The 57,671-nt window shown below is 51.1% G+C and carries 48 protein-coding genes, 1 rRNA gene and 1 riboswitch (1 of these 50 running past the window's edge); of the genes, 8 read left to right on the top strand and 41 right to left on the bottom strand.

Annotation, left to right across the window (positions count from 1 at the left end; translation table 11 throughout):
• From ABJ225_RS20800 to ABJ225_RS20785, 4 genes are all read right to left on the bottom strand, one after another.
• Positions 1 to 1,552 carry the 5' portion of an ABC transporter permease gene (locus ABJ225_RS20800; RefSeq protein WP_347321522.1) on the bottom strand. Its footprint begins 140 nt before the window's first position, so the window shows 1,552 of its 1,692 coding nt (coding positions 1–1,552); the start codon lies at positions 1,550 to 1,552; the stop codon falls past the left edge of the window.
• Entirely contained in the window at positions 1,549 to 2,676 is a 1,128-nt protein-coding gene (locus tag ABJ225_RS20795; protein ID WP_347321521.1) for an ABC transporter ATP-binding protein, read from the bottom strand. The genes ABJ225_RS20800 and ABJ225_RS20795 overlap by 4 nt, the downstream gene beginning before the upstream one ends.
• A 27-nt stretch (positions 2,677 to 2,703) precedes the next feature.
• Entirely contained in the window at positions 2,704 to 3,735 is a 1,032-nt protein-coding gene (locus ABJ225_RS20790; protein ID WP_218246381.1) for an ABC transporter substrate-binding protein, read from the bottom strand.
• A gap of 231 nt (positions 3,736 to 3,966) precedes the next feature.
• Positions 3,967 to 4,395 carry a VOC family protein gene (locus ABJ225_RS20785; RefSeq protein WP_347321520.1) on the bottom strand — a complete coding sequence of 143 codons (429 nt, stop codon included), beginning with the start codon at positions 4,393 to 4,395 and terminating at the stop codon, positions 3,967 to 3,969.
• Between the two features lie 79 nt (positions 4,396 to 4,474).
• Between ABJ225_RS20785 and ABJ225_RS20780 the strand changes: the two genes are divergently transcribed.
• Positions 4,475 to 5,398 (top strand): helix-turn-helix transcriptional regulator, encoded by a 924-nt coding sequence (locus tag ABJ225_RS20780; protein WP_347321519.1) that lies wholly within the window; start codon positions 4,475 to 4,477, stop codon positions 5,396 to 5,398.
• 45 nt (positions 5,399 to 5,443) lie between these two features.
• Here the strand turns inward: ABJ225_RS20780 and ABJ225_RS20775 are convergent, their stop codons facing one another.
• From ABJ225_RS20775 to ABJ225_RS20715, 13 genes are all read right to left on the bottom strand, one after another.
• On the bottom strand, positions 5,444 to 6,457 hold the full coding sequence (locus ABJ225_RS20775; protein ID WP_347321518.1) for a LacI family DNA-binding transcriptional regulator: 1,014 nt from the start codon (positions 6,455 to 6,457) through the stop codon (positions 5,444 to 5,446).
• A 77-nt stretch (positions 6,458 to 6,534) separates the two neighbouring features.
• Positions 6,535 to 8,472, bottom strand: a complete 1,938-nt coding sequence (locus tag ABJ225_RS20770) for a beta-galactosidase (RefSeq protein ID WP_347321517.1) — start codon at positions 8,470 to 8,472, stop codon at positions 6,535 to 6,537.
• Positions 8,473 to 8,493: 21 nt separating this feature from the next.
• Positions 8,494 to 9,636, bottom strand: coding sequence for a galactokinase (locus ABJ225_RS20765; RefSeq protein ID WP_347321516.1), 1,143 nt, complete (start codon positions 9,634 to 9,636; stop codon positions 8,494 to 8,496).
• Positions 9,633 to 11,858, bottom strand: coding sequence for an alpha-galactosidase (locus ABJ225_RS20760; protein ID WP_347321515.1), 2,226 nt, complete (start codon positions 11,856 to 11,858; stop codon positions 9,633 to 9,635). The genes ABJ225_RS20765 and ABJ225_RS20760 overlap by 4 nt, the downstream gene beginning before the upstream one ends.
• A gap of 14 nt (positions 11,859 to 11,872) precedes the next feature.
• Positions 11,873 to 12,694, bottom strand: a complete 822-nt coding sequence (locus tag ABJ225_RS20755) for a carbohydrate ABC transporter permease (protein WP_079515442.1) — start codon at positions 12,692 to 12,694, stop codon at positions 11,873 to 11,875.
• Entirely contained in the window at positions 12,691 to 13,545 is an 855-nt protein-coding gene (locus ABJ225_RS20750; RefSeq protein ID WP_048006566.1) for a carbohydrate ABC transporter permease, read from the bottom strand. The genes ABJ225_RS20755 and ABJ225_RS20750 overlap by 4 nt, the downstream gene beginning before the upstream one ends.
• Positions 13,546 to 13,638: 93 nt before the next feature.
• On the bottom strand, positions 13,639 to 14,931 hold the full coding sequence (locus ABJ225_RS20745; protein WP_235563697.1) for an ABC transporter substrate-binding protein: 1,293 nt from the start codon (positions 14,929 to 14,931) through the stop codon (positions 13,639 to 13,641).
• A gap of 1,343 nt (positions 14,932 to 16,274) precedes the next feature.
• Positions 16,275 to 17,654, bottom strand: a complete 1,380-nt coding sequence (locus ABJ225_RS20740) for a Glu/Leu/Phe/Val family dehydrogenase (protein WP_056540109.1) — start codon at positions 17,652 to 17,654, stop codon at positions 16,275 to 16,277.
• A gap of 109 nt (positions 17,655 to 17,763) precedes the next feature.
• A complete protein-coding gene (locus ABJ225_RS20735) occupies positions 17,764 to 18,756 on the bottom strand; it encodes an aldose epimerase family protein (protein ID WP_347321514.1) in 993 nt (330 codons plus the stop codon).
• Between the two features lie 12 nt (positions 18,757 to 18,768).
• Positions 18,769 to 20,256, bottom strand: a complete 1,488-nt coding sequence (locus ABJ225_RS20730; protein WP_347321513.1) for a UDP-glucose--hexose-1-phosphate uridylyltransferase — start codon at positions 20,254 to 20,256, stop codon at positions 18,769 to 18,771.
• The gene (gene galE, locus ABJ225_RS20725) at positions 20,253 to 21,257 is read right to left on the bottom strand and encodes a UDP-glucose 4-epimerase GalE (protein ID WP_347321512.1); all 1,005 of its coding nucleotides are present in this window, start codon (positions 21,255 to 21,257) and stop codon (positions 20,253 to 20,255) included. Before galE ends, ABJ225_RS20730 begins: the two co-directional genes overlap by 4 nt.
• A complete protein-coding gene (locus ABJ225_RS20720; protein WP_481900644.1) occupies positions 21,254 to 22,432 on the bottom strand; it encodes a galactokinase in 1,179 nt (392 codons plus the stop codon). The genes galE and ABJ225_RS20720 overlap by 4 nt, the downstream gene beginning before the upstream one ends.
• 278 nt (positions 22,433 to 22,710) lie before the next feature.
• A complete protein-coding gene (locus tag ABJ225_RS20715; RefSeq protein WP_347321510.1) occupies positions 22,711 to 24,252 on the bottom strand; it encodes an AbgT family transporter in 1,542 nt (513 codons plus the stop codon).
• 252 nt (positions 24,253 to 24,504) lie between these two features.
• Between ABJ225_RS20715 and ABJ225_RS20710 the strand changes: the two genes are divergently transcribed.
• On the top strand, positions 24,505 to 25,710 hold the full coding sequence (locus ABJ225_RS20710) for a M20 family metallopeptidase (RefSeq protein WP_347321509.1): 1,206 nt from the start codon (positions 24,505 to 24,507) through the stop codon (positions 25,708 to 25,710).
• Between the two features lie 53 nt (positions 25,711 to 25,763).
• Here the strand turns inward: ABJ225_RS20710 and ABJ225_RS20705 are convergent, their stop codons facing one another.
• The 3 genes from ABJ225_RS20705 to ABJ225_RS20695 form a co-directional block, all read right to left on the bottom strand.
• Positions 25,764 to 25,982, bottom strand: a complete 219-nt coding sequence (locus tag ABJ225_RS20705) for a DUF2922 domain-containing protein (protein WP_056540094.1) — start codon at positions 25,980 to 25,982, stop codon at positions 25,764 to 25,766.
• A 35-nt stretch (positions 25,983 to 26,017) separates the two neighbouring features.
• Positions 26,018 to 26,236 (bottom strand): DUF1659 domain-containing protein, encoded by a 219-nt coding sequence (locus ABJ225_RS20700; RefSeq protein WP_142129411.1) that lies wholly within the window; start codon positions 26,234 to 26,236, stop codon positions 26,018 to 26,020.
• Positions 26,237 to 26,342: 106 nt separating this feature from the next.
• Positions 26,343 to 27,449, bottom strand: a complete 1,107-nt coding sequence (locus ABJ225_RS20695; protein WP_238282681.1) for a histidine kinase N-terminal domain-containing protein — start codon at positions 27,447 to 27,449, stop codon at positions 26,343 to 26,345.
• Positions 27,450 to 27,953: 504 nt separating this feature from the next.
• Between ABJ225_RS20695 and ABJ225_RS20690 the strand changes: the two genes are divergently transcribed.
• Genes ABJ225_RS20690 through ABJ225_RS20680 form a run of 3 tightly spaced genes read left to right on the top strand, consistent with a single transcriptional unit; the run spans position 27,954 to position 31,047 of the window.
• Positions 27,954 to 28,769: a glycoside hydrolase family 16 protein gene (locus ABJ225_RS20690; RefSeq protein ID WP_347321527.1), complete on the top strand. Its 816-nt coding sequence runs from the start codon at positions 27,954 to 27,956 to the stop codon at positions 28,767 to 28,769.
• A 2-nt stretch (positions 28,770 to 28,771) separates the two neighbouring features.
• Positions 28,772 to 30,121 (top strand): glycosyltransferase family 2 protein, encoded by a 1,350-nt coding sequence (locus ABJ225_RS20685; protein WP_347321508.1) that lies wholly within the window; start codon positions 28,772 to 28,774, stop codon positions 30,119 to 30,121.
• Positions 30,122 to 30,123: 2 nt separating this feature from the next.
• Positions 30,124 to 31,047, top strand: coding sequence for a polysaccharide deacetylase family protein (locus tag ABJ225_RS20680; protein WP_347321507.1), 924 nt, complete (start codon positions 30,124 to 30,126; stop codon positions 31,045 to 31,047).
• Between the two features lie 35 nt (positions 31,048 to 31,082).
• Here ABJ225_RS20680 and ABJ225_RS20675 read toward each other — a convergent pair whose 3' ends face one another.
• From ABJ225_RS20675 to ABJ225_RS20635, 9 genes are all read right to left on the bottom strand, one after another.
• Positions 31,083 to 33,470 (bottom strand): EAL domain-containing protein, encoded by a 2,388-nt coding sequence (locus ABJ225_RS20675; protein ID WP_218246366.1) that lies wholly within the window; start codon positions 33,468 to 33,470, stop codon positions 31,083 to 31,085.
• Positions 33,471 to 33,483: 13 nt separating this feature from the next.
• The gene (locus ABJ225_RS20670; RefSeq protein ID WP_218246365.1) at positions 33,484 to 34,656 is read right to left on the bottom strand and encodes a beta-ketoacyl synthase N-terminal-like domain-containing protein; all 1,173 of its coding nucleotides are present in this window, start codon (positions 34,654 to 34,656) and stop codon (positions 33,484 to 33,486) included.
• Between the two features lie 174 nt (positions 34,657 to 34,830).
• On the bottom strand, positions 34,831 to 36,531 hold the full coding sequence (locus ABJ225_RS20665; protein WP_347321506.1) for a laminin G domain-containing metallophosphoesterase family protein: 1,701 nt from the start codon (positions 36,529 to 36,531) through the stop codon (positions 34,831 to 34,833).
• A gap of 118 nt (positions 36,532 to 36,649) precedes the next feature.
• Complete coding sequence (locus tag ABJ225_RS20660; protein ID WP_347321505.1) at positions 36,650 to 37,663, bottom strand: MupG family TIM beta-alpha barrel fold protein; 1,014 nt, start codon at positions 37,661 to 37,663, stop codon at positions 36,650 to 36,652.
• Positions 37,660 to 39,018, bottom strand: a complete 1,359-nt coding sequence (locus ABJ225_RS20655) for a PTS transporter subunit EIIC (protein ID WP_347321504.1) — start codon at positions 39,016 to 39,018, stop codon at positions 37,660 to 37,662. The genes ABJ225_RS20660 and ABJ225_RS20655 overlap by 4 nt, the downstream gene beginning before the upstream one ends.
• Positions 39,019 to 39,076: 58 nt before the next feature.
• Complete coding sequence (murQ, locus tag ABJ225_RS20650) at positions 39,077 to 39,976, bottom strand: N-acetylmuramic acid 6-phosphate etherase (protein WP_347321503.1); 900 nt, start codon at positions 39,974 to 39,976, stop codon at positions 39,077 to 39,079.
• A 220-nt stretch (positions 39,977 to 40,196) separates the two neighbouring features.
• Positions 40,197 to 40,673, bottom strand: coding sequence for a competence protein ComK (locus ABJ225_RS20645; protein ID WP_347321502.1), 477 nt, complete (start codon positions 40,671 to 40,673; stop codon positions 40,197 to 40,199).
• Positions 40,674 to 40,849: 176 nt separating this feature from the next.
• The gene (locus ABJ225_RS20640; protein WP_347321501.1) at positions 40,850 to 42,448 is read right to left on the bottom strand and encodes a M20/M25/M40 family metallo-hydrolase; all 1,599 of its coding nucleotides are present in this window, start codon (positions 42,446 to 42,448) and stop codon (positions 40,850 to 40,852) included.
• A 14-nt stretch (positions 42,449 to 42,462) separates the two neighbouring features.
• Positions 42,463 to 43,113, bottom strand: a complete 651-nt coding sequence (locus ABJ225_RS20635; protein WP_347321500.1) for a GntR family transcriptional regulator — start codon at positions 43,111 to 43,113, stop codon at positions 42,463 to 42,465.
• A gap of 191 nt (positions 43,114 to 43,304) precedes the next feature.
• Between ABJ225_RS20635 and ABJ225_RS20630 the strand changes: the two genes are divergently transcribed.
• Positions 43,305 to 44,597 (top strand): FAD-binding oxidoreductase, encoded by a 1,293-nt coding sequence (locus tag ABJ225_RS20630; RefSeq protein WP_347321499.1) that lies wholly within the window; start codon positions 43,305 to 43,307, stop codon positions 44,595 to 44,597.
• Positions 44,598 to 44,677: 80 nt separating this feature from the next.
• Positions 44,678 to 45,556 carry a UTP--glucose-1-phosphate uridylyltransferase GalU gene (gene galU, locus ABJ225_RS20625; RefSeq protein WP_347321498.1) on the top strand — a complete coding sequence of 293 codons (879 nt, stop codon included), beginning with the start codon at positions 44,678 to 44,680 and terminating at the stop codon, positions 45,554 to 45,556.
• A 32-nt stretch (positions 45,557 to 45,588) separates the two neighbouring features.
• On the opposite strand, the gene ABJ225_RS20620 is transcribed toward galU, so the two are convergent.
• The 3 genes from ABJ225_RS20620 to ABJ225_RS20610 all read right to left on the bottom strand — a co-directional run bounded on the left by ABJ225_RS20620 (position 45,589) and on the right by ABJ225_RS20610 (position 48,755).
• On the bottom strand, positions 45,589 to 46,158 hold the full coding sequence (locus ABJ225_RS20620) for a serine O-acetyltransferase (RefSeq protein WP_347321497.1): 570 nt from the start codon (positions 46,156 to 46,158) through the stop codon (positions 45,589 to 45,591).
• A 109-nt stretch (positions 46,159 to 46,267) separates the two neighbouring features.
• On the bottom strand, positions 46,268 to 47,527 hold the full coding sequence (locus ABJ225_RS20615; protein ID WP_056540032.1) for a cation:dicarboxylate symporter family transporter: 1,260 nt from the start codon (positions 47,525 to 47,527) through the stop codon (positions 46,268 to 46,270).
• Between the two features lie 85 nt (positions 47,528 to 47,612).
• Positions 47,613 to 47,751: riboswitch (cyclic di-AMP (ydaO/yuaA leader) on the bottom strand.
• Between the two features lie 209 nt (positions 47,752 to 47,960).
• Positions 47,961 to 48,755: an SGNH/GDSL hydrolase family protein gene (locus tag ABJ225_RS20610; RefSeq protein ID WP_218246354.1), complete on the bottom strand. Its 795-nt coding sequence runs from the start codon at positions 48,753 to 48,755 to the stop codon at positions 47,961 to 47,963.
• 293 nt (positions 48,756 to 49,048) lie between these two features.
• On the opposite strand from ABJ225_RS20610, the gene ABJ225_RS20605 reads away from it, so the two are divergent.
• A complete protein-coding gene (locus ABJ225_RS20605) occupies positions 49,049 to 49,537 on the top strand; it encodes a sigma-70 family RNA polymerase sigma factor (protein WP_347321496.1) in 489 nt (162 codons plus the stop codon).
• A 94-nt stretch (positions 49,538 to 49,631) separates the two neighbouring features.
• On the opposite strand, the gene ABJ225_RS20600 is transcribed toward ABJ225_RS20605, so the two are convergent.
• From ABJ225_RS20600 to rrf, 9 genes are all read right to left on the bottom strand, one after another.
• Positions 49,632 to 50,084 (bottom strand): PrsW family intramembrane metalloprotease, encoded by a 453-nt coding sequence (locus ABJ225_RS20600; RefSeq protein ID WP_218246352.1) that lies wholly within the window; start codon positions 50,082 to 50,084, stop codon positions 49,632 to 49,634.
• A gap of 79 nt (positions 50,085 to 50,163) precedes the next feature.
• Complete coding sequence (locus ABJ225_RS20595) at positions 50,164 to 52,086, bottom strand: BglG family transcription antiterminator (protein WP_347321495.1); 1,923 nt, start codon at positions 52,084 to 52,086, stop codon at positions 50,164 to 50,166.
• 32 nt (positions 52,087 to 52,118) lie between these two features.
• Positions 52,119 to 53,495, bottom strand: coding sequence for a glycoside hydrolase family 1 protein (locus tag ABJ225_RS20590; RefSeq protein ID WP_347321494.1), 1,377 nt, complete (start codon positions 53,493 to 53,495; stop codon positions 52,119 to 52,121).
• Positions 53,492 to 53,821, bottom strand: coding sequence for a PTS sugar transporter subunit IIA (locus tag ABJ225_RS20585; protein ID WP_048006599.1), 330 nt, complete (start codon positions 53,819 to 53,821; stop codon positions 53,492 to 53,494). The genes ABJ225_RS20590 and ABJ225_RS20585 overlap by 4 nt, the downstream gene beginning before the upstream one ends.
• 33 nt (positions 53,822 to 53,854) lie before the next feature.
• Positions 53,855 to 55,159, bottom strand: coding sequence for a PTS cellobiose transporter subunit IIC (celB, locus tag ABJ225_RS20580; protein ID WP_290031975.1), 1,305 nt, complete (start codon positions 55,157 to 55,159; stop codon positions 53,855 to 53,857).
• Positions 55,160 to 55,175: 16 nt separating this feature from the next.
• Positions 55,176 to 55,484, bottom strand: coding sequence for a PTS sugar transporter subunit IIB (locus tag ABJ225_RS20575; protein ID WP_218246348.1), 309 nt, complete (start codon positions 55,482 to 55,484; stop codon positions 55,176 to 55,178).
• A gap of 151 nt (positions 55,485 to 55,635) precedes the next feature.
• Positions 55,636 to 55,836 carry a hypothetical protein gene (locus tag ABJ225_RS20570; protein WP_053428989.1) on the bottom strand — a complete coding sequence of 67 codons (201 nt, stop codon included), beginning with the start codon at positions 55,834 to 55,836 and terminating at the stop codon, positions 55,636 to 55,638.
• 70 nt (positions 55,837 to 55,906) lie between these two features.
• Positions 55,907 to 56,746 (bottom strand): tyrosine-type recombinase/integrase, encoded by an 840-nt coding sequence (locus ABJ225_RS20565; protein ID WP_347321493.1) that lies wholly within the window; start codon positions 56,744 to 56,746, stop codon positions 55,907 to 55,909.
• Between the two features lie 816 nt (positions 56,747 to 57,562).
• A 5S ribosomal RNA gene (rrf, locus tag ABJ225_RS20560) occupies positions 57,563 to 57,671 on the bottom strand; the annotation flags it as partial.

The following is a 57,671-nucleotide window of genomic DNA, read 5'->3' as shown; positions in this document are numbered from 1 at the left end:
AATCGGCCGGGGCCAGTAATATAGATATACTCGTTTCCTTGATAACGGTGATGAAAACGAGGATCGAACCTGCGGCAATACCCGGAAGCATCAGCGGACCGATGATCGTGACAGCTGCCGTCAACGGAGTCGCCCCGAGATTCACGGCCGCTTCCCCGATATCCTGCTTGATGGCCCTCATCGTTCCCATCGTGGATCGCACCATGTATGGCAGCCTCCGGATCGTATAGGCGACGATGAGAAGGACCGCAGTACCAGTCAGGTGGAGAGGCGCCGTATTGAACGTCTGGATCAGGGCAATCCCGAATGCGATCCCCGGTACCACAAGGGGAATCGACGTCATGAAATCAAGCTTGTTGGAATTCTGCCTGACAACGAAATAAGAGACGAACGTCGCGATGATCACACTCAGAACAAGGGCTCCGAGAGCCAGGACGATACTATTCTGGATATTCCCGAGGGAACTCGTGAATATCGTCTTATAGTGGTCAAGTGTATAGCCGTTCGGCAAAGGATTCTTCCCCCATGTGGTTGCAAGGGACTGCATAAGAATCGACAGCATGGCAAGAAGCGGGAACAGGACGAGTACGAAAGAATAAACGGAAAGCGTGCGCGTCAATCCTTTTGAATCATTCAGCTTCTGCTGCTTAGGCTTACCTGAGACGGAGCCATAGTTCTTCCCCTTCGTGAACAGATGCTGCAGCCAGAAGAAGAAGGCCGCCACGAGGACCATGATCACCGTCAGGATCGCAGCTCCACCCCAGTTGAAGAAGCCGGCAATTTCCCGGTACGCTTCGACGACAAGGAGGTTCATCTCTTTCGGTGCAAGGATGATCGGCGTCCCGAAATCGGAGAACGAAACCGTGAAGATCAAGAGCGCGCTCGAGATCACCCCTGGTATTGCAAGGGGGAACGTGACGAAGATAAACGTGAACCAGTTCTTCGCTCCAAGGTTCAAGGATGCCTCCTCTAGGGAGATATCACTCACCTTGAATGCTGCCACCATGGGCCACAGGGCATACGGGAAGAAGAAAAATACCTGGACCAGGACGATACCGGCCATGGAATAAGGGTCGATCAGCATCCCTTCCCCGCCAAGCTTCTGATAGAGGTACGTCACCCACCCCGACCGGCCGAACATGATGATCACGGCATACGCCGAGATGAACGTCGGAACGATGAGGGGGATCGTACAGAGTGCCGAGATCGTCTTCTTGAGCGGCATCGTCGTCCGTGCAATCCCATAGGCGATCGGTATGCACATGACAATGACGATCAATGCCACCAGGACGGCGAGTCCCAGGCTGTTTTTAACCGCCGAGAAATACGTTTTATTCGTGAAGATCTTTTCATAGTTTTCAAGGGACACGGCCTTGAACTTCTCCACCGTGGAACTGAAGATCGCCGGATCCGTAATGGAGCCGAGTAGGTTCACAGGCTGCCCCGTGAAGCTGACAAGGAACACCGACAGGAGCGGAAGGATCAGGAAGACACCAAAGAAAAGATAGATCAAGATCTTGACGACGCTTAGTCCATTCCACCGTCCCTTCATATGAGAAGCACCCTTTCAGGATCGATGGTGAGCTGGATCATTTCCCCTTCAGCAAGGATCGGTTCACCCGGCACGAAGGTCGTGTCCACGACAAGCTGATACTCATCGACCTGAACATCGTAGCGGACGATGGACCCAAGATAGGTGGAGACGAGCACTTTCCCTTCGATGATGTTTGTCGCTTCACTTGTGATGGTCCCAGGCTTGAAGGTGTTGATGTTTTCCGGACGTACGATGACATTGACCTCTTTATTGTCCACGCGGTGGGTCGATTTCAGCACATAGCCTGCACCCTTCACGACCGAATAGCCGTTCTCCGTATCCACGACGGTGCCTTTCATGACGTTCGACGTACCGACAAAATTCGCAATGAAGGGAGTCGAAGGCCTGCTGTAGAGCTCGATGGGTGTCCCGATCTGTTTCACTTCCCCACTGTCCATGACCGCGACCCTGTCTGCCATGCTCATGGCTTCCTCCTGATCATGAGTAACGAAGATCGTCGTGATGCCAAGGTCCTGCTGGATGCGGCGGATCGTATTCCGCATGGAATGGCGAAGCTTTTGGTCAAGGTTTGAAAGGGGCTCATCCATAAGGAGGACCGCCGGCTCCATGACCAGGGCGCGGGCAAGGGCGACACGCTGCTGCTGACCACCGGACAGCTCGCTCGTCAGACGCTTCGCATGCTTGTCAAGCTCTACGTATTCTAGGATCTCCATGACCTTTTGCTCCATGGCTTTCGGATAGCGGCCGAATTTCCGGTTTAAGAGCCGCAAGTAGATCGGGAGCTTCGCGGCTACATTGCTCGCGTTCAGCTGTTTGATGTTGAGGCTGTATGCGACATTTTCAAACACATTCATGTGGGGGAACAAGGCGTAGCTTTGGAACACCATCCCGCAGTTCCGCTGGTTAGGCGGGATGCGGTTCACCTCTTTTTGTCCAATGGTGATGATGCCGGATGTCGGCTGTTCAAATCCTGCAATACAGCGCATCGTCGTCGTCTTCCCGCACCCCGAAGGGCCGAGGAGGGCGAAGAATTCCCCCTCCTGGATATCAAGGTTGACGTTTTTAAGCGCATGCACGCCAGAAAATTCTTTTGTTAGTTGTGTCACTTTGACTGAACCCATTCTTATCTCATCCCCTATTTTTGTGTATTACTGAAACTTATCTTTCCATTCATTCCTTACGCGATCGTAGTTGTCATTCACCCAGTCGATATCAAGATCGACGGCATGCGGTTTAACTTTTTCAAGTGTAAGAGGGGTCTTGGACTCCACTTCAGGGTTGATCGGGATATGATACCAGTTGGCAAGGATCTGCTGACCATCCTTGGAGAGAAGGAAATCCATGAGCTTTTTGCCGCCATCGGGATTCGGTCCGCCTTCGACGATGGATACAGGGTTCGTCAGGATCGGTGTTTTATCCGGAACGACGAAATCGACGCTTTCCCCTTTTGCTTTCTGCTCGTAAGCCATGAAGTCAAAGCCGACTCCGATATGGGCTTCACCCATTGAAACCGCTTTCGTAGGAGCGGAACCTGAATCCGGCATGGAGTTTGCCTGATCTACGAGCTTTTCGAAGTACTCCCAGCCCTCTTTTTCACCGCGTTGCATCATCTGATTCAATACCATGAGGGTGGCGGTTCCCGATGCAGCCGGGTTAGAGAACTGAATCTTTCCTTTCCACTTCGGATCAAGAAGATCATCCCATGTCTTCGGCGCTTCTTCCTCCGATACCAGCTCTGTATTATAAGCAAATCCGAGAACGAAGATTTCCGTACCCACATACTTGCCATCTTCATGTTTCACTTTGATCCCGTCTTCAACATTTTCCCAATCTTTAGCGAAATCCGGAATATAGGACCCGATGATTCCTTTATCGGCTGCCGCTTCGAATGGGAGGATCCCCCCACCTCCATACCATACGTCCCCTTGAGGATTATCCTTTTCCGCCATCATCCTGTTCACCAATACGTTCGTCCCCGCATATTGGACGTCAACGGAACCACCGTGGAGTTCCTCGAATTTTTGACCGAGTTCCTTCGTCATATCCGGTGTTTCCGGAGAATAGAACGTAATCTGTCCCGTTTTGCCGTCTCCATCACCGGAACTCTTCTCTCCTGCGCAACCTGCAAGCAGGCTTCCTGCCAGGATCATGGAAGCCACGACCGATAGTGATTTTTTCATCTTGAAATCCCCCTATTTTGTTTTTTCGAGTTTCCGGGCAAAGAAAAAGAGAAGACACGCCAATGTAAACCCTTACATTTTAAGGGTCATCATTTGGGCTTCTTCTCAAAGTCTCTTCCCAGTCCTATTCGATTACATTAATTATACAAAACTATCTGAATTTTACAACATATAATTTACAAATTGTTTTACAAATGGGAAGAAGGGCATGGATAGCCACGCCCTTCTCTCTTACTCTATTCGTTTCGTAAACACGTGGAATGAAACGCCAAATGGATCCCTCACGAACCCATATCCTTCCGTATAAAACTCCGGAGTGAAAGGCTTTAGGATCTCTGCTCCGCTACTCACCATTTTGTCATATATCCCCTTGGCTTCTTCCACCGTTTCAAATGTAAGACATAAGGAAATATGACTACCTGGTGAAACAGGTAATCCTTCCGTATCATCAGCAAGCATCAAACTGATGTTTCCGAACGAGAGGACAGCTTGGTCGATCCGATTCAGTTGATCTTGTTCTATGCCGATCTTCGCACCTTCAGGTCGATCGCTTATACGTTGGATGTATCGTGTTTCGGCATCAAATATGCCTTCATAAAACTCTCTTGCTTCTTCTGCCTGGCTTGTCATAAGTACATAAGGTGATACGTCGAATGTCATGATTCATGTCCTCCTTTTCGGTATACTGACAGTATAGAACTGATCGGTGTCAGTTTCCGGCACCGTTGGGAGGATGACAGTGAAAAAATCTACTCGATTGTATCATATGATCCATTACATGAATGAGGTTCATCATTTCACGTTGAGTGATTTGATGAAAGAATTCAACATTTCCAAAAGCACGGCACTTCGGGATATGAGAGACCTCGAGGATCTTGGTGTCCCATTCTATAGCGAAAGCGGTCAGCATGGCGGGTATCGCATCATACACGAAAGGGGCTTAACGAAGATCGATCTTACTCCACAGGAGCTGCTTGCCCTTCTCTTTGCCCTAGGAAGCATATCTCAGCTTCCAACAATCCCATTTAACGCTACATATGACGGGATATATCGCAAAATCATCAGCCATTCAAGGGTTGAACAAAAAGAGGAAATCGATCGGTTTTTAGGTAAATTCCAGTATTTCAACAGAAGTGGACAATCCACCATTCCACACTTTGAGAAAATGGTTCAATCCTCATTCTGCCAGCAGATCTCCATGATCCATTATCATGGTCGGAGCCTAACTTCCCCTTACTTGGTGGTCGGTTTCTTATTCAAAAACAACAAATGGTATGCAGTAGTGTTGGACATTCAAACAAACCGTGTGCATCTGTTCAGTATGGAAAAGATTGAAAGTGTAGAGCTGACAGACGAGGTAGCCGACACTGGCGGCGTCACCCTTGAAAACTTCACTGAATACATGAATACGGGAGATTTGGAAATCATGGTTCAATGCACAGAAAGGGGGCTATCCGATCTGTCTTCATATTTATGGGCAGAACAAAAGGTGATCAATCAGGACGGACGCATACTCTTTACATCCACCATACATCCTGGTGATATTCCTTTTATCGCCAAGCTTCTCACGAGATCAGGAAGGGAAGTGAAAGTCCTTTCCCCTCCAGAGTTAGTAGAAGCAGTGAAGGAAGAACTTTCCTTCTCCCTCGCCCAGTACCAATAAAAAACACCTGCGAGGCTGTTGCAATAGCCTCGCAGGTGTCCAGTCTTACCTTCTTTCCGCACAGCTCTCCCTCTTCACCAAGTGATTCGGGACAACAACCTTTTTGGCGAGCTCCCGCTTGGATTGGATTTGATCCATAAGAAGCTCGACAGCGGATTCACCCATGAATTCCGTGTACACTTTCACCGTGGTGAGGGACGGCTGCAGGAATTTGGAGGTGGCGATGTCGTTGAAACCGACAATCGATACCTGCTCCGGCACCTGATACCCGGCTTCATGGAGGGACCGGATCGCCCCAATCGCCATGGAGTCGGAAGCGATGAAGAAGGCGGTGGGAAGCCGCTCTCCCTCCAAGGCTTCTTTCATGAGGCGGTAGCCGTCTTCCGAGGTGAAATTCCCTTTCGTCCACGTGAATTCCGGATGATACATTCCCCGGAGGGCCTGGTACTGATAGAATGAGCATTCACGCTCATCACGGATCGGCTGGTCTTTCGTTACGAACTCCTGTCCGCCTATGTATCCAATGTCTTCGTGACCGAGAGATGAAAGGTAATCAAGGACTTCATTCATCGCCTTCCTGAAGTCCACGACCACACAGTCATAATCATCACTAGGTGAGTAATCGACCAGAACGAGATGACGGGCGGCGCCTTCGAACAGATCGATTTCCTCCTGGCTGTATTTTCCGACGGCAATGATGCCGTCCAGTCCTTCAAGGCGAGATGGATCAAGATCGTCCCCGTTCTTGAACAGCTTGATGAGGTCGATATTCCTCTCCTGACACTCCCGTTCAACGCCTGACCGGATTGCCATATAATAGGGATCCGCCATCTCTTGCTGCTCGGAGTACCAGTAGACCAGGCCGAACAACATGCGTTCCTTCATCTGCTGTGGGTCCTTCCGGTTGCGGAGCGTTTTGTAATTCATATCCTGGGCGATCTGGAAGACCCGCTTCTTTGTTTCATCGGCAACAGAGAGCGTTTCATCATAGTTCAGGACCCTGGAGACCGTAGCAAGTGAGACACCTGCCTTTTTTGCAATATCCTTCAAAGTGGCCATCCCACTTCCTCCTTCTGGTTCATGCATTCATTTCTATTATAGCGAAGAAGCGGGCATCACACACTTCATTCTCTGAGTTATTCCCATTCCACGATGGTGCTGGCATAGGGTGCAAGCGTATGGTTACCGACGATTTTTTCGTCTCCCGTATGGTTCAGCAGGAACAGATGGTCCTTGCCATCCAGCGTACGCTTATACACTTCGACCCCTGGTTCGGTGTCCATGGACCAGATTCCGTGGCGGTCGATGACGCTCTTTCCGATTTCCTTCAATGACTCTTGGTCAAGCCCTCCACCGATGTAATACACCTGCCCTTTTCCATAGGTGTTCCGTGTAACGGCGGCTTTTTCTTCGTAGAATGCATCCTGATAGCGGTAGAGAACCTCGGCCGTGTCGGGGGTGATAAGGTCACGCCATACCGTGACCGTCCCGGTCCCCTCACCTCTGACGGTCAATTCCTGCCCGTCGGCAAGGGCCTCGGTTTCATGGATGCGGATGCCGCACAGGTCGTTCACCATACCAGGCAGGGCTTCCCCGAGACGGATGTTATTGTCCTCATCCCTTAGTCCCGTCCTGAAGGAGAAGAGGATCGTCCCGCCGTTATCGGCAAACGTCCGCAATCTGTCAGACAGCTTAGAATCCATCATCTGCATCACAGGCACGACCAGTACTTTATACGAATCAAACGACCGGTCGACAGGGATCACATCGATAGCGGTGTTCCAGTCGTAGAACGCCTGATACATCCGCGTCAGCTCCTTCGTGAAGTCGAAGCCCGAGCTCTGGACCTGTGAGCGCCATGACCAGATGTTGGCATAGCTGTACAGGACGGCGACATCGGCTTGGATCGGAGCGTTCAACAGCTCTTCGTGAGACTTGATCTCAGAGAAGAGGGACTGGACTTCCTTATACTTGCGTCCCCGGTGGTTATCATGGTCCACGACCCCGAAGCAGAACTGCTCTGCTCCTTTGGTCATCCCCCTCCACCGGAAGTACAGAAGATCGGTACAACCGTGTGCAAACGCCTGGTAGGACCACATCTTCGCCTGATTCGGCCGTGGCAGATACCCGATGACGTCATGTCCCTGCGCCCCCATGAGTTCCTCCACGATCCAGTAGTTCTTTCCGAGGAGACCACGGTTGAAGTCATGGTTCATAGCCACTTCTGCCGGCGAAATCGGTTCCGTCAGACCACCCCACACCGGATAGTTATCGTACGAAACGACATCAAGCTCCCGGGCATGCTCAGGGTGATCGAACCACTTATCAAAGAACCCTCCCGACACATTCGTCGTGACAAGCTGATGATCGCCTTTGAATTCCCTGACGATCCTCACCATTTCTTTCGCATAGCGATTCACGGAGAACGAACGGAATTTTGCCCAATCGAGCTTCAAGGATGGGTTGTGCGTCGTGACTGTCGGGGTCGGCATCGGGATTTCGTCGAATCCGTTATACGTCTGCCCCCAGAAGATCGTGCCCCAGCGCTCATTGAGCTCGTCGACGGTCTTGTATTTATCCTCAAGGAATGTCTGGAACCCTTCATGACACTGCCCGCAGTAGCACTGATCACTGCCTTCGTGACCGAACTCATTGTCGATCTGCCAGACGGTGATGCCAGGCTCCTTGCTGTAGTGCTTCACGAGCTCCTCAGTGATGCGCGAGCTGTAGGCCCAATAATCCTTGGAATTGAAGCAATACTGCCTTCTCCCCCCGAAGCTCCTCGTGAGCCCCCTCTCATCCTTTGACAAGATGGACGGATGCTTCTTCGCGAGCCACGCCGGGAACGTCGCCGTCGGTGTCCCGAACATGACGGACAGATTCCGCTCCTTTGCTTTCGATATCACTTCATCAAAGAAGGAAAAGTCGAATTCCCCTTCCCTGCTCTCCATGAGATGCCAAGCAAATTCGCCGATCCTGATCATGGTGGATCCCATTTCTTTGATGCCATCAAGGTCTTCATCCATCATGTCTTTCGGCCAATGCTCCGGATAATAATCTACTCCCAAATACATATCGTTTCCTCCATTCTATCGTTACCTGGTCGCGGTGACTTCACTTGCTCCCGCTCCAGCTTTCACTACATAAAAACTGGCGTTCCTTCCTGTCGAGCTCTGGTAGGCACTTCCTACTTCCTGAATAAAAGACGGCACGGCGGTTTCAGCCACCAGATTCACTGTGCATCCACCGAATCCCGCACCCGTCATGCGCGCTCCAATTGTTCCATGATGCTCCCAGGCGGCATCGACTAGAGTATCAAGGGCATCGCCTGTCACCTCATAATCGACCCGCAGAGATTCATGGGACTCCTTCATCAACTGTCCGAACCCATAAATATCTCCGTTTTGCAGAAGCTCTGCCCCCCGACGTGTACGGTCATTTTCCGTCACCACATGACGGACACGTCTTGCTTCCTCATCGGATAACCTCGGCACCATCCTGGCAAAGTCGTCCGGCGTCAGCTCCCCCAGGGACGCAATCCCTTCAAGCTTCATAAGGGCATCCTCGCATGTCTTCCGCCGCTCATTATAAGCAGAACCTGCGAGCTCACGTCGTACATTCGAATTGGCAATCACGATGGAGATGCCTTCAAGGGGCAAAGGGATGTAGTCATACTTCAGGCTGCCGCAGTCTAAGAGGACGCCCCGATGTTCTTTCCCGAACCCGACGGCAAACTGATCCATGATTCCACAGTTCACCCCGATATACCGGTTCTCCACTTCCTGACTGATCAAGACCAGATCAAGCGTGGAGTGCCCTAGGCCGTACCACTCATCCACCAGGATCGCAGTGACAATCTCAATGGAGGCTGAAGAAGATAAGCCGGCACCATTGGGGATATTCCCCTGATAGTACAGATCCATCCCACGCGCTTCCCCTTGAAGGAGATGGTGAAAGATGCCCTTCGGGTAGTTCGCCCAGCCATCTTCCGGATCATATGCAAGGTGATAGACCGGCACTTCAATGATTCCCGCTTCAGGAAAGTTCTCGGAAAAAAGGCGGATCAAGTCGGTCCCATTTTCCCTGGCTGACACATAGGTACCCACACCGAGGGCGCAAGGCAGAACAAGACCGCCTGTATAATCCGTATGCTCACCAATCAGGTTCACCCTGCCAGGCGCGAAGAATGTACGGACACCCTCTTCCGTTCCTCCAAATACATCGGTCAGTTTCTTCATCGTGCATCCCCCACTTTTTCAAACTTCCAGATCGCCGATTGAAAATCTCCTGTCATTACGGTATTCTCGGTCCTCACAGTCCCGCTGAAGAACGGGGGAATCAGGAAGCCGACATTCATCAATTCATCTCCATAGTAGCGGGTCCCGCTTCCCTTCAGCTCATAAAGGCTATCGGGGTCAAGTCCCCGCATGCGCACGCGGATGAGAGAAGGATTCGGCTTCGCAAGTACCCTGTAAAAGGCAAGAATCGCTTCGTTGCCATCGGATACCATCCAGGCCGCATCACTTCCTTCAAACGGGCTTTTAAGGCGGTGGAACGAGCCGAATTGAATGAGCCTGCGATTGGCTTTGAAGAAGGTGACCTGCTCCCGTACCGCCGCTTTCTCCTCGTCGGTAAGAGCCGTTGCATCGAGCTCATAGCCGAAGGCGCCGAACATGGCCGCATGGAACCTCGTCTCGATCGGAGTCGAGCGCCCTGTCTGGTGGTTCGGTGAATTGGACACATGGGCCCCCATGGAAGAAAGGGGATAGACGAGCGATGTCCCCCATTGGATCTTCAATCGTTCCACAGCGTCAGTATTGTCACTCGTCCACGTCTGGGGCATGTAATGAAGCATCCCTGGATCGAACCGGTTGCCACCGCTTGCACAGGATTCAAACAGGATATGCTGGAACGCCTTCGTCAATCGTTCCAAAAGGGCGTACAACCCCAATACGTAGCGGTGGGCCACCTCTCCCTGGAGGTGTTCCCTGGAAGCGACTTCCGTCATATTCCGGTTCATATCCCATTTCACATACATGATATTCGCCGAGCTGAACACATCGCTGAGTACGCGATACAAATGCTCGACCACTTCATCCCGGGTAAGATCGAGGATGAACTGATTGCGCCCATGGGACAGAGGTCGATCCTCCACTCCAAGGACCCAATCGGGGTGTTCTTCATATAGGGAACTCTTCACTGAAATCATTTCAGGCTCCACCCAGATGCCAAAGCCTTGATCCGCCTGCATGGCTTCCCGCAACCCTTTCAATCCTTGCGGAAGTTTCCTCTTATCCGGCGTCCAGTCACCAAGGGAGGATGTATCATGATCCCGTCCTTCAAACCACCCGTCATCGAGGACGAACAGTTCAATACCGAGATCCGCTGCCTCCCCGGCAATGTCGAGGAGTTTATCCTGGTGGAAATCGAAATACGTCGCTTCCCAGTTATTGATCAGGACCGGACGCTCACGATCACGCCACTCCCCTCTCGCCAAACGGGAGCGATAGAGCTCATGGTACGAACCGCTCATTCCTCCAAGGCCCTGGTCTGAGTAGACCATGACCGCTTCCGGCGACTGCAGGCTCTCACCCTTTTCCAACCGCCACTCAAAACCGAACGGATTGATGCCGATCATGGCACGTGACACATCATGGGCATCGACTTCGACGCCACCAAAGAAGTTCCCGCTGTAGACGAGGCTGAACCCGTAGACCTCTCCTGCATCTTCCGTCGACGCTTTAGAGCAAAGGGCAAAGAACGGATTATGCTTGGAGCTTGATACACCCTTCTTGCTGTCGATGGACTGCAGCCCTTTCCTCAAGCCCGTCTTCTCCACATGTCCTTCCCGGATCCATGCCCCGTTCAAATGAAGGAAGTCATAGTCTTGATCCGGAAAATCAACAGACGCACTCAGTAGCCGCTCCACCGTGATGGGCTCTTCTCCCCGGTTCACAATCCGGGAGCTGCGGATCACGGTATCGCGTTCATGGAACACGGTATAGAGGAGCTCCAGCCCAACATCGGCCACCCCGTCATGCAAGGTTATGATAAGGGTCTCCGCTTCCTCATCGGAATGCGTATACACCCCCGGCAGACCCTCCAAGGAAGGCTTCCCTTTTTCGATTCTGTGAGATTGATAGACAAATCCGGACGTACGGCTACCGTTTGCATGCTTTACCACGACGGCGGGCTCACGGAAATCGGACGTTCCGTACACCGGGAATTCCTGTTTTAAGAACTCCAAGGAAAAGAGCTGATCCCCCTCATAAGGAAAACACATGTTTCCAAGGGGTTCTGACGGAAGCTGAAGCAGACGGGAGAAGTCATCCCGATGGCGGATTTTTTTCCCGTAATAGAGATGGCCGGGATGACCGTTTTTCAAGATGGTGAAGATATAGCTGACGTTCCTCCCCTGGAGGTGGAACTGGTTGGTTTCGTTATTGACAAAGATCGGCACTCAAATGGCCTCCTTTATTTCACCGCGCTGCCGAGCATGCCTGAAATGAACTGGCGCTGGAGGGCGAGGAAGAAGATGATGATCGGGATGGTAGCGATGGTGACACCCGACATGACCTGACCATAGTCGATCCTCGATAGACCGAATAGAGAGGACAGGGCAACCGGGAATGTGTACATTTCATTCGATGATAGTGCAATCAAAGGCCACAAGAAGCTGTTCCACTGATACAGGAACAAGAAGATCGCCGTTGCGGCAAGGGCGGGCTTCATGGACGGCATGACGATCCGGAAGAAGATCTTCCATTCACCTGATCCGTCGATACGCGCCGCCTCGATCAATGAATTCGGGAACGCCAGCATATTCTGCCTCATGAGGAAGATGGCGAATGGATACGCAAGGTTCGGCAGGATCAATGCCTGATACGTATCAAGCCAGCCGAAGTTCGCCATCATCTTGAAAAGCGGGATGATCGTCGCATGATACGGCACCATCATGGATAGCAAGAAGATGCCAAAGATGATATTCCGACCCCTGAAGCGGAACTTGGCAAATGCATAAGCGGCCATGGAACAAATCAGGAGGCTGAGGACGGTATAGATAATCGCCACGAACAAGGAGTTGAACATGACCCGTCCGATGTCGATTGCTTCATTCAGGTTTTTGACGTTTTCAACAAGCTTCGAACCGGGAATCAGGACGGGAGGCTTCGAGAACAGCTTCCCACTCTCGTTCGTCGCCCCGATGGCCGCCCAGTAGAACGGAAAGAGGGAAATCAAGGCACCGATGGCTAGGACAACATACATGGTGATTTTTTTACCGATGGATTTTCTCATTCTTGATCCCCCGTTACTTTAAATTGGATGAATGTCATGATGGCGATGAGCACCACGATGACGTAGGCAATCGTTGAGGCATAGCCGAAGTCGAAGTACCGGAAACCGGTTTGATACAAGTACATTCCGATTGTCAGCGTCGCATCACTCGGTCCGCCTTTCGTGAGCACGAACGGCTCATCGAATAACTGCAGGGTCCCTATCGTCGACAGGACGACGGTGAACAGGATGACCGGCTTCAGCTGCGGGATGGTGATGGAGAAGAACTGACGGACCTTCGATGCCCCGTCCATGCTCGCTGCTTCGTACATTTCTTCAGGGATGTTCTGTAGCCCTGCAAGATAAATGACCATATTGTACCCGACCCATCTCCACGTCATGGCGAGGATCAAGGAAGCCTTCGCCCAGAATGGATCGTTCAGCCACGGAATGGCATCAAGTCCGACGGCCGCCAGCACCTGATTGATGACCCCATCGTTCATGAGCATGATGGAGAAGATGATGGAATAGGCCACTAGCGAGGTGACCGCAGGCAGGAAGAATGTGACCCGGAAGAACCCCTTCATCCTGAGCAGTGCGGAATTAAGAATGGAAGATAAAATGAGGGCGAGCAGTACCATGATCGGTACCTGAATGATCAGGAGGATGAACGTATTCTTCAATGCTTTATGGAAGATTTCATCCGACATGAGCCGCTTGTAGTTATCAATGCCGACAAAGGCAAGATTCGCCCCCTGTCCCGATTGAAAACTCATGATCAGGGACGAGATGATCGGATACAGCATGAACACACTGAACAGCACAAGTGCCGGTGCGACAAATAAGTAGGGAATATAGGCTTTCGTCTTCATACATCAACCTTCTCTCTATGATTCAATAAAAAAAGAGAGAGACACGAGGTCCCGGAGTGATCCTGGCTCTATCTCTCTCATCATCGTGAATCGTCAGTTATTGATATCCCGCTTCGTACGGTCCTTCAATCGTTTGGCCGCATCTTCGAGGGCCTTATCTGCTTTGGTGCCATTGAACATATCAGCCTGTGCTTTGATCGCTTCATCCAGCGCCAGGGAATAATCCTTTGTATAGTACGCAGTCGGGATATCCTTCATCTCATCTGCGAACAATGACCAGATTTCCTGACCTCCGAAGAACTCGACGCCTTCAGTGAACACTTCAGAATCATAGGCTGTATTCAAGGAAGGGAACAGACCGTAATCTTCCATGGCCATGATCTGCGTATCGGTATCCGTGGAGAAGAACTCCATGAACTTGTAAGCAGCATCGGCATTTTTAGAGGAAGCAGGAATCATCCAGCCACCGCCGCCAAGGTTCGCTGCACGATTGCCACCTTCTTCAATGGCAGGAAGAGGGAACACACCCCAGTCGCCGCTTGTATCTTTCGCCTGATCGACAATCGTTCCGTAGTACCATGCACCGAATGGAATCGTTGCAACCGAGCCGTCAGCCGTGGCAGAAACCGTACCGTTCCATCCATCGACGTTCTTGATCAAGTCGGCATCTGCGAACTTCTTCTGAATTTCCATCGCCTTCACGGCTTTCGGATTTGTCAGGTCGATATTGCCTTTTTCATCAAAGTAGAATGTGCCCTGCTGATTCAGCATCATCCGGAATGTCGGATCATCCTTGAACATATCAAGCGGCATGGCAGCTACCCCTGTTTTATCCTTGATGATCTTACCTGCTTCAAGGAAGTCATCCCATGTCTCGATGTCTTCTGCTTTCACGCCCGCTTCTTCAAAAACGCTTCTGCGGTAGAACATTCCTGAAGGACCGGCATCGAATGGCATGGCGTAGTAATCGCCGTCTACTTGGGCAAGGTCATTCTTGAAGGATGGGAATTTATCTTCATGGTCCTTGAATCCTTTTTCGGAAAGGTTCACGAATCCATCCGGGAACGCTTCCACATATCCGTGGATCCGGTCATCTTCAACTAGCACGATGTCCGGCAGGCCGACACCGCCGGCTGCAAGACCGGTTGAGAGTTTGTCATATACGTCAAGGCGTCCGATATCCTCGACTTTCAATTTCACATCTGGATTTTCTTTTTCATACGTTTTGATGGCTTCGTTCAATGCCCCGACGTTCACGTTCCACGCCCAGGCTGTGAGGGTCACTTTGCCGTCTTTGTCTTTTCCATCTCCGCCGCTGCTATTGGAGCTGCATCCGGCAATGATCAGGGTCGCGATGATCCCCATCAATACGACTAACTTTTTCATCCTCTTCATCCCCTTTGTGTTTCGATATGTGTTAAAGGTTATTACTAAGCTGAAAAACTTATAGTAAGCGTTTACATCTTACTTTTGATTTTAGTAAACTATTTCAGGGAGGTCAAGAAATTTTTTACTAAAAATTTTAATAGTTTTTTACTTTGTGAAAATAGACCGTCGAGCAACCCAATATTTATGGAGGTTTTTAGTTTCGATTGCTGATATGGACGTTCCTTTCCGCTCCGGCGACTCGCTTTCCGGCGGGGAGGCAGTTGAGCCGCTTCGGCTGCGCCTCCAGGGTCTCAACCTTGCCTCTATTCCCGCAGGAGTCGAGTCACCTACGCTTCAATGCGCTCTTGGTTGGGTGGGGAAATAAATCTCTTATGTATTCGGTACAAGCCCTTGATTGATTAAAGATTAATAGAGGATGGAGATGTTTGGGGGAGGTTGATTCATTTTTAGCATCGAATGTAGTTGCGATTGCTGATATGGACGTTCCCTTCCGCTGCGGCGGCTCGCTTTCCGGCGGGAGGCAGTTGAGCCGCTTCGGCTGCGCCTCCAGGGTCTCAACCTTGCCTCTTTTCCCGCAGGAGTCGAGTCGCCTCCGCTTCAATGCACTCTTGGTTGGAATGGTGGTTAGCATTCTTTATGGGGAAAGACCTTTCGTGCGGATAGATTGTCCAAATAAAAAAAGTTTGAGAGATATTAACCTATTAATTTACTAAAATACATCTTAAGCATATAAAAAGAGAGAGTTGGCTGCGTACAGAATTACTAACCCTACCCCTATCCTTACCTCGTAGTTCAGCGGAACGGAACGCCCCCATCTCTTCTCCACTCTTTTAATTAAATTTAGGGGATGGTAAGGATGGAATCAGAATCACTCACCTTATCTTCACCAAAGAGTGTAGTGCAGCGGAGGCCGGCCGACTCCGTAGGGAATAGAGTGTGGGAGAGATCCCGCAGGCACGAGGAAGCTCGAACCACTCCCCTCGGAAAGCGGACGGCCGCAGCGGAACGGAACGGACACATCTCTTCACCACATTTTTCAATTAAAACAAGGCGTGGTGAACATGCGACCAGAATCACTCACCTTATCTTCACCAAAGAGTGCAGTGCAGCGGAGGCCGGCCGACTCCGTAGGGAATAGAGTGCGGGAGAGATCCCGCAGGTACGAGGAAGCTCGAACCACTCCCCTCGGAAAGCGGACGGCCGCAGCGAAACGGAACGGACACATCTTTCCACTCCCTCCATTTCTATTTCAATAAAGGATGCCCCGTAGATAAAACTACTCACCCTCTCTCTCCACCCCAAAACAAAAAGAGCCCTCAACCAAAGGGCTCTCTCCTCCATCAGTACAGCTTCCCCTGCCGATACAGCACGGTGGATAACTTCATCACAGAATGAATATAACAATTCTGCCGCAACGAGAACGGATCACCGAAGAACATCGGCAGCACCGTATCGAACGTATGCGTCATCTTTTCATACAGCATCTTGAATACTTCTTCCTCCGAATAAAACTGCGTCTCCCGCCCCTGCAGCCACTCGAAGTACGAGACGATCACCCCGCCGGCATTCGCCAAGATATCCGGGATGACGATGACGCCGCGGTCATTGAGAGAAGCGTCGGCCTCCGACTCAATCGGGGCATTCGCTCCTTCCACGATGATATTCGCCTTCACTTTTTCCACATTGTCCTTATGGATCTGGTCTTCCAGCGCGGCCAGGATCAGCGCATCCAGCTCGAGGTAGAGCACGTCGTCCCGGTCGTGGACCTCAGCTTTGACCTCTGCTTCCTCCAGGGCCACCTCTGTATCGGGCAGATCGCCGCGGTTCTTCTGGGCGTATTCGATGAGGCCCGGTATGTCGAGTCCGTCTTCATTGTAGAGCATCACATTCCGGTCACTGACGGCCACCACCTTGATGGACAGGTGGGTGGACTGATGAGCTTCGAGGGCAGCGACCGACCCCACATTCCCGAATCCCTGGACGGCCACCTTCAAGGGGCGGTCCTCTAGCTTCAAGAGATTTTTGGCGAATACGCCATCGTTTTTCGTCAGGAAGCTTTTCTTATCCTTCATGAAATCGTGGAGGAGGTACTTGAGTGAGAAGAACACTCCCTTTCCGGTTGCTTCCCTCCTGCCGAGGGAACCACCGTTCACGACGCTTTTGCCAGTGAAACTTCCCCTGTAGGGATGCCCGGGACGGATGCTCTTGTATTCCGCCATCATCCAGTCCATCTCCCGTTCCCCAGATCCCATGTCGGGCGCCGGGATGTCTTTGTCGGGACCGAGGATATCACTGAAGTATTGGACATACTTTTTGGAAATCAGATGAAGCTCCTTCTCGGAGTAGTCCCTCGGATCGAGGAGGATCCCCCCTTTCCCTCCGCCGAACGGCACGTCATGGAGGGCATTCTTCAAAGTCATGAGGGAAGCGAGGTTCTCCACTTCCTCCTCATTGACGGATTCATGGAAGCGGATCCCGCCTTTATAAGGACCGAGGGCATTGTTATGCTGTACCCGGAACGCCGGGATCCTTTCCACACGTCCATTTTCGAGGGCGATCCTCAAAAAGGACTTATGTATATGATTGGGGGTCGAAAGGATCGAAGTCAGCGAGCTGAACGCCTTCTTCCTCGATTCATCCTTCACCCCCGGTAAAAATGATTCATCTTCAAGCAGTGCATCCAATGATTTTTGAACGATCTTCCTTGTTTGACTGATCACCTAATCCCTCCCGTTATGTAAATGCTTTCTTTATCCCCTTCCCCTCCAGTATATGTTAAAAACATTTCCGGCTCAAAAAAAGAGCGCGCCATCACGGCACACTCTCCATTTAATCCTGGACCAGGAATTGATACGTCGTCTTCGCCCGATATTCTTCTCCCGCCCTGACCATAATCGATGGGAAATCGGAATAGTTCGGGGCATCGGGATAGCCTTGGGTTTCAAGGGCAATTCCCGGATGGCTGCTGGCCTTTCCACCTGCCAGCTGAGCACCTTCCAGTCCGGCACCCGTATAGACAATGACGGCAGGCTGATCCGTTTCAATGACCAGTTTCCTCCCAGAAGCGGGATGATGCAAAGAGATTTCTTCACTGAAGTGTCCTTCCAGAAGGAAAGGATGATCGATGTCGGTCCTGTTTTCCGAGATAGGCCCCTCAAACCGGAAGCCTCCTTGTGACAAGGGAAGGATAGCCCCCGTGGGAAGCTGTTCATCATCAAGCTCAAGATATCGCCGTGACTTAAGCTGCAGTTCATGATCGGTAACATCCAAGCGGGGATCCCCACTCAGGTTGAAATAGCTGTGATTGGTGAGATTGATCGGGGTATCTTGATCCGGGATGGCCGAATAGGAAAGGGTGAGTTCATCCTTGTCGGAAAGGGTGTAGGTAACCTGGATCATGACGCTTCCGGGGTAACCGCCTTCCCCGTCCTCACATGCGATCTCCAATGTCAACGAATCCTCCGTTACTTCTTTCATCGACCACACCTTTTGATTGAGGCCATTCCATCCTCCGTGTAGATGATTCTCCCCTTCATTGCGATCAAGCAGGACTTCGTGGCCCTCATACGAATACCGGGCAGCGGACAGGCGACCGGCCACCCGGCCAATCATTGCCCCGATACAATACTCATCACTTTGGTATCCTTCAAGGGAATCATAGGATAGCACGACATTTGCGAGATCCCCTACACGGTCCGGAATCATGATCGATGAGATGATGCCGCCATAGGTCAGGATGGATACCTTCAGACCCGTGGCATTTTCAAGCGTGTATTCGAATACCGCCTCTCCTTTGTGTACTCCAACTTCTTTCTTCATCATGCGTATCCCACCTTATTCAAATTGAGCCATGAACCGCCTGAATGCTTCCATCCCTTCCTCTGTCCGTTTGAATACCCCCGCATCTTCCAGCACCCGGGAGAACTTCTTACCCAGTTCATCCCTGACGATCGATGATGAAGTGTCTGGGGTAATCTCTTCACTGCGCTTTTCGCGGATCTCCCTCACCCATTCCCGGTGATGGACAGGAGCCTCTTCCACGTCTCCATGAAGGGCATTCTCCACCAGTGAGAGCTCTGTTTTCAGACGTGCCGGGAGGACGGCCAGCCCCATCACCTCGATCAGGCCGATGTTTTCTTTTTTGATATGGTGGACGTCTTCGTGGGGATGAAAGATGCCGAAGGGGTGCTCGTCACTTCTCCGATTGTTGCGGAGGACGAGATCAAGCTCATATCGCCCATCCCGCTTCCTGGCAATGGGAGTGATGGTATTATGAGGTTCTCCTTCTGTGGATGCGAAGACGCCTGCGGAAGGGTCACTATAAGCCCTCCATCCCTGCAGGATGTCATCTGCCGCATCGAGGAGCGGTCCCGCTTCATCTGCGCTCAGCCTCACGACCGACATGGGCCACTTTACAATGGCGGCACGGATGGACGGATGGGATGTCAGGGGACAAGTCACCTCTTCCCCGGCTCTTGCCATGGCAAATTCATAGCGTCCACCCTGGTAATGATCATGGGAAAGGATCGATCCTCCCACTATCGGCAAGTCGGCATTGGATCCCGCAAAATAATGCGGGAATTGCTCCACGAAATCCAGGAGCCTCCCAAAGCCCTCGCGGTTGATCTCCATCGGTCGGTGCTCCTCCGAGAGGATGATGCAATGCTCGTCATAATACACATACGGTGAATACTGTAGCATCCAGTCTTCTCCACCAAGACCGAGCCTGATCATGCGGTGATGCGCTCTTCCTGGATGATCCCATCTCCCTTTGTACCCTTCATTCTCTACACAGAGAAGGCACACGGGATAACGGTGATCGTACTTCGGCAGCAGCCGCTCCCTTGCGATTTGGGCAGGGTCCTTCTCCGGCTTCGACAGATTGATGGTGATGTCGAGTTCGCCGTAAAGGCTATCCACCTTGTAATGGACATTTTGGGCAATGCGTTTGGTCTGGATGTAATTGCTCAAGCGGCTCAGGTTATAGAAATAGTCCGTCGCCCGGATCGGATCTTCCGCGTAGAGGGTGCGGAATTGACCATTCACTTCAGACGGCTTCGGCATGAAGCAGTCCATCAGCTCGGCCGTCAGCACTTCTTCCTCTCCCCCCTCAATGATCCCGAGATTCAGGGCATCCAACGCAATGGCCGAAAGCAGATCAGGGATATCCATCTCCACATCCACTACACCTGCTTCTTCATAGGAATCCTGATCCAGGACGGCCAGGAGCCGGTTCCGGACGTATATCATATCTTCTTCCCTTATGAGTCCCGCTAAAAACCCCTTGTGAACAAGGGAATGGAGCAGGCGATTGATCCTCATGAAAGATCAGCACCTTTCTGATCGTTGTATCCACGGGGATGGCCCTTATGCCATTCCCATGCGTCTGAGATGATTCGTTCGATGGTCGTCCTCGTTGGCGTCCACCCAAGTATAGACCGCGCTTTATCAGATGAAGCAATCAGCCTTGCAGGATCCCCCTTCCGTCTTGGAGCAATCTTCTCCTGAATCTGTTGTCCCGTCACCTGCCTGGACGTTTCGATGATCTCCTTGACGGAAAATCCCTGACTGCTCCCGAGGTTGAAAATTCCGCTCTCCTTGCCTTCTTGTAGGTAATTGATCGCAAGAAGATGGGCATCGATGAGATCTTCGACATGCACATAATCCCTGATGCATGTGCCATCGGGAGTGTCATAATCGTTCCCGAAAATCGAGATGCTCTCCCGCTGCCCGAGGGCCGTCTTTAATACGAGAGGGATCAAATGCGTCTCGGGTTCATGATCCTCCCCGATCGAACCACCTGCTCCCGCTACATTGAAGTAGCGCAGGGAAACATAGCGGATTCCGTACGCTTCATCACACCAGCGCATGAGTTTTTCCATGGCCAGCTTCGTTTCGCCATACGGATTTGTCGGTCGCTCCGGCATATCCTCTGTGATCGGCACTTGCTCGGGCTCACCGTACGTTGCAGCCGTCGACGAGAACACAATATGCTTCACGTCCGCCTCCTTCATCACATCCAGGACGACCCGAGTACCGGACACGTTATTATCCCAGTATTTCAGGGGTTCGGACACGGATTCTCCTACCAGTGAAGACGCAGCGAAATGAATGACCGCCTCTACATCTTCCTGTTCAAACACCGATGTCAAAAACGGCTGATCCCTTATATCCCCCTCATAGAATCTCGCTTTCTCGTTTATCGCCTCGCGATGACCCGTTACGAGGTTATCCACGACTGCCGTGTCATATCCTCTTTCCACCAATGCCTGAACGGCATGGGACCCGACGTACCCCGCTCCTCCCAGTACCAAGATGCTCATACGATCACCCTTCCTTTCCATTCTTTGGCGCCATCTGCGCTTTCCGCTGTGAAAAATGATGCCTCATATCCTATCACTCTCTTGTATTCATCACTTACCGACGAGACAAATGCCTGCACATGGGCATTCTCTACGAGGGCAATGGCACACCCACCGAACCCAGCACCTGTCATCCTGGCCCCGAGTACACCCGGTTGTCTCCATGCAGCCTCTACAAGGACATCCAGCTCACGCCCCGTCACATCGTAGTCTTCTTTAAGGGAGACATGGGATGCATTCATCAGCTCTCCGAACTCCCCTAACCGATGCTGGTTCAACAGATGGAATGCCTTCACCGTGCGGACATTTTCAGACACTGCATGCCTGGCCCTTTTTTTCAGGACGGCATCCGGTATGGCCTGCTCATACTTCTCGAACTCAGCAAGGCTCAAATCCCCGAGTGTCTCGATCCCGACAACACGCTGCAGGTAAGACAATGCCTTTTCACACTCCAACCGGCGTTCATTATATTTGGATGAAGCAAGCTCCCGGCGCTTATTCGTATTCATGATGACGAGGCTGTGCCCATCAAAGGGCAATGGAGCATATTCATGTTCAAGGGACCGGACATCCAGAAGGATCCCGTAGCCTTCCTTTCCCATGCCGATGGCAAACTGATCCATGATTCCACTGTTCACACCGATAAAGTCGTTCTCCGTCTTCATCCCCAGCTGCACCAACCGGATCCGGTCCGCATCGAGGTGAAACAACTCCTGCAAAGCCACTCCCGTCACGAGCTCAAGGGATGCTGAAGACGAAAGCCCCGCCCCGTTGGGCAAATTCCCGTAGAATAAGAGATCGATCCCCGATTCCAATTGATGCCCATCCTGTACAAGGGACGCCATCATCCCTTTTGGATAATTGGCCCATCCATCGCTTTTGACGTAATTGAGGTCATCAACGGAAAACGTAATGATCCCTTCTTCTGCAAAGTTCAAAGAATGGACCCTGACCAGCCGGTCTTCCCGTTTCTTAACTGCCACATATGTCCCGAGACTGATGGCACAAGGAAACACATGCCCTCCGTTATAATCCGTATGTTCACCTATTAAATTGACCCGGCCCGGAGCAAAGAACATCCGGTCTGCATCCGACCCAAACACACGGTGAAAATCGTTCAGTAATTCCACCCTGATCCCCCGCTTTCACGCACAATAGAAATCGCTTTCATTTGTATCATAAAGGAAGTCGGGTAAAAGCGTCAATTTATTTTAGTAAAACTTTTACTAAACGAGTCTTTCGAACGATGAAGGCAAATGGGGGGGGAATGTAGAGGATAGAGTCATATGGAATCTGGAACACCCCTCCTATTCAAACTAAAAACAGAGCCTGGGACAACCGAGTTTTAGTCATAGTAAAACCCGAATTCACTTGCCTGCGATAAGGCATGTGAATTCGGGTTTTTAATTTTGTATCATTTTAAGAAAATTCCCGATCCAGGGCCGAGGGGCAGGCCGAGATAATACCAAAGGACAAAGAATAACATCCATGAGATGGCGAAGAAGATCGTATACGGTAGCATCACCGATATGAGTGAGCCGAGTCCAAGGTTCTTATCGTATTTCTTCGCCAAGGCGAGCAGGATGGCAAAGTAGGCGAACATCGGCGTGATCGGGTTCGTGATGGAATCGCCGATCCGATAGGCAAGCTGCGTCATGGCAGGGTCGAAGCCGAGGATCATGAACATCGGGACGAATACAGGTCCGAGGATGGCCCATTTCGCCGAAGCGCTTCCGATGAAAAGATTGAGGAAGGCCGTGATGACGATGAATCCGAGGATGAGGGGCAGCCCTTCAAGTCCAAGGCCTTCCAGGACACCAGCTCCTTTGATGGCAAGGATGACACCTAGATTGCTCCAGTTGAAGTAGGTGATGAACTGTGCCGAGAAGAAGGCGAGGACGATATACATCCCCATGGTTCCCATGGAGGTGGCCATCGCCTGCGCCACATCCTTATCGTTGCGCAGTTCTTTCGTGATGAAGCCGTAGACCACTGCCGGAAGGAGGAACAAGCCCATGATCAGTGGTACGAGGGAGTTCATGAACGGAGAAATGATGATGGAACCATTCTCCCCCCTGAGGGCACCGTTTTCCGGCACGATCGTCCAGGCGACGAGGGCGAGGAACAGAAGCGTTGTGACTCCTGCCCACTTTAAGCCCCTGGTCTCAAGGGCCGACAGCTTGTCCATTTTCATCTGAGGACCTGTGTAAGCAGGCAGGCGCGGTTCGACAATTCTTTCCGTCACCCAAACGGCAACAGGAATGATGATGATGCAGGAAGCCATGAGGAAGTACCAGTTCATAGCGGGATTTGCGACAAAATCCTTGTCGATGATGTGAGCCGATGACTCCGTGAAGCCTGCCAAAAGGGCGTCAAGCATGTTGACGATGAGATTGGCACTGAATCCCCCTGCCACTGAAGCATACGCAGCCACCATTCCGGCGATCGGGTGCCGTCCGACGCTCGCAAACACCATGGCAGCAATCGGAGGAAGGACGATGAATCCGGCGTCCCCCGCTATATTGGCAAGTATTCCCGAGAAGACTATACTGATGGTGATCAGTTTAGGCGAGGTGGAGTACACGACTTTTTTCAGAAGCGCTGAAATAAGCCCGACTCCTTCTGCGACACCCACCCCGATCATGGTGACAAGCACCACCCCGAGTGGCGGGAAATCGGCAAAGTTTTTGACCATATTGGTCATCATCCGCTGCAGCCCTTCTGCCGAAAGGAGACTGACCACGGTGACTTCTTCGCCGGTGGACGGATGGATGGCCTTCCACCCTGCTGCAGAGCCTATGTACGATACGATAATGACAATGAAGGCGAAAATGATAAATAAGGTGACGGGGTCGGGGAGCTTATTCCCCGTTTTCTCCACAATGTCCAACATTTTACCAAACCAGTTCTTTTTTGTCCTGTCCATCACTTGATTCGTCTTTCGAACCGATTCCATCTGATCACTCCTGTTGTTTTCTGAAAATTTGTATTATGACCGATTATATAGGAGTGAATCAAAAATGCCATGTGATATCTCACAAAATAGAAGCTCAATTTTTGTGAAATTATACAAATTTTCAGATTTAATCGGTTACATTCGGTATTTTTCCAAAATCATCCCACAACCCTTGAAATCTTTGATATGATTTTACCTATTATTCAAACTATTTATACTATTATTCACTACATATTGAAAAGGGGTTTTTTCATGGATCAACTACTCAGTCAGCTTGAACAGCACGCACAGGAAATGATCTCGATTCGCCGCTATCTGCACGAACGTCCCGAACTCTCTTTCCAGGAAGTCCACACGCCGGAATACATCGCAAACTACCTGAGCGAGCTCGGCATCGAGGTGCGGACCGGCGTTGGCGGGAACGGTGTCGTCGGTACAATCAAGGGCGGTCTGCCGGGTAAGACGGTGGCCCTCCGAGCAGACTTCGACGCCCTTCCCCTGCACGATGAAAAGGATGTACCGTACCGGTCAAAGGTTGATGGTGCCATGCACGCATGCGGTCACGATGCGCACACAGCCACTCTTCTGATCACGGCCAAGGTACTCCAGCAAAACCGGGAGCATTTAAAGGGGAACGTGGTCCTCATCCATCAATTCGGAGAGGAAGTCGCCCCTGGCGGAGCCAAGCCCATGATCGAAGACGGATGCCTGGACGGCGTCGATGCCATTTTCGGAACCCATTTATGGAGTACGATCCCTGTCGGGAAGATCGGCTATAATGCGGGACCGATCATGGCCGCGGCCGATAAATTCGAGGTGACCATCCAAGGGAAAGGCGGACACGGTGCATCTCCCCATGAGACGGTGGACAGCATCATGCTCGGTACGAACTACATCCAGTGGCTGCAGCAGATCGTGAGCAGGCGCATCAACCCATTGTCCCCCGCGGTCATCACCGTCGGTTCCTTCCACGCAGGAGATGCTTTCAATATCATTGCCGATCGGGCTTCAATCGTCGGGACGGTACGGACGTTCGATGAAGGCACACAGGAATTCATCATCAAGGAGATGGAAACATTCCTGAGTGCACTCTGCACCGGAAGCGGCGCTTCTTACGAATTCAAGTACGACAAAGGGTATCCGGCGGTCATCAATCATATCGCCGAAACGGCTCACCTCGTTTCATGTGCCCAGGACCTTTTCGGAGACGACGTATTTGAGCTTGAACCGATGATGGGCGGGGAAGATTTCTCCCACTACTTGAACGAAGTACCGGGCACCTTCTTCTTCACAGGTGCAGGCAATCCAGAGAAGAATGCCATCTACCCGCATCATCACCCGAAGTTCGATATCGATGAGGATGCCATGATGAATGCAGCCAAAGTCCTTCTAAGTGCATCCGTTTCATACTTGGATAAGGCGGCCTCGACGACGGAAGCTGCCGTCCAAAAAAGCTGAACGATTCAATTCAAAAAAGGGGAGTGTGTCAATTGACACACTCCCCTTTCCTATTACATCAGTTCGTAATCTGTTACATTTCGTTCCACGATGCGTGCGCCTTCGATGGAAACGAGTGACCCGCCTGAACTTCCGAAAACATCCTTTGCAATCAGATTCTCCATGGCGGCCTTCACCGCGGCTGCATCCACCGGCTCTTTCGGCCCGATGACCGAAATCGTTGCCAGCTTGCCCATTTCATTCCTGAAAATCAATTCTAATGCTTTTGCCATTCTTTTCTCCTCCTCTTTTCATGATTCACCCTGCATTACGCATTCACGTCGAATCGTTTGACCACTTCCACATTGGAAAGCGTCTTTTCCGAAAGACCCGCCAATGAATCAGCGGTGCTGTTGACGTCATCTGCAGATGCAGATCCGTTGATGTAGCTGTAGGACTTGTACTCGAAAACCGGTTTGCCGTCACCATCAAGCCCTTTGTAAAACTGGAATCGGATGCGTGTATCCTTTAAGTCGATCGCTGCCATGTTTATCACCCCCTTCACCCTTTATATAGGGTTTGGGAGCGTTTAAGGGTACCTGCACCGTAAACTTTTTTCAGAACAAAAAAAAGAACCGGCATCAGCCGGTCGGTCATGGTTGAAAAACAGTGGATTCAACCGGGATGCGTATAGTAAAAGTCGTCTTCTCATCGGTGGAACGACAGGTGAGGGTACCATTATGCTTCTCCACAAGCTTTCTACAAATGTAGAGGCCGATGCCTGTACCGAGATCCTTCGTTGTGAAGAAAGGCTCGAAGATCGCTTCGATTTTCTCTTCCTCGATCCGTGGCCCGTTATTGCAGAAGGTGACCACCACATCATCCTCCAGCATTTCGCAACTCACATTGATATGGCGGTAGCCTTGCACTTCCTGAAGGGCATCAATGGAATTCATGATCAAATTCAGGAAAACCTGTCTGATTTCGTCCTTATTCCCCACTATCATCACATCCGGCGAACAGTGGCTCTGAATGGACACATCCCCGTCCAGGAGGGTCGGATAGAGAAATTCTATCAGCTCTTCCAGAAGGCTCATGAGGCTCATCCGCTCTTGCTTGCTTTCGATGAGCTCCTTACGGGAAACATGGAGAAACTGGGAGATGCGGTAGTTCAATTGATCGAGCTCATGCTGCATGATATCCATATATGGGAGATCAGGATAATCATTTCTCAACAGCTTCATGAATCCGACGATGGAGGTCAGGGGATTCCTGAATTCGTGGACAAAGCTTGAGCTCATCTGTCCGAGGATGGTCAAGCGTTCTTTATGGGTTTGGTCGATATAGAGCTCCTTTTCCTTCAGCACCTGATCTTTGATTTCCGTATACCGCCTCACGGCCAGATAAGAAAATCGATCAAACAACTCATTCACAAAGTCGAGCTTTGGCTGGAACCCCCCATGCTCCATAAAGGAGTGATTCAGCCATTTGATGATCGTACTTTTACCGATGTTGACGTTGTACACGAATTCACTGATGTTCACGTCGGCATCCACCCGCTCCTGGGCGGTTTTATTGGCGAGGAAAAGCATCTCTTCTTCTGTGAGGGGTCTTTCAACCGCGCGTATGACAAGATGGAACATGCGTCTTGCATTACGCTCAACCTCTTCTTTATGCTTATCTGTATCTGAAATCACGATGTCATCGAGCCAGTTCTGGATCATTTCATTTTCATGCCGCTTCAAAAAATCTATCATCATTTCACTGGGACTAGTCATCTTTTGGTCAATCTCCTTCATTCCAGCACGCTCTCTCACTAGTAATAACCCTATCATACCATTAATAAAGGCGGTAAATGGATGAGTTTGGCTTTTGGTGATACTTTCTTCTACTGTCAAAGTTGGAAAATCCCTTCCACCCGTCGGAATCCTCCGTATTTCTCTTCTATTCTCTTATTTCTATAGGATATTTCATTATAAAGAACTAGTAAACTTATAATAAAACACAAAAAACGACACTATATGACAAGGTTCAATAAAAAATGATTCTTTACGTGAAGAAAATTACCTGCTACTATAGTTCTTAATAAAGAACAACCCTTCCCAACTTTCACTCTATCATCAAGAGCTTGAACCAGACACCCTTACCTCTGAACTATTTTTCCAAACTCTATCAACCAGATTCCATCCCCTTCGACATGCGAACCACTGGTATTTCACTCTTTTATTGTTCATTATTAAGAACTTGAGGTGATTTCATTGAAGGTGCTCATCGGTTTCCTCTTCCTCTGTCTCATTCTCACTATTTCATCGGACGTGACCTCCAAGGATCACGCTGAGATCCAGGCAGATGAGTCCTTCCCGTTTAAACTGAGGGATCTTTCTCCCCGCTCCCAGTCCCAGGACGATTGGATACTGATCTTTGAAGAAGAATTCAGTGGAGACTCTTGGAGAGAGAAATGGAATATCCAGGACTGGCCATCAGATAAGAACGAGGAGCTCCAGTATTACACGCCCGACAATGTCACGGCGCGAAACGGATACCTCGTACTTTCCTCGAAATCGGAGCGCTTTAAAGGAAGGGATTATACGTCAGGGGCTGTGACCACGGAAGATTTATTTGAATTCACATACGGCAAATTGGAAATACGGGCCAAACTCCCTTCTTCAAAAGGAGTATTTCCAGCTCTCTGGCTCGTGAACTCTGAATCGGAGGATTGGCTGCCCGAGATCGATGTGGTGGAGAATATCGGACAGGAACCGAACAACCTCTATTTCGTCGTTCACTGGAAGGATGGTAAAGGCGTTCAAAAACGGGACTACCTCACCTATACAGGGGAGGAAGCCTTTCACGAGTACTTCCACACGTACGGGATGATCTGGGATGAAGACAAGATCTCTTGGACGCTCGACGGTCAGGTGGTATTCGAAACCACAGCCTTCTCTCCGGATGTCCCTCTCTTTCTTTATATGAATACCGCCATCGGCGGAATATGGCCGGGGGACCCAGAGCCGGGGAATGTAAATGAAGAATTCCTGATTGACTATGTGCGGGTCTATCAAGACCGCGGGGAGGAATGAATATGCTATTGCTCTTGGTTACATTCACACTTTTTATCGCCTTCGTCCTGTTTCAAACCGTCTATATCCTGGTCCCCCTGTTCAAGAATGAAAAGAAGAAACGGATCCCCATCAACCGACAGCACTCCTTCTCCATCATCGTTCCCGCTTATAATGAAGAGAAGGTGATCGAGAATTGCATACACGGCTATTTGCATCAGGCCCACCGGGACGCGGAGCTGATCATCGTGAACGATGGCTCGATCGATTCCACCTTCGATGTCCTGAAGGAATTACTGGATCTCCATATCTACCACAGACCTGGTGAAGACGACGGGCTCATTCATAAAGAAGTGATCAATGTCTTCCGTTCCTCTCTCCATCCCTCGATCTATGTGCTAGATAAAGTGAATGGCGGGAAAGCCGATGCACTGAATGCAGGCATCACCTTCAGTCGCAACGAGCTCGTGGTCACCCTGGATGCCGATAGTATCCTTGGAGAAGATGCGTTAGTGGAAATGAACGCGGCCTTCCAGGATTACAGGGTCATCGCCTGCGGCGGCAACGTCTTGATTTCTCAGGCATTTTCAGGTGAGATCGGGAATCTGAAGCCAACATTTACGATCCCGAACGTGATCCGCTATCAGTTCCTTCAGTATCTGACCGCCTTTCTCCTCCACAAGCGGGCACAGGCAGCGGTCGGCGCCATCACGGTCATCGCCGGCGCGTTCGGCACGTTCCGCCGGGAGACACTATTCCACATACAAGGCTTCCGCAGTACGATTGGCGAAGATATGGATATCACCCTGAAACTGCACCGGTGGATCGAAGAGAATGGCCGGAGCTCGCGGATCGCCTTTGTTCCTTCCGCCGTCTGCTACACGGAGTGCCCCGATACATTGAAGTCCATGTTCAAGCAGCGGGTCCGATGGCAGAAGGCATTCATCGACTGCCTGATTCACTACCGCTCCTCCTATTTCACCCGGTTTTCCTGGAGATTCTCCCTTTTCTTCCTGGTCGACCAGTTCATCATCGGCACGCTGAATGCGTTCACCGTGATTGCTGCACCCGTTGTCTTCATCTTCCGCCATGACGGGATGACGCTTTTCCTGTTGCTCGGGCTGACAGCCGTCCTGCTCTTCATGTATCAAAGCATCATCACGATCTATATCAGCAGGCTTCACGGCATCCGGTTTTCGAAACGGGACATCATCCGGATCCTCTGCTTCCTGCCTGTGGAAATCGGCGTGTACCGGATGATCAACCTCGTATTCGTCGTGTACGGCACCCTCTCCTACTTCCATCAGCCCCAGTCATGGGATAAGTTTGAACGTACCGGGACGGTAGGCTGGAAGGGAGTGAAGCGGGCATGATGATGAAGAGCCTTTTCGCATCCGGCTTCCTCGCCCTTCTTTTCAGCATCTTTGCAGGCATCTTCCTCTACTTCACCGAGCTTCTTCCCCCTGAGCCTGTCACGACTGCAGCGGCAGACAGCAACATCCAGATCGACGCCTGTGCGAAGGAACCCAGGAAGTTCACGGGAAGTACGAGAACTGACGGTACGGTCCCGATTCTCACCTATCACCGCATCGTGGAGGAGAGCGACCTCTCGTCCCGGCACATGATTGACGGGAAGGTAAACCAGATGATCGTCACGAAGGAGGAATTCGAGAAACAGATCGCGTTTTTGAAAGAAGAAGGCTTCACGTCCCTTACCCTTCCTGAGCTCCATGAATTCCTTGTAAACAAACAGGAGATCCCCAAAAAGAGCGTCGTCATCACCTTCGACGACGGATATAAAGACAACGTGACCGAGGCATATCCAATTTTGAAGAAGTACGGATTTCAGGCTGCAAGCTTCCTGATCGCAGGTATGATCACAGCGGAAGACCGTCCCTTCACCCCGGAATATGTCCAGTACGCCAGCACGAAGGAACTTTCCTCCGCCTGCACCGTCTTTTCCTATTACAGTCATACCTTTGACTTCCATCACCGGAAAGGCTCCTCCATGGAGGATGAGAAAAGCTTTTTGATCACGGAAGACGCAGATGCCATCAAAAAAGATCTTGCGAAAAGCATCGGGGTCCTGAAGGGAGAGAGCCTTGCTTTTGCTTATCCTTACGGGGAATATTCCCCCAAGTCCATCAGGATCCTGAAGGAACTCGGAACCAGCATGGCATTCACAACGGAAGAGCGTGACGCTTCTCAAGCCGACCATCTTTATGAGCTCCCGAGGCATTCGGTCTTTTACGATACCACCATGACCAAGTTTCAATCCATCTTCAAACCCCATCATTGAAGAAAGCCGTCCCGGGATGACCGGGACGGCTTTCATTATAGTTTCATCTTGCCGAAGACATTCTTCTCGAAGTCCTCAGGAGACAGAGGTTTGCTGATGGCATACCCTTGGATCACATCGCATTCAGTCTGTTTCAGGAAGTCGTATTCCCCCATATCCTCGACTCCTTCTGCGGTGACCTTCAGCTGCAGATGCTTGGCCATGGAGATGATGCTCATGACGATGGCTTTGTGGTCTTCGTGGGAAGTGATCCCCTTGATGAAGGAACGGTCGATCTTCAACGTATCGAGAGGATACTGCTTCAGGTAGCTCAAGCTTGAGTAGCCTGTCCCAAAATCATCCATAGAGATGGAGACGCCGATCGCCTTCAGTTCGTTCAGCTTCCGGATCATGATATCGAGCTCGTACATGGCGATGCTCTCGGTGACTTCAAGATCGAGATAATCCGGATTGAGACCCGTCCGCTTCAGAACGTCCTTCACCATGCAGGCGAATGATTCGTCAAGGAGCTGCTTGATCGAGACATTGACGCCTACCTTCATCGGCGGGTAGCCGGCACGCTGCCAGCGGACGTTCTGCTTGCAGGCTTCCTTCAGCACCCATTCCCCTATCGGGATAATGAGTCCCGTTTCTTCAGCAACGGGAACGAATTCAGACGGCGACACTGGACCTAAGGTTTGGTTGGTCCATCGAAGGAGTGCCTCCATCCCGCACACCTTCTCAGTAGAAAGGTGCCAGGACGGCTGGTAATGCAAGGTCAGTTCGTTGCGGGAGAGAGCCGACCGCAGCTCTTTCTCGATGACCATCTTCCGGTAGAACTGATGGTTCATTTCATCAGAGAAGAACTGGAAGCTGTTCTTCCCTTTCTCTTTCACATAGTACATGGCCGTGTCGGCATTTTTCATGAGCGTCTTGGCGTCTCGGGCATCCTGTGGATAAAGGCTGATCCCGATGCTCGGTGTGATGGTATATTCCTGCCCTTGTATCCAGAACTCCCTTCTGAACTGATCGAGCAGATCGTTGGCGATGGCCACCGCGTCCTCCTTGGAACAATCCGGGAAGAGAAGGGTGAACTCATCCCCGCCAAGCCGATAGACGTTCGCTCCATACGGCCGCAGGAAATCTTCCAAACGCTCGGCAACTTCGATGAGGAGCAAGTCCCCGAAGTCGTGACCAAGGGTATCATTGATGTATTTAAATCGATCCAGATCGATGAGCATGAGGGCTCCACCGGAGGCATCCTCAAGGAAGCCTGTGAGATCATCATTGAACTGCCGGCGATTCGGGAGCCTCGTCAATACATCGTGATTCGCCTGATAGGCAAGCTCTTCTTCATGCTCCTTCCGCTCCGTGATGTCTGTGGATACACAGAGCACCAGGGTGGTGTCATCCGTCACAATGGGGATCTTCGACGTTTGGAGCCAGCGGACACCGCCGCTTGTGTCGACGAATTTCTCTTCCTCGACATCGATCCCCTTCATCGTCCGCAGGATGAACCGGTCCATTTCCGCAATGTCCCTGCCCGACTGCCTGCTCTCTCGCAGCTCCAGATCGGTCTTGCCAATCATCTCATCCTTGGAGAGCCCGAATAAGGAGGCATAAGCGAGATTCACCAGGGAATACCGCCCGTCCTCATCTTTTGCATAAATATAGCTCGGGTTCATATCGATCACCGTCCTCAGGAAGGTGTGCTGCTCATCGATCCGTTCATTCATCTTCTTCACGGTTTCCACATGGATGCGATTAGACAAGATCAGGATGGAAATGGCGAAAAGCAGGACCGCGAATGAACTCGGTAGCAACATGGAACCGGGATAAAGATTCAGTACCCCGAGGGAATAGCCCACCACGGTGGAGATGGTGAAGTGGATCAGGAAGGAACGCTGGGCCGGGCTCTCGATCCATCTTGATAATAAATAGGATACAGCGAGACTGACGGCGAACATGATCGTATTAAGATAAAATACCCACGAATACTCGCCTGGTACAGGGAAGTAGAATGGGAATGCATGACCTGGATTGATCACCCGCAGGGAGGCGACCCCCTTCTCGGTCCATCCGATCACATAAACAGCGAAGCTCCAGCAATAGAAGAAGATGAGGATGCTCCTATTCATGAAGAAGCGCCATCTGGTCCCCTTCAAGTGCTTCATTTCCTGCGTATAAACGGTGTAGGCCACGTGGAAGAGAATCGGTGCGATCATGATGCTGCCGAACCGGAAGAGCCTGAAGAGAAACTCGACTACCTCCTCAGGGAGCAGCGTATAAGCGAATAATACCGACACATCCAACTGCCAGAACGTGGCGAAAACGAGGAATAAGAAAAGCACCCTCGATAGACGGCTTCCTTTGAACATGCGAAGGATGGTGGCGCCGATGATGATCGGAATCAATGCGACGATAACTGAGTATAAAAAAAACATGATGCCATCCCTCCTACTTCGAAATTAGCATACAGGCATTATTCCCGCTTATGCCGTGTGTGGTGATGCTGACGCTCGAGACCGGCTGATAGACCGTCTCCCTCACCAAGGGAAGGGACTCGAATCCTTTCTGCCTGGTTTTGATGGTGGGCGGGATAAATCCGTACTCCATGGACAGGATGGAAGAGATCGTCTGGATCGCTCCCATGGCGGCAAAGGAATGACCCGTCATCCCTTTGATCGACGTGATCGGGACCTTCCCTTTGAACATGCGATGGTGATTTTTGGATTCGATCCGGTCATTCACCTTCAGGCCGAGTGCCTGGCTATTCACATAAGTGGGGGTCGCATCGCCGACAACCGCTTGGAGGACCGAAAGCATCTCTTTACCCGTCTCGTCAACCTGGAGCATCGGCTTCCCTTCATTTCGTGAGACCACTTTTCCGATACTTCCGTGGATGGGTCGCCCCTTTTTAAGCGCATCTTCCCTTCTTTCGAGGATGAGCATAGCCGCTCCTTCTGCGAGGACGAAGCCGTCATGCTGATCAGAGAAAGGGACGCCTGCATCGGTGATGGAGCTGGCAGATTGTATGGCCTTCATCTTGAGGAAGCCATTGATGCTCCACTGTCCAAGAGGAGCATCGGTCCCCCCGACAAGGCAGGCATCGACCTGACCCGTCTTAAGCAGTAATTTCCCCAAGGAGACGGCATCAAGACTTGCCGTACAGCCTGTCGTAAGGGTATACGCGGGCCCCTTCGCCCCGATATGCTCCGATACAGTGGAGGAAATCGTATGGGAATCGACGATGGAAACCCCGTGGACCGGATAGCCTTTCAATCCAGATGCCACTGGGGCATAGGCTTCCACTTCCAGGATCGCCCCTGCCGATGTACCGATGATGACGCCGATCCGCCTGGGATTCGCCGACAGCCCGCTCATGTCAACCGCATCGCGTGCGGCCGCGACGGCGAGTCTTGTCGATCTCGGATACCGCCGGTAATTCCTGTTGCCGAACGTCTCGAACTCATCGTCGATCAGCCCCGCAATGATATCTCCTTCGTTTCTTCCCTTTCCTTTCAGGATGGAGTGGGTGCAAATCCCTGCCTCCAATATATGATGGAATTCTTGTTTATTCTTTGCACCGGGTATCTTCAGGCCATACCCGGTCACGACTATATCTTCCAATCGAACCATCCTTTACATATAGTAGAACATATACCCACAATACATATTATATAAGGAAAAGAGACATATTCCATTATTATTCGACATAAATAGGATCGTCCCTGCTTGTGTAGTGAAGAGAAGACGTTTCTACCAGCTTCAGTGGAAATAAAAATAGCGCCCGGAATCCGGACGCTATAAATCAAATCGCTCTTTAAAGTGCAATGGAACCGTGAACTGGTGCTCGTCACCCGTCAGATACGGGGAATCGAAATAGCTCCGTTCCTTTTCAGGGAGTGAATCGGCCCAAGGGGAATAGGTACGGAACCGGATCTTATCATGCTTTTCATCGAACTCTGCGAGCCTCATCCAGCCGTTACCGCCGTTGTAGCTTGATTGATAGTCGACGAGGACTTGGATGACGGGATGCCCGAAACGGTTTTCCTTAATCCGGTGCACGGTTCCCTGGTGGTGTCCGTTCACCGTCATGAACACTTGATCATTCCCATCCACAAGGCCTTCCCACAGGCGACTGCCGCGATTCGTATCGACAGGGAACGTCCCATCGCTTGTGAGGATCTCATGGGACAAGAGGATCGTCGGGATCCCAGGATGCTCCTTCAGGACCTTTTTGGCCCACGGCAAGTCTTTCTTCAGGTGGCCCATGTCCACCGAGAGGAAGAGGTATTCGTAGCTTCCCGCTTCCGTAATGGAATAGGAGCTGAATTTTGACGGGGACGTCCCCTTATAATAGGGCTTATCCGTGTAGCGCTTCGGTCCGTAATAGTAGAGATAAGGATTGCCGAGCCCGTAATCATGATTCCCTGCGAGAGTGATATAGGGGACCCTGCGGCGATCTAGGACGCTCAGGCTCAGGGATGAGTGTTCCCACTGCTTGGCCGAATCACTCTGATCCACCATATCCCCAAGGAATGCCGTCATGGCAATATTCAATTTCTCCTGCATGGTGGAGATCCATTTCACCTGCTGATGGAACAGCGCAGGCTTGTAGCGGACCGTCTTCTGGGGATCGGGCACAAAGAGGAAGTTGTAGTTTTCCTTGTTGCCCAGCAGATGACCTTTGTTGCTCATCCCGCTGCGCAGACTATTTTTCCTCGGTTCCGGAATGAGCCACTTCCCTTTTGGGAGCGCCTTATCCGAAATGCGGATCTCTTGGATGCTTCCGGCGAATAATGAACCCTTGCCGATCCCCTTCCCGATCGTCCACACCCCTTTGTTGGGCGCCAGTTGCCCGTTGACGGTGGATGCATTCTGGCGGAAATCTTCCGCGCCGTTGATGATCACCCTCGTCTTCTTGCCGTCATTGACTACGGCGATGTGATACCAATCCTTTTTCCCCGGGAGGGCAAAGGACCCGAACACCCTGGATTTCTTGCCGTTTGCCGGTGTTCCCTCCCACTGTACCTGTTTGAAATGCGTGATGGTCAGCTCAGACCCTTTCCTGCCGAGGATCCCCATGCCACTGTATTCATCCCTTGTGAACGGGTCGGGAAGCTTGATGACCGCTTCAATGGTATAGCCTTTCAAGAAGGCCTCCCCATTGAGGGGGGCATCTTTACCCGTCTGAAAATATTGCCCGCCCTTCAAGCTTTTGCGGTTATGGAAGTCGAGGCTTCCGACGATGAATTTCCGTGCGATATCATCCTTCGACCAGTTCAAGAGCCCATCGGTTCCATCATTGACCAGGATGAGCTCATTGCCTTTCCCGCTACGGTCCTTCAGGATCAGTTTTCCCTCATCCAGTGATCCGCTCTTCACTTCACTCTTGGAGAATCGCCAATGAGCCACCGTGCTGTCCTCGGCGGCTTCAGCCGTGAAGGGATATGCGATGCCCATGAACGCGGCAAGGATGAATGCCACCCATATTCTTTTCACTAGTTCCCCTCCTCCGTCGTGAATGATTTGCTCTTAGTATGGACGAAGAGGATGTATGTATGTATGTGCGATTTTCACTTACGAAAAAGACCCTGCCGGCAAGACAGGGTCCCATGGTTTACATCTGTTTTTTGAAGCGGATCCGTTGGGAAGGCTTCAGGAGGGCAAGAAGCGACATATGCCGTTCATGGACCCAGCCCACCACGTTGACGGAAGGATCGGCTTCCAAAGGGTGTAGGACGATCCCTATCTCCCCGCGGTAGCGCCCATAGTCATCATTATCCATCGTGATGGCTCCCGGCGAGCGCTCAATGCATGCTTCAGGCGAAACTCCGGCAGCCGTCCTTGTGTTCATGATCCTGAGAACATCCCGCCCCGGATCCGGCCTTAGGGCATACTCACCCTCCACCTCACCGGCGCCTTCATAGGAAAGGGTGATGATCCCATTCCCGTCCAGCTCGTGAAGATGGTGCAGAAGCTCTGCCGACCATCCAGGATCGCCGATGAATACCCCGCTGACCCCTTCATGGAAAAGACCGGCCGCATGGGCGTATGGATCTCCATGCCTGTGATCTTCAAGCGTCGGGAGTCCCTGGAATAACGGTCCCCTCCGTTCCTCATCACCGGGTACGAACGCATACACGGGAATTCCGAACGCGTCGAACATCTCCTGTTGGGAACGGAAGAACGCTGTGCTGATCCCCGTTTCCCTTCGCGGATAAAAATTGTGCCATGCGATCAGGGCGGAAGGATCGATTCCCATCCCCAACCATTCCTCTACTTCTTCTTTCCTGACGGTACTTGCGTTAATGGCGAGCTTGAAGTGATGGGAAAGATGCTCCACATCCTCGCGCGAGAACCCATCATCCAGTCTCAGGGCCTTGACCCCAAGCGACCTCATCTCCCTGAAGCAGGTGAGGCCGAGCATCTCCGGAGTCTGCCGTGAGACGTCAGCGAAGACCTCGAAACCTTCATCATGGAAAAGGGAGAGGAGCTGGCGGATCCGTTCCTGGCCGGCAGGCTCCTCCGGGATATGAAAGGATGTAAAAGCCTGTTTGATCCCCAAGGCAGAGGCCCGTATGATCCGTTCTTCTGCCCGTGGATCAGACAGATATATCGAAATACCGATCATTCAAACTCACTCGCCATCTCATCTTTGAACCCGAATGCATACGTCAACAGGAAGCCTGCGAGATACGCAATGAGCAATCCAAGGACGTAATAGAGGATTTCCCCTGCGTTCACAAGGAAAATCAGCGGTACACCCGAAACACCGATGGCGAAAGTTGCCACATCGAAATAGGCTTGGAAGGCACCACCGAAACCGGCGCCGAGACATGCTGTCAGGAACGGACGACCAAGAGGCAGCGTCACCCCGAAGATCAATGGCTCACCGATGCCTAGGATACCAGCAGGAAGGGATCCTCCGATGGCCCGCTTCAGCTTCGGCTTCTTTGTTTTGAAGAAGATGGCGAAGGCCGCTCCGACCTGACCGGCACCACCCATGGCGAGGATCGGCAGAAGTGGATCGTCCCCGATGGAATTGATGAGCTCAAGATGTACAGGCGTCAAGCCCTGATGCAGTCCGGTCACGACAAGTGGGAGGAATGTCGCCCCAAGGACGAATCCTGCACCGATACCGCCGACTTCGATCAATGATAATAATCCTTTAGTAATAATATCAGATATGAATCCACCCACCGGCATGAAGACGGTATACGTCAATAAACCCGTGACTAAGAGAGCAATCGTCGGTGTAAAGATGATATCGATGGCCTGTGGCATGATCTTCCGGACATTCTTCTCGACAAAGGCCATGAAGACGGCAGCAATCAACACCCCGATCAGTCCGCCCCTGCCCGGAAGGAGATTTTCCCCGAAAAGGGCAATGTCGCCGATGGCCGGGTTGATGATCAGGATCCCGGCAAGTCCCCCGAGTGCCGGTGAACCGCCGAATTCCTTGGCAGCATTCACCCCGACAAGGATGCCAAGATAAGCAAACAACCCGCTACCGATCACGGACAGCATCATCACGAGATCGGACTCACCATTCAGCCAGCCGGCCTGGACGAAGAATTTCGTAAAGCCTGTGATGAGACCGGAAGCGATTAATGCAGGAATAAGAGGAATGAAGATATTGGCGATCCTTCTCAGTAAAAGCTTGACCGGCGTACTATTCTTTTTCTTCAGTTCCGCCTTCCGGTCAGCAGCCCGTGCCTTCAGATCGATGTCGCCTCCATCTTCTGCAACGAGTTTCCCGAACTCTTCCGTGACCTTGTTCACTTTCCCCGGTCCCAAAATGACCTGATAGGTGTCATCTTCCACAAATCCGATGACGTCATCGATGTCTTTCATGGTTGCTTTCTCCACAAGACTCTCATCGGCAACCTTTACACGAAGCCTTGTCATGCAATGCTCGTAGCTCGTGATGTTCCCCGCACCACCGAACTTCTCCAGTATCGCTGCTGCCAGTTCTCTGTTTGTCACTGCGACCCTCTCCTCTCGACCCCTTTTATTTTTTTATATCTGACGCCAACGGGTGGGACTATTCTTCAATAGCCACCCGAACGTACCCGTTGGCATCCCGCAGCCGGTCCTTCGCTTCGTCATACCCGCAGCCGAGCTTGATCATGACGATCGAGGCCTTGACCTCATTATGAGCAAGCTTCAACGTCTTCTGCGCCGTATCTTCGTCGGTCCCCGTGATATCACGGATGATGCCGACGGCCCTTCGTTCCAGCTTATAGTTGCTGATATTCACATCGACCATGAGGTTGCCGTAGGCTTTTCCAAGTTTGATCATGGAGGCAGTGGAGATCATGTTGAGCACGAGCTTCTGAGCCGTTCCCGCTTTGAGCCTGGTTGACCCCGTCAGTGCTTCGGGACCTACATTCACTTCAATTTTATGCTCGGCTTCCTCAGATATTCTTGCCCCTTCGTTGCAGGAGAGTGCGACAGTGACGGCCCCGACTTCCCTCGCGTACCGCAGCCCCCCGAGGACATACGGCGTCCGCCCGCTTGCCGCAATCCCCACGACCGTATCTTCAGGAGAAAGCTGAAGCGCGGCAAGGTCTGATGCTCCGAGCTCTTCATTATCTTCCGCTCCTTCTACAGCTTTGACGAATGCCCGTTCACCACCGGCGATCAAGCCGACGACCACATCGCTCCCCACGCTGAAGGTCGGTGGGCACTCCACCGCATCAAGGACGCCAAGCCTGCCACTTGTGCCTGCCCCCATATAGATGAGCCTGCCTCCTGAAGAGATGGATGCTACCACTTTGCCCACGACTTTCTCTACGACAGGAAGGACTTTTTTAACGGCTTCTGCCACTTTATGATCTTCATCATTCATCATCCGCAACACCTCACCGGTACTGGCGGTATCGACCTTTAACGTATCCGGATTGACCTTCTCGGTTCCCAGTTCATACACATTATCCTGCATCTCAATTCCTCCTAAATCTCGTACGCGCTTTCATCCTTATTATAATCCCTTTTAAAATTATATTTCAACGGATTTGTAAAAATTCATAAAATTATATTTTAGTGTAAATACGACAACCCAAAAACCCGGTTGACCTAAGAATGGAGACAGGGAGAAAATAAAAGGTTCTCCTTATGCCACCATTGATCAACCGGGTTCCAGCCGTAACATTTATTTCATATTAGTTCTTCGCACCATGCGGTCTCGGGTATCGGCTGAAATAATTCATCGTCACCGCGCCGCGTTGGAGCTGTCTATGTAGCACGTCATACGAACAATTCACTTCCATCTTCAGCCCGTTGGTGAAATGGACGAACGTTTTCCCGCAGGTGACGGTCGTTGAATGAATATGACGGCAGAATAACCAGATGCAATCATCATTATCGGGTGATTGAGTAGGGATGGCCAGGATATAGTCCATGAGACTGACCAAAAGCGGTGTCTTTCGATCGTACGACAATACTCTTCGAACGGCCCTGATCCGTCCGTTATAATCGGATCCGTGGACGATGCAGGATTCTTCAAGCACTTCTTTCACAGTCTTTTTACTGTACGTGACTTCCCCTGAACAATCGACAACCTTTGACTGATGCACTCCGTCATAGGAAGGATAAATTGCTGCCGTTCTTTCAGTAATCAACACCTCAAACTTTTTCACATGATCACCCCATATTTTTTAGTCCTAAAGAACTAGAACTTTATCATTATTATAGGTATATCATTAATAACTTCCACTATATTGTTAAAAAGTTTAACTTTATTTGTAAAAAAGTTTGCAGTCGTCCTTTTCCCATAAAAAAACCGCGCAGGGGATGATCCCTGATCGCGGTCATTTCAATCATTCATTACCTCTTTGATCACAGTTTCCACAAAAGCAGGCGTCTTCACAAACGCACTCTCGATATGAAGGCGTTCGGTACGTTTGTGGGCATCCTTCCCGAACGGCCCCACGTTCAGGACGGGGGCGTCGAGTCTCGCCATGGCATCGAACGGGATAGAGTAGGTCGTCTCCCACACCGGGGTGTTCTCTTCATACACGGTCCAGCCGTGATGCTCATCCTTGAAATTCACATAGCTCAAGTCTGAGATCCCGTTGAAGTAGTGGATCTGCTCCACCTCCAGTCCGAAAGACCGCTCCGCCTCCCTCCTCACCTTCTCCACCAGCTTCTTCACAAGGGGAGAGTCAGACGTGTTCACTGCAGGGTAATACGGAGGGGTATACATCAAGACGATGGCAGGCGTCAGCTCCTGACAATCGATGAGAAGGGTATCGGCCATCTTGAATGATTTCTCTCGGTCGTCCCCGATATACGAGCGGATATCCTGCTTCAATGCTTCGATGTATTCCTTCCCCATCTTCATCTCGGCATAGCGGAGAAGCTCCCCGTAGCGCAGGACGGATACATCGCCGATCGCCGGGATCCCTTCCCTTTCGCACAGCTCACCGTACCACTCATTGCACTCGTCTGCCGCTTCCCTGGCCACCTCCTCGAAGGTATTCATCACATCGGCAGCCGAGCGCTTCATCGTGAACACATTGTACATGGCCACGGTACCAAACGGCGTCTGGGCCGAATAATTGAGGCGCAGGTCTTCCTGGAGCAATGTGATCGGAAGCGGCGTCGACTCGCCTTGATCGCTTTCCCGGAACAGGGGATTCCATTCCATCTTCCGGGTCAGGAATGACGCCATGAACGATGAGGTCAACCCGCTGAGAGGCTCCCCGACATGGGTTTCCCTCCCGTAGAAAAGCGCCGACGGCATGATTTTTCCGATGGAGCCCGAATAGACTTTATAAGCCGTATCCGTCGGGTTCTGGGAGAAGACCGGCTCCCCGTTCAGGAAGAGGGTGTACGTAAGTCCATACTCATCCCTCATGTCATTGAGGGCCGTCACGGCAGCCCTCATACCGGAAGAGTTGACCTCCTCATCCGGTACCGTCAACAGGACCAGATTCACAGGCCACCCTTCCTCTGCCGCTTTCTCGATGATCGCCATATGGACGGCAAGCCCCGCCTTCATGTCCATCGTACCGCGTCCCCACAGGAACGTGCCTGCTTCAAGATCCTTCTTCGCTTCGGGATGAAGTTCGGACGCGTATTGAGGAAGCTCTTTGGTGAGAGCCTCTGGATTGAATGCAAGTGCTTCGAGCACCCCGTATTCTTCCGTACTCACCGTATCGAAATGACTGATGAGGACGATGGTCTTCTTTGCTTGCGGATGCTTATAAAGGGCCGTCAGGAATGAACGCCCAAGATCGGTTTCCCCAAGCTTCAGCTGCTGTGGATGCTCGGTAAAATACGGAATGCTCTTCATTTTTTCCATCAGCTTCCTCGGGAATTCGATTTCCCCTTCCGTTAACGTCCTGCTGTGCCAGCTGACGAGCTCACAAAGCAGTGCTCGCAATGCTTCCGGCGTTTGCCACTGTGCCATGACCCTTCCCCCTTTTATCGATCTTCTCTATAGTATCCCTGCATACGCTGTCTGATCTGAGTCATATGATGACGCATTTGCCTTTTCGCTGACTCCCGGTCCCCGACCTTGAGGAAACGGACGAGGTGAACATGCTCTTCGTAGGCTTCCATCGCACTCATCCTGAGCCTGCCCGACAATCCGAGGAAGGCACGGTTCACTCCCGTATTGGATGCTTTGATCATGTCCTTCAGCTTCGGATTCGGATTCGGTGCTGCCAACAGGAGATGGAAGCGCCGGTCAAGGTCAATGAACTCATCGTATCGGTCCTCGAGTATCGCACGGTGCTGCGCTTCCAGATTGTCGTCTAGTTCACCCATAAGGCTGTCATCCAGTTCCGGAATCACCTCGAGATTATATACTTCGAGAAGCTCCCTGATCTCCAGATGCTGCAGCCCATCCTCCTCGGTGAAGGAAGCGACAACGGCGATCTTCGCATCTGAAATCGTCACCAGCCCTTCGCCAGCAAGTTTCCTCAGCGCTTCCCTGATCGGCGTCCGGCTGATTCCATATTCTTCGGCAAGCCTTTTCTCCGGAAGCTCATCCCCCGAGGACAGCTCTCCTGAAAGAATCTGCTTCCTTAAGAGCTGGAATGCCTGACCTGCCAGTGTTTTTTTAATGATCAAACCCTTCCCCCCTTGTTTGAATCATTCCCGGTATACCGTATACATGTATCGTACGGTATGATACCCTACCTGTAAATAGACTTTTTTGAAAATTAGTAAAACGAGGAAGGTGTCAGCCCATTAATCCCCAATGGATCAGTGAGTTAATAGAAGAAATTGGAACAGACGGTGTAACCATCAACGAAACCGCCTTGCTGCAGCATAGCCACGATGAGTCCCATCATCCCGGGGTCAGCCCGGATGTAGTCGTTTCCCCGGAAAATACGAAAGGAGTAGTGGCTATTCTCCGAACCGCATCCCGGTACGGGATCCCCGTGACCCCATACGGAGCGGGATCCGGATTGGACGGAGGCGCTATCCCGCTCCACAACGGAATTTCCCTCGATTTCACCCGGATGGACCGCATCCTCCATTTCAGCCCCGAAGATATGAGCGTTACCGTTCAGCCAGGCATTACCCGCCTTGCCCTGAACAAACAGATCAACCGCCATGGTCTCCACTTCCCCATCGACCCGGGAGCCGATGCAAGCATCGGCGGCATGACTGCAACGAACGCAAGCGGGACCACCGCCGTCCGCTACGGATCCATGAGGGATCAGGTGCTCGACCTTGAAGTTGTTTTGGCTGACGGCAGGGTCATCCATACCGGCAGCCGTGCCAAAAAATCATCCAGCGGCTATCACCTCAATGGCCTCTTTACAGGATCGGAAGGAACCCTCGGCATCATCACCGGCATCACCCTGAAGCTCCATGGTATGCCGGAGCATAGGATTGCAGCCCGCTGTACGTTTCCTTCTCCGAAGGCCTGTGCAGAAGCAGCCCACCTGATCCTCATGAGCGGGATCCCCGTCCAGCGGATCGAGCTAGTAGACTCCGAAAGCATCCGTCAGGTGAATGCATACGGACAATATGCATTTCCCGAGGAGCATTCCCTTTTCTTCGAATTTGCCGGAACGAAGGGCGGCGTGGAGGAAGAAGCAAGTCTCGCAGAAGAGCTGATGAAGGACGCGGGATGCAGCCACTGGGAACGAGCTGCGGGATCGAAAGAGAGAAGCGAAATCTGGCGGGCAAGACATGAGCTTTCCTACGCCTTCAGCCATATTCCAGGGAAGAAGATGCTCGGCTCCGATGTGTGCGTTCCACTCTCACATTTGGCCGATCTTGTCGTCCATGCCCGGACCCTCATCGAAGGCAGCGGACTTCTCGGAGGCGTCTTTGGACATGTCGGGGACGGTAACTTCCACACAAGCATCGTCTATGACCCGAAGAAACCCAATGAACGCGAAAGAGCCCTTCATATCAATGAAGAGCTCGTACTCAAAGCCCTCGGATCAGGAGGAACCTGCACCGGAGAGCACGGAGTCGGCATCGGGAAGAAAAAATATCAGGTGCAGGAGCACGGAGAAGCTGCGGCGGTCATGACATCCTTCAAGCAACTCCTCGATCCTGAAGGGATCCTGAACCCGGGGAAAATCTTCGACTGACCCTCCCCCGGAACATCCAACGTCATATCTCTGATCCGATTCTGATAAGATAAGAGAAAAAGAGGAGGAGGCTGAGAGGGTTGAAAAATGTCACGAAAGTCATCATACCCGCTGCGGGTCTCGGGACCCGGTTCCTTCCGGCGACGAAAGCACAGCCCAAAGAAATGCTCCCCATCGTCGACAAGCCGACGATCCAATACATCATCGAAGAAGCCGTTTCTTCCGGCATCACGGATATCATCATCATTACCGGTCGGGGAAAAAGAAGCATCGAAGATCACTTCGACAAATCCTATGAACTGGAATCCACCCTCGCCGATAAAGGAAAGTGGGAGGAGCTAGAAGAGATACAGTCGATCTCGAACTTGGCAAACATCCATTATATCAGGCAGAAGGAGCCACTCGGACTCGGGCATGCCGTCCTGTGTGCCCGCTCGTTCATCGGGGATTCCCCTTTTGCCGTCATGCTTGGCGATGACCTCATCGACTCCAAGGTTCCGTGCCTGCAGCAGCTCATCAGCTCGTACGATGAGCTGGGAGGTCCCATCCTCGGGGTCCAGCGCATCGACCACGACGAAACCGGAAAATATGGGATTGTCCAAACAGATCCGCAAACCGCGCGTTCAGGCTGCCACATCGTCGACGGGCTAATCGAGAAACCGGACCCTTCCCATGCCCCATCAGATCTTGCCATCATGGGCCGCTACATCCTCACCCCCGAGATCTTCTCCTACCTCGAAGACCTCGGACCCGGAGCAGGAGGCGAATACCAGCTCACCGACGCCATCCATCACTATAGTAGGAACCACCCGGTCTATGCCCAGGAATTCGACGGGGAGCGATATGACATCGGCGATAAGTTCGGATTTATACGGGCCACAATTGATTTTGCGTTGAAGCGGGATGGACTTGGTGAGGAACTGCGCACCTATCTTGACGACATTACAAACCGCAAGTAAAAATACCAGAGTCGATTCTGCCTCTGGTTTTCCTATACGCTCATACTCCTCAAAGAATGCGCCACCTCTACCTTTCCCACCGGTCTGGCAGGCGCTCCCGCAACGATTACATCCGGCTGTATATCCTTTGTCACGACTGAATTTGCCCCGACTGACACATTATCCCCAATGATGACGGGACCGGCCACGACGGCCCCCGTGAAGATGGTCACATTATCACCGATAATCGGCTTGATTTGACCATTCCGCTCCTGGTCCCTACCCCCGATCGTGACATTTTGGAACACCTCGAAATTCGCCCCGGCCTTCACTTTCGTTCCTATCACCACTCCAACCGAGTGGGCAATGCGGAAGCTGGGACCGATTTCGGCACCGTAGGAAATCTCGGCACCATAGAAAATGATCCCTGCCGACCGGAGGATCCTGGGAATGAGCGGCACCCGCTTTACATGAAGGGCGTGCCCGATCCGGTACATGACGACCAGCCAAAAGGTTGAAGCGTTGAAGAAGCTGATGATCAATCCTTTCGGGGATAACCCATATGCCCTGTAGTCTGATTTGATCAAATGGAACATGCGGTCCACATCCTTCTCCTTTTTCATCCAGTCTAGCCCCTGGATATGAAGGGAATATGGAAGAGATATTAGGGATTTGTAAAGAATCCATAACAAAAAACCTCCGCTCAATTGATTCCTGAGCGGAGGTTTTTTCCTAACCAGCCTTCATGACTTCATTTCCATGATCTGCGTCATACTGCCCTTCTGATTTGGACATGACGATAGCGGCAAGGGTGTTTCCTGTTAAGTTGACGACGGTACGGGCCATATCCATGATCCTGTCGACCCCTGCGATGAAGGCAAGGCCTTCTGCTGGCACCCCGATGGTACCAAGGGTGGCAAGGAGGACGACGAAGGATGTACCAGGTACAGCAGCCATCCCTTTTGATGTCACCATAAGGACAAGGATGAGGGTGATCTGCTGCATGATGGAAAGGTCGATGCCGTAGACCTGCGCGAGGAACAGGGCAGCGATGGCCTGATACAGGACCGATCCATCAAGGTTGAAGGTGTACCCGATCGGTACGACGAAGGATACGATGGCCTTCGGGCAGCCCATCTTCTCAAGCTTCTCCATGACGCGTGGAAGGACGGTCTCGGAGCTTGATGTACTGAAGGCGAGTAGAAGCTCATCCTTCAAGTATTTGAGTAAGGTGAAGATATTCACTCCGGCCCATTTGGCCACCAGCCCCAACACGACGATGAGGAAGAAGATCAAGGCCGCATAGACGAGGCCGACGAGCTTTCCGAGTGATACAAGGGAATCAATCCCGAATTTCGAAACGGTTACCCCGATCAGGGCGAACACGCCGAGTGGTGCAACCTTCATGACCATGTTCACAACGTGGAACATGGCGTGGGACACGGCGTCAAAGAATTTAATGACCGGTTTCCCACGTTCACCGATGGCTGCCACTCCAAGTCCGAATAGCACGGAGAAGAAGATGATCGCCAGCATATCCCCTTCCACGATGGATTGGAAGAAGTTTGTCGGAACGATATGCAGGAAGGTTTCTGCAATGGATTTGTCTTGCTGACTTTCAGAAGTATCAACATAGGATTGGATGTCTGTTTTCTCCACAGACCCAAGATTGACGTGGCTTCCAGGATGGAACACGTTCGCCAGGATGATTCCGAGGATGATGGCGACGGTCGTGATGACCTCGAAATAGATGATCGTCTTTGCCCCGAGGCGACCGAACGCCTTTCCATTCCCGGTGCCTGCCACTCCTACGATGAGAGTGGAGATGACGATCGGAATGACGATCATTTTAATCAAGCGAAGGAAAAGGTCTCCCAACGGCTGGAGATACGTAGCAACACGCGGGTCATTAAACCAGATGACCCCGACAAGGATACCCAGGATCAACCCGACGAAGATCTGGGTGGCTAAACCGAAACGAATTTTTTTCATAGATGGTCCCCCTCTTGGATGATGTGCGTAAAGCAAAAAAGACCGTTCTTAAGAAAGAACAGCCTTTTGGTTGAAAAATAAAGGTTCTTTCTCTCAACTGGCATACGGAGTTAACTGTCGGATTCGGGATTGAGAGTTCCCTACCTAGTAAAAGGATGCACCCCAAGGTATCGAAATACCACTTGCATGATTCCTCCGCTCGATCGATTAAGCCATACTATTTAATTGTAGTGGTGACTTTATTATCCTAAAAAAGTTTTATTTTAGAAGTCTACAAAATATAATATACATCCTCAAACAATACACTGTCAAATGTTTTTTAAATAAAGATATTTCAGAAAAGTTATTTATTAGAAATTTTAACTTTTACAGGGTAAACCACACATCGAAAGATCTATTTTAAGCAAGAAAATAAACCCGGCGTATGCCAGGTTCAATTGGACTTATCCACAAAATAATCCACCATAAAGGAGGACCACACTTCATTCCCTTCTTTATTCGGAAGTTCCTTCTTTGTCACCTGGGATTCAACGTCATTCCAAGCCTTCCAATGATCTATGTATGGATAGTGATGATCCTTGGCATACTCCCTCAGCTTCTTCTCTTCCAATGGATAGTAGTGCGCATCAGGAATCGGGTTGGAGGGCTGCAGAAGGATTATGACATCAGGATTCGCCTTCTTGAACGTATCCAGGATGGAAGATAGATTCTTCAGCCTTTCCTTCATATCGATGTGACTATTATCCGCCAGAAGAAACGGTTCCAAAAGGAGGAGGTCTGGCTTTTCTTTTGCCAACGGAAGATGAAGTCCTTCCTTCATCACCTCTCCGGATGTCTTTCCTCCGATTTCATGAATTGAGATAGATAGAAGTTCTTCTCCATACTCTTTCGTCAATGCCTTTTTCACTGTATCCGGCCATGCTCCTTCTTCATCCGACGTCGAGGATGACCCAGCGATCATCATGTGTACAGGTTTCCCTTGGGCCTCTTTTTCCCTGAAGAGCGGTTGAACATCACGGGGCAACCCATTGATCCGGTCCAACACCTGCAGCCGGTGCCTTTCGTTTTCTGCCTTCTTCTCTGCTTCCGCCTTCTCTACTTCCAGCACTTCCTGATGGGAGGCGTAGGCCGAAGCCTGCACTTCTCTCACCTCTCCTTCCCAGTGATACTTCCCCCCGATCACAACCGATGAGGTCAGCAGACCCAACATGACCAATCCTATTTTCATTCACTCGTCCCTCCAATCTATGAACTCTATCATAAAGGAAAGAAGTGGCAATATTTGTATATCCGTGTAGATAACCGAACCATAAATTCTGACAAATTCATAGATCAATTTTCATTTTTCTTAAATTAACAGAAAACTTGAGGTTTTCTTAAAAGAAACTTCCATTATCCACAGGTCCAAGCAGCTTTATCCCCTGATGTAGAGATGATTAGGTCTTTTGTCACCCATCCTTTTCTCCCTTACTGTGGATATACCGGGAAAACAGAGCGGCGCCTGCTCAAAAGGAATAGGAAATGGAACCATTTGAACTCGTCCATGAACAGTACAGCCAGATGATCCACAAAATCATCCACACCCTGCGCATCTACAAGAATCATGATGACTATTACCAGACCGGCTTGATCGCCCTCTGGGAGGCATACGGAAAATTTGACTCTTCTAAAGGAACGTTCACATCCTTCGCTTATTCCTATATCAGGGGACGGATCCTGACTGAGTTGAAGAGGGAAGCGAGGGAAGAAGAGCGCGGAGTCGAACTGGAGGAAGGAGCAACGGAAGCCGGCGGTGACGACCTGGATACTCTCGCGTTGGAAACCCTCCTTTCCTACTGCGGGAACCTTACGCTCAATCAAAAGAAGTGGGTCATCTCTCATTCTCTCCACATGCTCTCGATCAGCGAAATCGCCGAGCTGGAAGGTGTGTCGCCCGAGGCTGTGAAGAAGTGGCGAAAAGGGGCAAAGGAAAGGATCCGGCAGGCCATTTTTAATCAAACGTTTGTTTAAAGTGGATAACCTGTTGATAAACCGGTGATCATGATCTCAAACACTCGTTTAATAGAACAAAAAAGAAGGATGACCACAATCGTCATCCTTCTTCTTAAAACGTCAATCCATCTTTTTTGCTTTTCGCGTCAAGTCCGGCACCGATGGCGATGCCAATTGAAATCCCCAAGGTGAACCCATACACCATATTCTCGAGGAATCCCAGGCCAATCAGCATCCCGAAGGTCAGACCAAGGGGCATGAATACACCGATATAGTAGTTTTGGGGCACCACCTTATGAACCTTGTGGACATGATTCAGCAGCTTGTTCAGCACTTTCCTATGTGAACGAACATCCGATTTTTCAAGTTCAGGCAATCTTGCTCTCAATCTCTTATACTCTTCTCCAAGCTCCATCAGCCCCGATTCACACTCATCGCAAGGTTCCAGATCGGCCATCCTGTTCAGGAGGCGCTCCTCCTTTTCGAGGTCGAGCTTTCGGCTCATTCCCTGGCCGGCATCATTCTTGAAAGCATGGAGATGTTTCCTTACTTCTTCGACGTGCACGTGCATCCTCTCCCTAAAGCCATTCATACCAGATTATACCGCTCAGGGCGGGTCAGGTCAAAAGGGATAGATGGCACATTCAAACACCGGTCAGGATCTGCCACAGCTCACTTACAGACTGCGACTTGAGACATCGTTGGACCAGCTCCTGATTCTCCACCAAGTCGGTTAAAAAGGCATAGACCATCTGCAGATCTTCGGTACTTTCTTTTTTTACATTCAAGACACAAACAAGCTGCACAGGCTCGCCATTCCATAATACAGGCTTTTCAAGTGAACAGATGGCAAGGAAGGTCTCGTTCCACTGTGGAGAGATGGGATGGGGTACGGCCAATAGTGGCCCAAAAGAGGTGGAGGCAATCTCTTCCCGTCGCATCACGCTGTCATAAAAGGTCGGATCGACGAGCCCTTTTTTCACCAGTTTGTCTGTTAGTCCGGAGAGTACGTCCTCCTTGGTGGAATACTGTTCGTTTATCCACAGGCAATCCCTCCTCAGATAGGTCAGATGTGAATGCGGCTGGAGATCCAGATGAGACTGGATCCTGGTATAGTCTTCTCCTGATAGGATGGTTCTTACATGAATGACGGGTATGGGGAGGTCTTCTTCCAGGGGAATGGAGGAGATGATGAAGTCGATCTCATCCAAGTTGTGGTTCTTCAGGTGATAATACTCAGTGGTGGCCACTACGTCCATTTCATGGCGGAATTTCGATTGAAGCTTATACTTGATCATACGGGCGCTCCCTGCACCCGATGCACATACGATGATGACGCGCTTTGGCCCCGACCCGGCAAGGTTTTGCCGTTCCATGGCTGCTCCCAGGTGAAGGGCCAAGTAACCGATCTCGTTTTCGTCGATCTGAACCTCCATGTTTTCATCAATGATCCTTCCGGCCACGACCCCTGCCTCGAATGCAACGGGATAGTTTTTCTTGATATCGTCCAAAAGGGGATTGCGGATATTCATGCCGTAGCGGAATCGGTTGATGGCGGGCTTCAGATGGATGAGGAGGGCTGCCCGCAGTTCTTCATCTCCTGTCAGGCGGATCTTCCATTCCTGTTCGACGGCCCGGAGGATTTCATCCACAAGGACGGCATACCCTTCACCTTTTGCATCTTGCAGATACTCGACTTCAAGCCTCTGCTCCGTCACAAGACGGGTACCCAATAAATGAAGGGCGATATAGGCGATTTCCACCTGTGGAAAACACACACCGAGCTCTTCATTGAGCTCTTCCACCATCTTCCCTGCGATGATGTACTCCTTTTCTTTAAGGATCTCCTCCATCTGGAGGGTGATGGCAGATATGAGATTGCCCGACATCATCCGCTTACAGGCAATTGCAATGTGGATAACCAGATTGTTCATGGCAATATCGGACATCTGAAGACCATGACGATCCACATACTTTTCCACCACCGTCCAGATTAAAGCAAGACGCTCCTCATCATGCAGATCGGGAAGGGTCTGGATCTGCCTGCGGACCGGTGTGGTACGATCGATGACATATTCGGCAAGACAGAACCGGACATTCACTTCCTCACCTTCCACCTTCAGACCATAATTCGGCTTTTTGACAAGGTATAGGTGATAACGGCTGAGGATATCCTTTACATCCTTCAAATCATTCTGGAGGGTGGAAAAACTCACGTGGATCTCATCGGCGAGGTCCTGGATCTTCAAGTAGCCATCGGTTTGAAGGAAGCGCCTGATAAGATAGCCTACCCGCTGCTCAGGGGCAACCGGCCTATCCGTACCGACCTCTAGAAGCTCCTGTAGGAAGGTCCTGAAAGCAGCATCATCTCCGACTTCAAGGGTATAGCCTCTGCCACGGACCGCCCTGATGACGGCACCATGTCCCTCGAGGCACTCATTCAATTGCTTCACATCTTCCCGTACCGTCCGGGAGGAGACATTAGACACCCCGGCCAAATGACTGCCCGTCACCAGGCCGTCAACCGCCATCAATTCTTTTAATATCCGTTTGAATCGCGTATTCATGCCCCGTTCCTCCCTTCCGCCTTCGCCAATGCTTAAAATCCATTTTGTGTCGATACTTCCTTGAACCAGTGGGCACTCTTCTTCGGCTTCCTCTCCATTGTATCGAGATCCACCTGATAGAATCCATAGCGATTTTTATACGCATTCATCCAAGACCAGTTGTCCATGAACGTCCATAAATGATACCCCTTCGCCTGGCAGCCTTCCTCAATGGCCGTATGCAGCCACTCGAGATGGCCCCTTATGAAGTCGATCCGGTAATCGTCATGGATCATGCCATCCTTCTCGAAGCGCCCTTCATCTTGGACACCCATGCCGTTCTCGGAAACGAACGACTCGATATTCTCGTAGTTTTCTTTCAGATTCATCATGATATCGTAAATGCCCTTTTCGTAGATTTCCCACCCGCGATACGGATTCATCTTCCTGCCCGGCATCTCATAGTGGTCGAAGAACCATTCAGGCATGAACGGGGCCTCTGGGTTCGGCAGATACTCCTTCGCCTTCACCCTCCTTGGCTGATAGTAATTCACCCCAAGGAAATCAATCGTATTCTGCTTAAGAAGTTCCCGGTCTCCTTCGTGCGTAGTCGGAAGATGATCATGGTCGGCAAGGAGGTCGATCAGCTCCTGTGGATATTCCCCAAGAACCGAAGGATCAAGGAAGCTTCGATTGAAGAAAAGATCCGCTATCTTGGATGCCTTGACGTCAGCTGGATGCTCACTCCGCGGATAGGAAGGCGTCAGGTTGAGGATGATTCCGATTTTTCCGTCTCCCACTTTCCTATATTCCGAGATTGCAAGTGCACTTGCAATCATCGTGTGATACGCCACCTGAGTAGCCTTCTTCCCATCGACGATATTGGGATAGTGGAAATCATACAGGTAGCCGCCCTCGACTGGTACAATGGGCTCGTTGAATGTGAACCACTTCTTCACCCGGTCACCGTACCGCTCAAAACAGATTTTTGCGTAGCGTGCAAACGCCTCGGCCACACGACGGTTCTCGAACCCGCCTTGGTCCTGCATTTCCTTCGGCATATCGAAGTGATACAGCGTGACGAACGGCTCGATGCCCTGCTTCAGGAGCTCATCGATGACATTCCCATAAAAGGTGGCCGCCTCTTCGTTCACCTGGCCTTCTCCCCCAGGGATGAGGCGTGACCACGAGATCGAGAAGCGGTACGTATTGTGACCGATTTCCTTCATCAATGCGATGTCTTCACGATAGCGATGATAGAAGCCCGACGTTTGCTCCGGACCCACCCCATCAAAGAAACGACCGGGCTCGACTTCATACCAATGATCCCATATATTCTTTCCTTTGCCGCCTTCAGACGCGGCCCCTTCGAGCTGGGTGGAGGAAGTCGCGCTTCCCCACCAGAAGCCCTCTGGAAATTCCCTCTTCATTTATCCCACTCCTTGTATCGGTAGATTTCGATGATTTCTACAGCCAGATCCCTGACTGTCATCGAGGTCATGAGATGATCCTGCGAATGGATGAGCAGCACATTGAGCGGATTGCTCTGCCCCATGGCTTCCTGCTGGATGAGCTTGGTCTGATACTCATGGGCTTTGGCCAGTTCCTCACCCGCCTGGACAATCAGCTCATCTGCACGCTTGAAATCTTTCCGCTTCGCTTCCTGTATGGCTTCCATGGCAAATGATTTTCCGTTTCCTGCATAGAGGATGATTTGAAAGGATATTTCCGTAAGATCTGCTTGCTGCTGTTCCATTACATTCGCCACCTTTTTTGAAATCGCATTCCATTATGCACTCTTATTGACATCCGTTGATCCTTCTCCACTGCGTTCAAGCTCATAGTATTGTTTATCCATGATCCTGAGGAACGGCCACCAGATAGTAAAGACGATGAAGATATTCACAGCCTGCAGGACGCCACCCTGCCATGAGTTCGTCGCCAGGGCCCCGTTCAGGATCGTCGGAGTCGTCCACGGGACGATGACCCCCGTCGGCGGTGGAACGATACCCGTTGCCATGACAAAGTAGGTGAACACAGCCACGATTACAGGCGCCAGGAGCCACGGGATGAAGGCGAGGGGATTCATGATGATGGGGAGACCGAAGATGATCGGCTCATTCACATTGAAGAGCCCGGCCGGTGCACCGATCTTACCCAGTTCTTTCATCTGCCGGCTCTTCCCGATGATGAAGATGCCGAGAATGACGGCAAGGGTCATACCCGACCCTCCCATCCCCACGATGAAGGAATCGATAAACTGCTTGCTGACGATATGGGGAAGCTCTTCCCCAGCCTGGAATGCCTGCAGATTTTCATTGGCCAAAGCATACCAGATCGGGTCAAAAACAGAATTCACGATGATCTGCCCGTGAAGCCCGAAGAACCAGAACACCTGGATCAGAAGGACAGCCACGATTGTTGCCGGCAATCCGGAACCAAGGGAGGTAAGTGGCGCCTGCACCACATCGTACACAAAGTTCTGCACACTGCCGTACGGGAGATATTCAAATATGACCCTTACAATCAGGAATGTACTCAGGGTCAGGGTAATCGGAATCAAAGCGCTGAACGAACGAGCCACGGCATCCGGGACACCGTTCGGCATCTTCAGCGTCCATCCCCTCTGAGTGAAGAACCTATAGAGCTCCGCTGCTATGAAGGCGGTCAGGATCCCTACGAACATCCCCTGCGCACCAAGGCTCGAAGTAGGAATGACTCCATTCACCCCTTCAAATGTCTGCGGCGTGAGGATCAGGAAGGCAGCCAAAGCGGCCACTCCGCCATAAAGACTTTCGCCCCCGTAGTGTTCGGTGAGCTTGCTCCCGATGCCGATGATCACGAACAATCCCATGATCGTAAGCGTTGCGGCAGAAGCAGGGCCTAGTGCCGACTGATAGGTCGAATAGGCATCTTTACCGATGAGTTTATCCAAAAATGGAAGATTGGCGAGTACCACGAAGATCGATCCGAAGATGATCAACGGCAGGGCCACCATGAACCCGTCCCTGAGCGCCGTCAAGTACCGGTTATTATTCAGTTTGTCTGCAACCGGAAGCAACACATTTTCCAACACCTGCATGAATTTGTTCATCCCAGGTCCCCCTTGATCATTTTTTTATAAGGTCCAATGCTTTTTCCAATACTGCTTTACCGTCGACACGCCCGTAGGAAACCGGGTCGATTGTATCCACTGGAATGCCGGAATCCCTCGCCTTCTCTTCATATTTCCGCTTCATGAATCTCATCTGCGGGCCGATCAGCAGGACATCAGCCCTTTCCATATCGACAAAAGCCTTATCCTGAGCCACAGCCCATATCTCAGCATCCATCCCCTTGGATTCAGCCGCTTCCTTCATCTTCGATACAAGCAGGCTGGTGGACATCCCTGCAGAGCATGCCAATAAAATTCTTACCACTGTCATCATCCCCTCTTTTAATGGTACTTTGATTATATTTTAAAAGCGCTTTCATAAACACGCATTGATTTTCCTCAACCCAACGGAAATGATTCTCTGTGGCAAATAAAAAAGCGGATGGTTTCCCATCCGCCTTGCATGTGCTGTCTTCTTAATCGATAACGCGGCTAACAGGCCCTCCACATTGAGCGCAGGTGCCTATCAACAAGACTTTGAAGTCCGCCGAGTCCACGATGTAGTCAATAATCCGCGTGACTCCGCAGGTCCGACAAAATACATTTCCTTCAAGCTTTTCACGGATATGGGCCGGAACCGCCATCCATCGTTTCCTTGCCAGTTCATCTTTATCCATAAGCGACACCTCTCATCACGTATCGATTTTCCCTATTACTATATCATACCGCGGAGGAGAATGATGCCCCTCATCCCTCATGGGAAAATGTCTCCCTGATGGCACGCTCAAGCTCGGAACCTTCCACCGCTGTCTTCACGTAGCGCCGTGTCACATTGATATCCCGGTGACCCGCAAGCCTAGAGACCACCTCCAGGCTCACTCCCCGGTCCACAAGCTGCTGACAAAAGGTATGGCGCAACTTCTGGGCATTCACATGAAATTTCTTCAACATATATTGAACCGATCTTTCCGTCAACCGTTCACGTGACCGCGACACAAACAGGGGACCGACAGGTTGTATTTCATCCAGGTAAGCCGTCAGAGAGGACTTCAACGCATCGGTCAGCGGGATCACCCTCTCATCCCCATGGGTGTCCGACACCCTCAAGACTCCCCGTTCGAGATCCAGATCCGTCAAATCGAGACCGCAAAGTTCAGATACACGTATACCGGTATGAAGAAGAGTGAGGACGATTGCTTCATTGCGGGCATTTCGGCTTTCCCGCACCTCGACCAGGAGACCCTCACACTCTTCCTTTGTCAGCACATCAATCTCATCCTTCTTCGGCGCATGCTTGATCCTGATATCAAGCCCCACATCCGGCCGCTTCAAAAAACGGGTGAGTGTCCGGATCACACCCAGCACCTTATCCGTCGTAATCGGACTCTTTCCCTGCTCTTCCAAATGAATCATATATTCCTGAACATCATCATGGCTGATTTCCATTAGGAACAACCCGCGCTCCCCCAGCCACTGATCAAACTTCTTAAGCTCCTGCTGATACGTCAAAATCGTCTTGCCTGACTTTCCCTCTTTCTCAAGCCACCCTAAAAACATTTCAATCGTACTGCCAGAAGTTCCTCTCAAGAGACCCACCCTTTCACAGCGAAAACGTTCTTTTGTCTAATCCTAGAGAATTGGAAGGAAGAAGTCAACTTCTGTGAAGTTCGGGTAGCATGGTGGAGAGAGTTTTATGTAGATACTCTTTCATGAGCACTAGTTAAAAATGAGACGTGAAGCTATTTCGCAAATAAGTACAGCTTCGCCTATCCCCAGCTCTTTGGACACCGTCTCTGTTCTATCCACTTCGCTGATCATAGACTTCCATAGGTTGTAAAAGCTCTTTTGCTTCTGCGGTTCTCTAGTCGCTAGTAAATAGAGGTGTTCGCAAATACGGAGAATGAATAGCAAATTGAAAAATGGGCAGTAATACGCTTCGCAGATAAAAAGTGGATTTCCGCAAATAATTTTATAAATATCGCAAAGAAATCGTTGAATTTCACAGGTGTATTCGTGCCTGGAGAGGAGAGACGAGTCCTAGAGTGTTCTAAATGGGCATAAGGTGTTACGAGGAATGTCGAATGGTGTCATATGGAAAAGACGTACCATTGTTTGGAATAATATCGCTGATAAAAGGTCCCTGTCCGTACGTATCACTCCTCCTTCGCTCGGAACGAAAAAAAGTCGCAACTAAGCGCGGACTCCTCACTAGCCTTTTCACTGGCAGATACCTCTGACCCTTCCACTTCGCTGATCGCAAACTCCCAAAGGTCATTAAACTTTTCGCTCTTCCTGTTGTCTACATGTTTCCTTGCTGATTAGATGCTCCCAACCATTTCATTCCCTCACCAAAAAAACACCACAAAAAAAGCAACCCATCAAATGAGCTGCTTTTTATACTTTGCCTGGCGACGTCCTACTCTCACAGGGGGAGATCCCCCAACTACCATCGGCGCTGAAGAGCTTAACTTCCGTGTTCGGCATGGGAACGGGTGTGACCTCTTCGCCAATG

The organism is Rossellomorea sp. RS05 (assembly GCF_039822645.1).
Taxonomy (GTDB): Bacteria; Bacillota; Bacilli; order Bacillales; family Bacillaceae_B; genus Rossellomorea; species Rossellomorea marisflavi_B.
Note: the sequence above shows the minus strand (reverse complement) of the source record. Positions and strands in the feature narration are given on the sequence as shown.

Excerpts from the sequence above, each read along its gene's own strand:
- ABJ225_RS20615 (WP_056540032.1), bottom strand. The coding sequence starts at position 47,527 with ATGAAAAAAATTCGTTTCGGTTTAGCCACCCAGATCTTCGTCGGGTTG.
- ABJ225_RS20680 (WP_347321507.1), top strand. The coding sequence starts at position 30,124 with ATGAAGAGCCTTTTCGCATCCGGCTTCCTCGCCCTTCTTTTCAGCATC.
- ABJ225_RS20750 (WP_048006566.1), bottom strand. The coding sequence starts at position 13,545 with ATGAAGACGAAAGCCTATATTCCCTACTTATTTGTCGCACCGGCACTT.
- ABJ225_RS20570 (WP_053428989.1), bottom strand. The coding sequence starts at position 55,836 with ATGGATAAAGATGAACTGGCAAGGAAACGATGGATGGCGGTTCCGGCC.
- ABJ225_RS20730 (WP_347321513.1), bottom strand. The coding sequence starts at position 20,256 with ATGAGGATCAATCGCCTGCTCCATTCCCTTGTTCACAAGGGGTTTTTA.
- ABJ225_RS20715 (WP_347321510.1), bottom strand. The coding sequence starts at position 24,252 with ATGGAATCGGTTCGAAAGACGAATCAAGTGATGGACAGGACAAAAAAG.
- ABJ225_RS20610 (WP_218246354.1), bottom strand. The coding sequence starts at position 48,755 with ATGAAAATAGGATTGGTCATGTTGGGTCTGCTGACCTCATCGGTTGTG.
- ABJ225_RS20660 (WP_347321505.1), bottom strand. The coding sequence starts at position 37,663 with ATGATCGGTATTTCGATATATCTGTCTGATCCACGGGCAGAAGAACGG.
- ABJ225_RS20705 (WP_056540094.1), bottom strand. The coding sequence starts at position 25,982 with ATGGCAAAAGCATTAGAATTGATTTTCAGGAATGAAATGGGCAAGCTG.
- galE (WP_347321512.1), bottom strand. The coding sequence starts at position 21,257 with ATGAGCATCTTGGTACTGGGAGGAGCGGGGTACGTCGGGTCCCATGCC.
- ABJ225_RS20785 (WP_347321520.1), bottom strand. The coding sequence starts at position 4,395 with ATGACATTCGACGTATCACCTTATGTACTTATGACAAGCCAGGCAGAA.
- ABJ225_RS20795 (WP_347321521.1), bottom strand. The coding sequence starts at position 2,676 with ATGGGTTCAGTCAAAGTGACACAACTAACAAAAGAATTTTCTGGCGTG.
- celB (WP_290031975.1), bottom strand. The coding sequence starts at position 55,159 with ATGAACAAATTCATGCAGGTGTTGGAAAATGTGTTGCTTCCGGTTGCA.
- ABJ225_RS20685 (WP_347321508.1), top strand. The coding sequence starts at position 28,772 with ATGCTATTGCTCTTGGTTACATTCACACTTTTTATCGCCTTCGTCCTG.
- ABJ225_RS20755 (WP_079515442.1), bottom strand. The coding sequence starts at position 12,694 with ATGAGAAAATCCATCGGTAAAAAAATCACCATGTATGTTGTCCTAGCC.
- ABJ225_RS20640 (WP_347321501.1), bottom strand. The coding sequence starts at position 42,448 with ATGGCACAGTGGCAAACGCCGGAAGCATTGCGAGCACTGCTTTGTGAG.
- ABJ225_RS20775 (WP_347321518.1), bottom strand. The coding sequence starts at position 6,457 with ATGGCCACTTTGAAGGATATTGCAAAAAAGGCAGGTGTCTCACTTGCT.
- ABJ225_RS20735 (WP_347321514.1), bottom strand. The coding sequence starts at position 18,756 with ATGATGAAGAAAGAAGTTGGAGTACACAAAGGAGAGGCGGTATTCGAA.
- ABJ225_RS20605 (WP_347321496.1), top strand. The coding sequence starts at position 49,049 with ATGGAACCATTTGAACTCGTCCATGAACAGTACAGCCAGATGATCCAC.
- ABJ225_RS20675 (WP_218246366.1), bottom strand. The coding sequence starts at position 33,470 with ATGTTTTTTTTATACTCAGTTATCGTCGCATTGATTCCGATCATCATC.
- ABJ225_RS20585 (WP_048006599.1), bottom strand. The coding sequence starts at position 53,821 with ATGGAACAGCAGCAAGCAGATCTTACGGAAATATCCTTTCAAATCATC.
- ABJ225_RS20765 (WP_347321516.1), bottom strand. The coding sequence starts at position 9,636 with ATGAAGAAACTGACCGATGTATTTGGAGGAACGGAAGAGGGTGTCCGT.
- ABJ225_RS20790 (WP_218246381.1), bottom strand. The coding sequence starts at position 3,735 with ATGAAAAAATCACTATCGGTCGTGGCTTCCATGATCCTGGCAGGAAGC.
- ABJ225_RS20695 (WP_238282681.1), bottom strand. The coding sequence starts at position 27,449 with ATGATGATAGATTTTTTGAAGCGGCATGAAAATGAAATGATCCAGAAC.
- ABJ225_RS20620 (WP_347321497.1), bottom strand. The coding sequence starts at position 46,158 with ATGAAAAAGGAGAAGGATGTGGACCGCATGTTCCATTTGATCAAATCA.
- ABJ225_RS20700 (WP_142129411.1), bottom strand. The coding sequence starts at position 26,236 with ATGGCAGCGATCGACTTAAAGGATACACGCATCCGATTCCAGTTTTAC.
- ABJ225_RS20770 (WP_347321517.1), bottom strand. The coding sequence starts at position 8,472 with ATGTATTTGGGAGTAGATTATTATCCGGAGCATTGGCCGAAAGACATG.
- ABJ225_RS20590 (WP_347321494.1), bottom strand. The coding sequence starts at position 53,495 with ATGAAGAGGGAATTTCCAGAGGGCTTCTGGTGGGGAAGCGCGACTTCC.
- murQ (WP_347321503.1), bottom strand. The coding sequence starts at position 39,976 with ATGCAGGATAATGTGTATGAACTGGGAACCGAGAAGGTCAATCCGGAT.
- ABJ225_RS20745 (WP_235563697.1), bottom strand. The coding sequence starts at position 14,931 with ATGAAAAAGTTAGTCGTATTGATGGGGATCATCGCGACCCTGATCATT.
- ABJ225_RS20595 (WP_347321495.1), bottom strand. The coding sequence starts at position 52,086 with ATGAATACGCGATTCAAACGGATATTAAAAGAATTGATGGCGGTTGAC.
- ABJ225_RS20710 (WP_347321509.1), top strand. The coding sequence starts at position 24,505 with ATGGATCAACTACTCAGTCAGCTTGAACAGCACGCACAGGAAATGATC.